Source organism: Cytobacillus oceanisediminis, assembly GCF_007830235.1.
GTDB lineage: Bacteria > Bacillota > Bacilli > Bacillales > Cytobacillaceae > Cytobacillus > Cytobacillus oceanisediminis.
Genome location: NZ_VLKI01000024.1, coordinates 1 through 57,671 on the forward strand (window position 1 = coordinate 1; position 57,671 = coordinate 57,671).

Sequence of the window (57,671 nt, forward strand, 5' to 3'; positions counted from 1 at the left end):
ATCTTTTTCTTAACCAACTCAAGACCAGAAATCGATGCATCAAAATCGAACGGTCGAACCAAGATATCTCCATAAAAGGAACTCAGCATTGCCTTATGTGTAAACTTAGCTGCGTCTATTGCCACAATTAATAGATGATCAGCTCCTGTTTCCCGAATAAATTTAGCCCATCGACTTCCGTTTTTCCCTTGAATATGATTGAATGGTGTATATACCATCGTTTTCAACTCCTTGTGGTGAGGTTTAGTAATTGGAAGTTCTGTGATAGGTACTTCCATTTTACATTGAAAACGGTGGTCTTTTTTATGATTTTGATCTATTTACTACACTAGGCCCCCTTCTTCTTAAAATTGGATAGGGGATGCTTGAAAAAAATGTGCTGTGTTTATTCATTTAATTTGGGCAGAAATATAAGGGGCGAGTAACCGAGATTATTTCCTCAAACTTATTGAAACTGAAAACTGGCAGCGTCAAGAGCAAAACTATATGGCCTTGAACTCCTTTAATAATCCCACACTTCCCCTGGCCACCCTATAAGTTCACAATTGGCTAAAGGAAAGGAATAGGACACTAAAGGTTGCTCAGAGCCCGGTTAGAGAAGAGTTAGTTTCTACAAATTTAATAGAATACAAAGTGCGCCCCTCCTTTCCATTTTAATTACTTAATCGATGCTTCTTTAAGGTTGCTAATAAAACTAATAGCTTAAGTGTGAATTGAATTACTGAGACTAAAATCATGGTATAAGCAGCGCCTCTTAGCTCGATTAAAGGTATCAATATAAGTGCAAATATTAAACTTGATAATACTCCAATAGACCCTAAGTATGGCTGAACTTTAAAAATTCTCATAGCAGTAAGACCATACCCCAAAAACGAACCTGAATAGTCAAAAATTGCAGCAATCATAACAAGTATAAATATATCATTATAATTAGAGTAAGAGTTATCATATATTATTTTTAATACTATCTCTCCAAAAAATATACTTCCGAAAGTCCCCATTATCCCTATTGAAAGGCCAGCTAAAACTACTCTAAATAGAAGACTCTTTAATTCACGATGCATATTATTATTAAATAACATAGCCAATCTTGGTGCTACTGCTTGACCTAAAGAATTAACCAGTATCCCTCCAGTTACCATCAAATATGCAATTGCAGCAAAGTATCCTAATTTAACTTCACCTAAGTATTCCTCAATAATTATCCGTGGTATATTTGTATTTAAAGATCCCAACATAACCACTATCCCTAAAGGTAATGCAAAAATCGCCAATTTTTTTTGTGTCGTTATGTTAAACTTAGGTGTAATATTTTCAATAAATAGTTTAACACTTTTTCTATCATAAACTATAAATATTAAAAGCCAAGAACCATTTAGTATAATTAATGAAGTAATCAAATCATTTGTTGTAAGTAATGCTATCCACATTACTAAGAATGTGACAATACCCTTAATTATTCTAGACTTTCCTATATAATCCATTCTTTCCCTTTGTTGTAAATAGCCATAAAGGATATCACTATAGGAGTCCAGTACTTTTGAAATTAATATGAGGAAAATTACGAAAGACTTATAAATTGAGTAACCATTTATAAAGATAACTATTAAAGAAAACACAATACTTAAGAAACTAGTTACTATTCTTAAACCATAATATTCGTTAATTGAATATTCATTCGTTGTATCCGTAGCTTGCACGGCTCTTAGTTGTAAATTTGTAAGCATCATTATTGGTGCTGTAATTGCTAAACCAAGTGAATATATTCCAACCATTTCCGGATTTCCTAGTTTAGCAATTAATACCAATACTATCCACTGGCTAAACGCATAAACTAAACTTCCTATTAAATTCCAAGAAAAATTTTTTTTAAGAGATAGACCTTTAACATTTGACATTATTATCAATTCTTTTCCTATAGTATACTTTTACATATCGCAGAAATATTAAGACAGTTATATCAACTATATTTTCCCATTAAATTTTACCGATCAATTACTCGCTTTTTTAGTGCAAATTGAGACATGAAATATGTTAAGAGTATTAAAGTCGTTACTACAATCAAATGGCCAGGTACGAAAAGAAACGTATTTCTAATATTATTTAGCATTATAGCGACAATGCCTCCAAATAGAGCAAGTTGAAAGGAGCCCTTAACCATTATATTAAAAAATCCTATTACTACTCCAATCAGAAACATAACCACAATTACTCCAAGCAATCCAAAATTAAAAAATGCCTCTGCAATTACGGAATACCCAAAACCAGGAAGCCTCTCATCAAAATAGGCCCTATTACCCGCAAGAGGTCGTTCCTCAATACCAGGAATTTTCCCTAACAATCTGTGCAATGGCAAAAAATATGAAACTCCATAACCAAGAGGTTCTCCTTGATCAATCCATTGGACTGTATGTGTCAATGGTCTAAGCGTAAATCCCATTTCGGTTATTGGATCTGTTATTCCGATATCAATTTCAATACTCTCCATATTAGTCAATCCTGAAGATCTAGTCTCTTTAATAAAAGGGATTAGAAGAAATAATATCAAAAAGAGGCTTCCTACAATTTTCACATTAACTTTTAGACCTCTATAACCTAGAACAGCCAATGCAGAACCAATTGGAAAAAAGACTTCTCCTCTATTTCCTGAAAATAACAGTGGTATTGCAAAGAGTGAAAAAATTAACCAACCAGTTATGACTTGTTTTCTATTTCCTGTTGCAGATATAAATGCTAATCCGGTTGAAAAAAATAAAAGAATCCACGGATAAAAACTTAATTTTGACATGCTATCTCTAAAAGCTCCATATTCGCTAAAAAAAACCAATCTACCCGACAACGAGACATATAGAAAATAAATTAAGCTAAAGATAAGTAAAAATATACCTAGCATATATATATATTTGTTTTTAGATACTCTTATATCGATATTTTTCGGTTGAACTTTTTTAATTTGATTAAAAATTGCAATTCCAATAACAAAAGAACAGATACCTATTCCTGATAGCAAAATACTCTTTTGCCCACCCTGAGAATAATACCAGTCAATATCCCAATATTTATAACTTTCAAAAGGATTTGCACTTAATAATTCTGAGATTGGAAAACCCATATGAGTTATTGATAAATAGAAAAAATACGCTCCAATAAAACTAATAATGTTTATTCTTCTATCAAAAATTATATATATTAGTGCAAATAGAAGTGACAAGATTCCTATATAATTAACAGATATATTACTCCATAACGGACCATTAAAGTACATAAATATTTGTAATAACAATAGTAAAAATATTATCATTACAATGTAGATTAGTTTTAAGTTTATTCCTTTTGATTTCAAATTTGTGTCCATTTCTACAATTTATCCCCATATATATTATACAAGCTTTCTAGATTTTTATGGATTGTGAAAATACTATTTTCAAATGACATATTGAATCTGTTACTTTTCTGTTTAGAATTTAAAATATAAAATGCCTTCTTGGCCCATAGCTCATCAGATAACTCTACAGGTAAACAATGGATTAACTCAGGAAAATACTGTTCGACTTCTCGAATCCCATCTAAATCACTTGCTAATACTGGTAGTTTTGCTGCACACGCTTCTAGTACAACTCCCGGGAGTCCCTCCCATATAGAAGGGAATATTAATAAATCAGATGATAACAAAATATTAGGTATATCATCACTTACTCCAACAAATATAATTTTGTCATCAATTTTTAATTCTTTAGCCATCCTTTTGCATTTTCCTTCAATTTCATTACTACCTTTACCAACTAACATCAGTAATGTATTAGGCTCATACTCTAAAAACTTCTTAAATACAGTTAATATTTTTATGTGATTTTTAGCCTCCACAAATCTGCCAACATGTGTTATTAATTTGGTATTGTCTGATATATTATACCTTCGTCTTAATTCATTACTATCATCTATTGTATGAGTTGAAAAGTTAGTAGTATCTATCCCATTATATATCACTCTAAACCGAGAATCCTTTTCCCAGTTATGTCCAAAAACCGAATTTAGTGATCCTTTATTAACTGAAATTATATCTGTAGCATATTTTTTTATCCAATTAATCATAATAGACCTTTGTAATCTTTTTTTAATACTATAATCCATATTGTCCTCACTACTTCGAAAGTGAGCAATTCTTTTATTTACATTTTCTGATTTAGCCAATTTTAATATTAACCCTGAAAAAGTGTGTACATGAGAATGTACAACATCATAATTATTATTTCTTAGTAATTGTTTAAATTTAAAAGGGAAATTAACACTTCTATAATTACATGGCAGGATTTCTCCTCCTAAATTACGGATGGTATCGTCTAATTCTCCTTGCTTACCTGAAAGAGTACAAAAGTCAAATTGATAATTGTCTCTATCTAAACTCTTCATTAATTCTATAGTCCGGATTTCAGCTCCACCATAGCTCATTTGGCCAAAAATGTGTAAAACACGAATTCTTTTTTCCATTAGTAAAATACCCCTTTAAACTAATTACTGAATAGATCCAAAAAAGGAAATAAATAGTTACTTCAATACTTTATACCAATATAAATATTAAATAATTCAGTAGTATCTACATTAACACCTATTCTATTGAGATAACCTTACACTCTTCCTTTTTTAAACAAACTACCATTCATAATAGGGCTGATAGTATTTCTAGATAAAATAATTAAACCGGTATTTTTGCATTATTATTTATTGCCCTCTACTTTTAAAAAATCATTTTTTTCTGTGCAGGTTTGGTAGTTATTAATACTTTTTATGAATTCATGATAAAAGGTAACTCTTTTCTTCTCTAATAATTCTTTATTATACTCTTTTGCCTTTTCAAAGCTACGGTTAGCCTCTTCAAACATTATTTTTTTGTCAATCATTTTAAGTAAATTATAGATTTCATTAACTGACCCTTTATCGAAAATAAGCTTCTTATTTAATAATTCCGGAATTCCCCCAGTTAAAGATCCTAGAGAGGGACAGCCTCTACTCATGGCCTCCACCAAGGCACGTGGCAAACCTTCTACCTTACTTGGTTGAATATATATATCAATTTCATCTAAATACTCAAAAACTTTTTCATGTGGTAATGTTCCTAAAAATATAACTTTATCAATAACACCATACTTTTCTGCAAGTGATTGCAAGTAACTTTTATCACCGCCACCTGCAAGATAATAATTAAAATTGTAACCTTCTTTATTTAATTTTGAAATGGCCTTAATTACATACTCTTGTCCTTTATACTTTACATTAACAGCTGCTGTAGTACCTATAATAATTGGGTCTCCATTTTTCATATTCTTAATTTTATGCAACCGTTTTTCTAGGACACTTTCATTTAATGGGCGTAATGATACATCTGAACAACCAATTGTTCTTCCTTTACATGTATATCTCTTTTGTAAAAATTGATTTGTTACATAAAGAGCATATGGTGCATTTTTCACTGACTTTTTCATAGCCCAGTAACTCGGTAATGCAATTAATTTTCCCTTATAACTATGGTTCCAGTAGGCATCCCACGGACAACCTACAATTTCTACAAAATATGGTTTATTTAAACTTTCTGCAATTTCTATACTTAAATTCCCAATAATACTTGGGAGACGTACTATTAGAAAGTCTGATTTATTTATTTCTTCACTAATAACATTCTTTACTAGAGCCCGATTAAATAAAATACCATTCAATGAAGAAAGCTTTGGAGTAGAAATTACTTGAAAATTATTTAAGTTTATTTTTGAATATTTGTTTGCAATCTCTTCCTCATTGATGTTTTGTGTACTAATTACTGCGGTAATGCTATCCGCAATCTGAAAATAACGTGAGAACATATCATTGTTTAACGCAATCCCGTAATAATTCCCATCTTTATCTTTCCTTAATGGCCCATCATAACAAAATAAAGCTTTCATATTATCACACCCAACGTTCATTCAGTTTAAAGGACTTTCACATTATTTTTTATCATTCTAAATTTGCCACTTTTCTCTCTTGGAATTTCATCGACATGTTCTATTCTAATCTTTGTTCCTTTGCCAAACTTATGAATAAATTCATCTTTTAAAAGATCATCATACTCGGCTTTATATAGTTCTCTGTCAGCTTCAAGTTTTATAGTAATTTCATCTATTTTATCCTGAATCGTTTGAGCTCTAATTAATGCATTAGGCATATTTTTGAATAAGTTTGCAACATTTCCACCATTGATCTTTGCACCTTCTGCTGTATATAAAAAATCTAATTTTCGTCCTTGTATTTCCTTAACTACAGGTGCTTCCAAACCACATTTGCATTGATTTTTTTTATCACTTAAAAGAATTGAATCACCAATTCTATAGCGAATTAAAGGCGTGCCATGTGTTGTAAAACTTGTAACTATTACTTCATTACTACCATATTCAAAGTGTTCAAATATACCTGATGTAAGTTCCATATGCAACTCTTGATCTTTACACTCTGTAACAAATGGGGCACCTTCACTAGAAGCATATTGATCATATACTTTACATTTAAAAACACGTTCTAATAATTGCCGACCCGAATCTGTTAAAGTTTCTGATGTTGGAAAAATTGCAACAGGTGTAAACTTTAATTCAATATTATGTCGTTCAATATATCCTGCAATATCACATATAGACATAAAAAATCCATCTATTGCAAGAGGTTTAAATTTATTTAAAGATTCGACATAATACTTTATATTTTCTTCAGTTAAATGGAATGAAGAATAAATCATTTGCTTACAAGCAGCATTATATCTCCAGAATACTTTTTTCACTTGATTTGGAGGGATGATATGTTTCCCATTGAACGTTGCTCGTTTCATCTTTCTGTGTTCAAACCCAACACGAGCTTTAAAATGATCAAGCATTGCCATTCTTTTCATCATATCTTCAGGTGTAAATAATACCACAAGTGATTTTCCTGTCGTTCCTCCGGTATGACCTTCTACTGAACCTTTGTGAGGTATTGTAAATACGTCATCAATATTTTTACGTAACATTTCCTTATCAACTACAGGTAACTTCTTCAAATCTTCTAGACTACTAATGGAATTAATATCAATACCCTCGTATAACTTACTATAAAACTTACTATGGTCAACTGCATATTTAATAAATTTTACTAACTCTTTAAGTTGGAAATCTAGTTTCTTTTCTATACTCCATTTATCAAATTCTGATAGGAATTTTAAGTGTTGATAGTAAACCTTTCCATACCGAGACATATTTCGTTGATATCCTGAAATTGATACCATCAAATTTTGGAAAAACACCGGTGATTTATCATATATTTTCTCTAGTAATCCCATCACAAATTCTCCTTATACCACTGAATCGCCGCCTCAATTCCTCGCTCAAAACTCCAATCTGGGTTATAACCTAACATTTCCTTAGCTTTACTAATATCAGCGTTACTATGCTTAATATCACCTTTGCGATCCGGTCCAAAAATCGGCTGAACGTCTTTTTCTAATGCATTCAATAGCTGCATATAAATATCAATTAAAAATTCTCTTCCTCCATAAGCTATATTATATGACTGTCCTGCAGCTTCTTGAGAAGCATTACAAGCCTTAAGATTTGCTTCAATCACATTTTCTATATAAGTAAAGTCACGACTTTGCTTTCCATCACCATTAATTGTTGGTTGTTCATCATTAAGCAATTGTTTAATAAATTTTGGAATAACAGCTGCATATGCACCGTTAGGATCCTGCCTTCTACCAAATACATTGAAATAACGTAGGCCATAAGTATCTAAACCATATAGCTTTGTATAAATCTTTCCATACTCCTCATTTACCATTTTGGTAAGTGCATAAGGTGATAATAAATTACCCTCTTTTCCTTCTTTTTTTGGTAGAGTAGGCTCATCACCATACACCGATGAGCTTGAAGCATAAACAAACTTCTTAACATTATTCTTCCTCGCTGCCTCCATCATATTTAAAGTACCTCTGATATTAATCTCTTCGTATAACAGAGGCATTTCAATACTTCTTGGTACACTCCCCCATGCAGCTTGATGCAATACATAATCTATACCATCACAAGCAGTAATACATGTGTCAGGATCAAGAATAGTACCCTCAACAAATTCATAATTAGGGTTATTTATAAATTCGTCCACATTCTCTTTCTTGCCGGTAGAGAAGTCGTCAAGCCCTCGCACTTTATAACCTAGTTGTAGTATTGCTTCTACTAGATTGGAACCAATAAAACCAGCAGCACCAGTTACTAAAAATTTACTATCTTCTGGAAACCTTAAATCTTCATACCCCATTTTATAACCTCCAATATTTAAAGCCCTTTTGCTCTGCTTCTTTTCTGTCAAATATACCCTTAATGTCCATCAATACACAATTTTCTCTATTAACTTGTACTTCAATTTCCGATGTTGCAGCAATTTCCTTCATAACCTCATCGTTAATATATCCTGTTGGTTCAAACATCACTTTCACATCGCCCAAGGTTAAAGTCTTAAATTCATCATGTGGAACTGCAAATATTACAGCATCTACCTCTTTTATCTCATCAAAAGTACAAGGGTTTATTCTATATTCGTACCACAAATCTTCTTTGTCTGCTACAGGATCCACAACTTTTACCTCAATACCGTATTCTTCTAGTTCCTTAATTACATCTACCACTTTTGTATTTCTGACATCAGGACAATTTTCTTTAAATGTCACACCAAAGATTGCTACTTTTGCACCATTAATTTGTTTATTAGCCTTTATCATTTGTTTTACAGTACTTTCAGCAACATATTTACCCATATCATCATTTATTTTTCTTCCAGAGAGTATAATCTGAGAGTAATATCCCATTTGTTCAGCTTTATATGTTAGATAGTATGGGTCTACACCTATACAGTGACCACCTACTAGTCCCGGATGGAATTTTAAGAAATTCCATTTTGTACCTGCTGCTTCAAGTACTGCTTTTGTATCAATGTCCATTTTATTAAAGATTATTGAAAGTTCATTCATAAATGCAATATTTATATCTCGTTGAGCATTCTCAATAACTTTAGCAGCCTCTGCTACTTTTATACTTTCTGCTTTATATACACCCACATCTACAACTAACTCATATACTTTTGCAACGATATCTAAGGTTTCCTCATCCATGCCTGAAACTACTTTGATAATCGTTTCTAGCCTATGTTCTTTATCACCTGGGTTAATTCTTTCAGGAGAATATCCAACTTTAAAGTCTTTTCCATATGTTAATCCTGACTCCTTCTCTAAAATAGGAACACAAACCTCTTCCGTTACACCAGGATAGACAGTAGATTCAAAGACCACAATTGACCCCTTAGTCAAGTTTCTACCAAGTGTCCGACTTGCAGATTTTACTGGTGTTAAATCTGGAGTACGATCTTCTCTAACGGGTGTTGGTACAGCTACAATATGAAACTTAGCTTCTCTAAGTCTTGATTCATTTGAAGTAAAATCTACGGTAGTATTCTTTATTACTTCATCACCGACCTCTTTAGTTGGGTCTATTCCGCTCTTATATAGTTCTATTTTTTCTTTATGAATATCAAAACCAATTACGTTAATTTTTTTTGCAAAAGCAACTGCTATTGGCATTCCAACATATCCCAGACCTACTAATGAGATTTTTTCTTCGTGGTTAACAATTCTTTCATATAAGTTCATTCTAGTTCTCCTCACCTTTTACTTTGTGAATTTCATCCATATAAGCATTAATTACAATCTTTCTATCGAATTCATTTTCCATCTTTCTACGCCCAGCAATCCCCATTGCTTTTTTTTGTTCGTAAGGTAATCTAATAAAATTTAAAATTGCATTAACTAAACTTTCAACATCTCTAACCTTAAATCCAAGACCACTTTGTCCATCCTCAAAAGTTTCCAAACACCCTGGTACTTTTGAGGCTAATACAGGACGACCTGTTGCTGCTGACTCTAGTAACACATTTGCTGTACCTTCATGATAAGAAGGGAGGATCGTTGCGTGAGAATACTTAATGAATGAGTGTACATCTTCCTGTTGACCAAGTTGCTTAATAACGCCTTTTTTCTCAAACTCATCTAACTTCTGTTTATAATCTTCTTCAGAAAAGCCAATTAGATTAAAATTAACATTAGGGTGTTTTTCTTTCACGATTTCCGCCGCTTGGAGCAGCTCATCTACTCCTTTAGCTTTCATTATCCGCCCTATGAACAGAAATCTAATGTTCCCATCATTTAAAGGATACTCCTCAAACTTATGCTGTTTAAGGTTCACACCTGAACCAGGTATTAACTTCGTTTTATTCGTACACAAATTATTATCAGTAAAAAATTTCATGTTTGATTCATTTTGAAAAAAAACACAAGACGCATTTCCTAATCCTATTTTATATAGTAGTTTTGTCAGCCTTTGAATCAACCCTTTATTTTCAACAGAAGTACCTAGTCCTGTAATATTAACAATATAAGGAACCTTTGTAATTCTACATGCAATTCCACCATATACATTTGGTTTAATAGTATACGTGAGCACTATATCAGGTTTAATTCCCTTAATAATTTTTATATAATGAAACAAAAGCTTAAGGTCTTTTAATGGATTAGTTCCTCGTCTATCTATATGGGTATCTATAAATTTACATCCTAGCTTTTGTAACTTTGGCACATATTCATCTTTAGGCAAAGAAATATAAACCTCATTTTTATTATTTATTAGTTCTTCTAAGAGTTCTTTTCTAAAGTTATATAAACCCATACCAAAATTAGCCAAAACTAAAATTTTCATTTAAGACTCTCCTCGTTGAAACACTTCTTCTGTAACAAAAACTATTTCAATTTGATAAATATAGTGGTGAATTCTCTCTTTTACTAAGCATTTGAAGTACTATCCTTGTCTTTTAACTGTTTAAGGATAAATTCATTTATTAAGGTGTATTTCTCTCCTTTAACCTCAATATACGCTCCGTTATAAGGCGGAAACCAAAATGCCCTAATCTTTAAATCAATGTCATCTTCTTCTATATTAATTTTCTTCATTTCTTCCATTTCAGTTCTAGATATATATACACCTTGATTACTTTCTTGTTTTATAGATTCAACTCTACCATTGGACAATACATCTAAAATAACACTTTTAAATAGTTCAACTTGTATTTCTTGAGTCTTCTTTTCTAGAGTTGCTGCTGTTTCAATCCGATAGTCAAAATTAAACTTAAAAGTACGGATAATATCTCCGGTGTCGATTTCACTATCCACATAATGGGCTGTAGCTCCCCATTCTTTAAGCTTATTTAAGATAGCTATATTATACCCAGCTGTACCTCTCCAATCAGGTAAAATAGCTGGATGGAAGTTAATACAGCCATATTTCGGTCCACTAATTAAGGGCTCTTTAATCTTTCTCCAAAATAAATAAGAAACTACTAAATCAATATTATGGTTCGACTCATTAAGAATTTCTTCAGCTTCTTCCATAGAAATTACAGGTATCTTTAATTCAGTTGCCTTTTTAGCTGTTGGTGAATTTGAAAAATGTGAATCAGTAACAACAGCTACTATTTCAACCCCCTGGGACAATGTCCATTCTAATAATTCTGCAGAATATTTCTTTCTTCCCATAAAAATAATTTTCATTTATATATCCTCCGAGTTCCCAGTAAAGTATTGGACTGTTGCTTGTTCTTCTTGGTTAATACCTTCCCTAACAAAGACCTTTTTTATAGTAGAAAAGATGATCTTCCAATCATTCATAAAACTAACATTATCAACATAATTAACATCTAAATTAAACTTATCTTCCCAGCAAATAGCATTCCTACCACTTACCTGAGCTAAGCCTGATAAACCTGGTCTAACCTCATGACGTCTTTTTTGATGTTCATTATATAAAGGTAGATACTGGACCAATAGTGGTCTTGGACCTACAATGGACATATCTCCTTTAAGAATATTAAAAAGCTCCGGAAGTTCATCAAGTGATGTGGAACGAAGGAATCTTCCAAATTTCGTTAACCTAACACTGTCAGGAAGTAAATCCCCATTCTCATTCCTTTGGTCCGTCATTGTTCTAAATTTATACATCATAAAAATCTTCTCATTCAGTCCAGGCCTTTTTTGTTTAAACAGCACAGGACTACCTAACTTAACTCTGACAAGAATAGCTACCAATAACAGAACTGGGCTAAGCACTATAATAGCAACAAAAGAAAGTATGAAATCCATTAGTCTTTTTATAAACCTTTTATAAATACCACCTTTAGAATTTTTCATTACTTCAACCACAACCCTTTAATAATCTTAACGACTCTCTGTAAGTCTTCATCCGTCATCTTTGTATCCGATGGCAAGCATACACCATTCTCAAATAACTTTTCCGAAACATCTGTACCAACAAAATCATACTTCTTAAAGAATGGCTGCAAATGCATTGGCTTCCAAATTGGCCTAGATTCAATATTCTCTTTTTCAAGAGCCTCCATTGTATCTATAGGTCTAACTTGACCAATTAGAATTAAAGAGCTTAACCAATAGTTTGGTTTATCCCATTCATTAACTGGCATGAATTCAACACCGTCAAGTTCACCAAGTTCTCTCTTATAAAACTCAAAAATATATTTCTTCTTTTCAACTCTCTGGTCTAGAATCTTAAGCTGCCCACGACCAATACCTGCCACAACATTACTCATACGATAATTAAACCCTAATTCACTATGCTGATAATGTCTCGCTTGATCTCTTGACTGAGTTGCCCAGAATCTTACCTTAGCAACTTTTTCTTCATTATTAGAAACTAGCATTCCACCGCCAGAGGTAGTAATAATTTTGTTTCCATTAAAAGAGAAGATACCATAATCACCAAATGTTCCAGTATGCTGTCCTTTATAGTAACCACCAAGTGATTCTGCTGCATCTTCAATTACTGCAATATTATGTTTCTTACAAATCTCCATAATCTTATCCATATCTGCGGATAAGCCATATAAATGAACAACAATTACTGCCTTTACCTCTGGGTATTTTTCAAAGGCTTCTTCTAATGCATTAGGACACATATTCCAAGTCTCATAATTACTATCTATAAAAACAGGAATAGCATTTTGATAGATTATCGGATTAGCTGTCGCAGAAAAAGTAAGTGTAGGACAGAAAACGATATCCCCCTCTCCAACACCAGCAGCTCTTAATGCCAAATGAATTGCTGCAGTACCAGAAGATAAAGCGGCAGCAGATTTAGAACCAACTTTAGTAGCTAATTCTTTTTCAAATCCATTTACGTTCTCCCCTAGAGGAGCGATCCAGTTTGTGTCAAAAGCTTCTTGTACATATTGCATTTCATAACCCTCATCACTCATATGTGGTGATGCAAGAAATATTCTTTCATTCACTTTTGTAGTCTCCATCTTCAAGTCTTCCTTCCTTTATTAGGTTAATACTTTAGTAGATTAGGACTTAATTGGAATCTTCAAAACTAGTACTCCAACCAACTTCTAAACCACTAAAATTGTTATCCATATATGATAGTCACCTCGATCAATAGACTCTATCTCCAAATAAACTTCATAATGTCTCTCCACTTCAGAAACATTAACATTACAGACGTCATTCTTTGACTTTTCAATAATGCTAACCACGGAAGGCATTGCAATTCCTGCAATTATCCCAACAATAGCAATAACCAAAATTACTTCCACCAAAGTAAACCCTTTAATATCCTTCCAATTCACCTCTCTTTCCTCCTTGCTTGATTACCATGCTAAAAATAATTAGCCTATTAAACAAAGCTCGAAGAGCTTCTCCTATTCATTAACAATCTCTGAAACATAAAATATCATAAACAAAAACAGTCCCCTCCCAATCGCTATATAATTAGGAAGAAGCCCAACAAAAAAATAACAACCCTGGACATCCAACCCCACCCTCACGCCACATTCCCGACAACCAATCGTATCTAGGGCTCCATTCCAACCCACAACATAACCCAGTGCCTTATTTAATAAATGCAAGCAGACATCACCTAAATTCCCGTAAAAACACAAAAACTCTAGATACACCCAATAATCAATGGCATATCTAGAATTTTCACATGATTATCTTGAATTGTGTCTGCCTTAACTCTCTATGATTTTTAATTCACTCAGCCTTTCATCCATAAATCGAATCAGTTCATCTTTCAGGCTATCATCTTTAAGAGCCATTTCAATTGTTGTTTTTATAAACCCGAACTTCTCCCCAACATCATACCGTACACCTTCAAAGTCATAAGCAAACACACGCTGGATCTGGTTCAGCTTCTGAATCGCATCAGTCAACTGCACTTCCCCTCCAGCCCCAAGCTCTTATTGTTCCAAGAACATGAATATCTCCGGAGTCAAAATATAACGACCCATGATCGCAAGATTCGAAGGAGCAGTTCCTTGTTTTGGTTTTTCTACGAAGTTATTTACCAGGTACCTGCGTCCAATTTGATCTGAAGGATCAATGATTCCATAACGATACGTTTCTTCTTCCGCTACTGTCTGCACCCCAATCACCGATGAAAGCGTCCTTTCATGCTCATCCATCAGCTGACGTAAGCACGGAGTATCGCTTTGTACGATGTCATCACCCAGTAGCACGGCAAAAGGCTCATCACCGATAAATTTCCTTGCACACCAAACAGCATGGCCAAGTCCTTTGGGCTCTTTCTGCCTGATATAATGAATATCAACTTTTGAAGGCTCTTTTACCTTTTCAAGTAGATCAAACATTTGTTTTTGAATCAGGTTTTCTTCTAGCTCAAAGGAATTGTCGAAATGGTCTTCAATCGCTCTTTTTCCTTTACCGGTTACGATAATAATATCTTCAATTCCCGAAGCGACAGCCTCTTCCACGATGTATTGAATGGTCGGCTTATCGACGATTGGCAGCATTTCCTTTGGCATGGCTTTTGTTGCCGGCAAGAATCTTGTCCCTAATCCGGCGGCAGGAATAATGGCTTTCCGTACTTTTTTCATTCAAATCTCCCCCTTATTCAGCCATCAATAGAACATTGTTTTTTCTTTTATTGGCCAAATTCAATACAAATTCACTGATTTCACCAGCAGACATTCGATCAAATTTTTCAATTAAGTAATGAACTTCATATTCCTGTTCCAGAACAGCTTTTCCAATAAAGATCTTCGGAAACACCGCTTCTTTATGAACTTCTTTCTCCCCAAGCAACTCTTCATACATTTTCTCTCCTGGTCGGATGCCCGAGAAGTTGATGCCGATTTCTTCTATTGTATAGCCTGATAACCGGATCAGGTTTTTCGCTAGGTCTACGATCCTTACCGGCTCGCCCATATCCAGTACAAAGATCTCTCCCCCGCGTGCCAACGCCCCCGCCTGCATCACAAGTCTTGATGCTTCCGGAATTGTCATAAAATATCTTGTCATATCCGGGTGGGTAACCGTTACCGGCCCGCCAGCCTGGATTTGCTTTTTAAACAATGGAATCACACTGCCGCGGCTCCCTAACACATTTCCGAAACGTACGGCAACAAACTTTGTCTTGCTATGCTTATCCAATTCCTGAATAACCATTTCCGCAATTCGCTTTGTCGACCCCATTACGTTTGTTGGATTAACCGCTTTATCAGAGGAAACCAAAACGAAGGTCCCAACCCCGAATGTGTCAGCCGCTTCTGCTACGTTTTTCGTCCCAAGCACATTGTTTTTTACTGCTTCTTTCGGATTGTATTCCATTAAAGGGACATGCTTATGGGCTGCTGCATGATAAACAACATCCGGCTTATGCGTTTCCAGGACTTCAAATATTCGTGCCCGATCCTGGATATCAGCGATAACTGGTCTAATCTCAATCTTATCTTTATGTTTATTTCTTAGCTCCATATCAATCTGGTAAATGGAGTTTTCCCCATGTCCCAATAGAAGGATTTTCTTCGGCTGGAACTTGCATACTTGGCGGCAGATTTCTGATCCTATCGATCCGCCCGCACCTGTAACGAGAATGGTTTTTCCCGTCAATTTTTTCGAGATGCTCTCAATATCCAGCTCGACCGGCTCTCGGCCCAGGAGGTCTTCTACCTGTACATCACGGAACTGGTTTACGGAAACTTTGCCAAGCATGACATCTTCCATCATCGGCATAATCACGGTCTTGGCTTTTGTTCCGGAGCATTCTTCAAAAATACGCTTCATTTCTTCTTTACTTAGGGAAGGAATAGCGATAATGATTTTATCAACGTTTAATGTTTCAACTGTCTTTGCAATGCGTTTAGAATCTCCCACTACGGGCAGGCCAAGTATATGCAATTTATACTTTCTTAGGTCATCATCGATAAACGCTACCGGCTTTATGCCTGCGTCCGAGTTTTTTAGCAGCTGCCGTACCAGCATGGTGCCTGCAGCACCTGCTCCGATAATGAGCGCACGCTTTTGCTCAACCTGAGGCTTAATATAACGATCCCGGTAAATCCGCCATGAAAAGCGTGAACCGCCGATTAACAATACATGAAGCATCCATGAAAGACCCAATGCTCTGACATAGATATTGTTTATGATTAATAACTGGATGAAACCAGTCGCCATGATCGAAAGGGTTACTGCTTTTACGATTGTAACGAGCTCACCCACACTTGCATACTCCCATGCTTTATTGTAGAGACGGTACATGGAAGCAAATAAATGATGGCTTAGCAGCAGCGTAATCGAGGTAAGCATCAACGTTTCATATTTAAATATTTGAAAAGTTGGATGAAGGATTAAATAACTGAGATAAATTGCCGATAATACAATTAGGGAATCCAATAAGATTAAAAATGTCAGCCGTTTTTGGTACGTCAATCAAATAGCCTCCTTTAGGATGCGCAGGGAAATAACCCTACTTATGTAACATAATGGATGTGCACGGGCAAAAAATAAATATCTAATGATAAAACAGGACTGCTCCTGTACTAGCATTAGACATCTATTAGATTTCATCAATTACCCTCAAAAAAAGATGATGAAAGCGAATTCTTTGGTAGAATGGCAAAAAAATTTTGGGCATCGAACCCGCCCTCACACTACGCTAGCGGCCACTTGGGCCTAAGGAGAATGAACTCCCACAGCATAATCGAGTGTCTCCTTTGATAACGGCAAGGAGGCATCGCCGGATTATAAACGGATTTGATTATTCAGAAGCTAGGATTCACTGATGGTTACTCTTTCTATTTTTATTATATATTGGTACCCTATTGAAAATTTTGAAGGGTAGTTCAATTTAATAAAATGGAGGGCCTAGCGGCTTAAAACAGGCCAAGAAATTTTTTCTTTTTGATTCTTTCCGGGATATCCTTCATTACATTTTGTCCCTGAACGAGGAGCTCCGCATTTTCGGTAAAAAGATACACCATGTCAGGACCAAACTTTGAATCGATCAGGCTGAAAGCTTCTTTCATTTTAAACCCACGGCTATTGGTGTTATGGGCATCGGATGCAATGAAGTGAGTCAGGCTGGCTTCTATTAATTGATGGGAGAATTTTTGAATCTTTTTCCCGAAATGTCCGCAGACACTTGCTGCCGTTACTTGGGTTAAGGAGCCTTTTTTCACGAGGTGATATAAAAGGTCCGGCCTTTCTGCCAGTTCTGCATTCCGTTCCGGATGGACAATGATCGGGGTGAGGCCGCCCATTTGAATATCGAAAAGAAGCTTTTCTGTATATCTGGGTACATGCCCTGACGGCAGTTCGATAAAAACATAATCCGAGTACGCTAATGTCATGATTCCGCCAGATTCATAGTCTTCTAAAAACTCCCCATAAATCCGGTTTTCCTGCCCCGGTAACACCTCCACAGGTATTTCTTCGGCTGTGAGTGCTTCGTTTACTTCCCTTACCTTTTCCAGGATCTCTAATTTTTCATTATGGTATTGTCCATTTTTATGGTGGGGTGTAGCGATGATTTTTTCAATGCCTTCCTGTGCTGCTTTCTTCGCCATAGCCAGCGTTTCGTTCATATCCTGGGCGCCATCATCTACACCAGGCAAAATGTGGCAGTGAATATCAATCATCCTCTACACCCTTTCCAATTAGCTGTTAATTTATAGGTCTTTTTTATCATATAACACTACTGCAACAGGGTAAAGAGTGTTATTTTGTCGAAATTTGTGTCATTTTCCACCATAGTAATAATAGTATTGAGAGTCTTGCAGCTTTTTATGATTGAGTACAGCCCCAAGAAGCTTGCCCTTTGCTGATTGCAGCAGGTCCCTTGCTTTTTCTGCCTGCTCAATCTCTGTTTCGCCGCTTCTCGTTACGAGAATACTGCCATCACAATGATTCGCCAGGATTTGTGCATCTGCCACCGCCAATACTGGAGGCGTGTCGAACAGCACCATATCAAACTCCTGATAAGCCTCTTCCAAAAAATCCTGCATGGCTTTTGAACCAAGAAGCTCCGCCGGGTTTGGCGGGATCGGGCCGCTTGGCAGTATAAAGAGACTCGGCTCTTTCGTTTCAACTACCGCTTTCTCTAAAGTGGTCCGTTTCGTTAACACATTTGTTAGTCCGGTTATATTGTTCACATCAAATGTATAATGGGCGGTTGGCTTCCTTAGGTCCGCATCGACTAAAAGAACCTTTTTGCCCTGATTGGCAAACACAACCGCCAAATTGGAAACGGTCGTGGACTTCCCTTCGCCTGGACCGGAAGATGTGACCATAATGGATCGTATTTCCTCGTCCACTGCTGAAAATTCAATATTGGTGCGCACTGTCCGATATTGCTCCGAGACCGGAGATTTTGGGCTTGTCATGGTTACCAGCCGGCGTTTATTGTCTCTTGCAGCTTTTTTAGGTTTCTTTTTAAACAGCATTCTTCTTTTCACCGCCTACCGCTTTGATCGCCTTTACTTTGCCTCTGCTTTTCTGATCGTTGGCATCTTCTATAATCGAGATCACTCCAAGGAGTGGAACATCCAGATGCTTTTCCACATCCTGTTCGTTCTTAATGCTGTTATCCAAATACTCCAGCAGAAACGCCAAGCCGACACCGGTCATTAAACCGACAACCATCGCAATGGCCATGTTTAAAACCGGCTGCGGTTTTACAGGTGCTACATTCTCTTTTACTGCTGCTTTCGCGAGGATGCTTACATTATCCACATTCATGATTTGGGAAATCTCGCGCTGAAAAACAACCGCTGTTGTATTGGCGATGTCTGCAGCCATGTAGGGATCCGGATCCTGCACCGTTATGGCCACCACCTGAGATTCCTTTTCGCTTCCAACGGTAATCTTGGAATTAAGCTGATCCGTGGACATATCCAGGTCCAGATCTTTTCTTACCAGATCCAAAATGGCAGGACTCTTAATAATCACGTTATACGTATTAATCAGCTGCAAATTGGTCTGGATTTCGCTGGGATTATAGACCGGCTGTTCACTTTTGGCCTGGTTGACAAGAAGCTGTGTCGAAGACTGATAGATGGGTGTTAAGAAAAAATAGCTAACAATGGCACTTGTCAGAACGGCAATAAACGTAATAGAAAGAATGAGCAGCAATCTTTTCCTTAACGTTTGCAGCAATTCTTTTAAACTGATTGTTTCTTCCATATTTTCCTCCTGGTTGGTAATGACTAAAACAAGAGTATTATAGCACATTAGTTATATAGTTTTGCTTTTATGTAATAATTTAGACAAAAAGAGTAAATTTTGTCATAAGAGTATTGTAACAGTAATGAAATGAAATTGTAGGTTTCTTTTAACATTGGAATTATTTACTTTTTAAATGTCACCAAGCAGAAGGAAACGGCAGAAGATTAGCTTAATAGAGAAGAAAAAAGGGAATAAGTTATCCCTCTATTCTCCTTTTTTCTTCCAAACTCAACATGAGAACTAGCCATCCATTTCAGGCATGGACACCAGCTTTGTATAGACAATATACCGGTCAGGCGCATCGCCAATGAAATCGAATGGATAGCAGGTTGTCAGGGTCAGGGTTTCATAATCTTTCGCCACATTTACGGTCATGTCATCAGCCGGAACGATTTCAAAATCAGTCGCTTCATAGACAAAATCGCCGTATTTCGTGGAAAAGGTCACCTGATCCCCCTTTTTTAAGTATTGTAGTTTTGTGAATACGGTATCACGGTGTCCGCTTAAGAGAACATGTCCGCCTTGTCCAGGCAAGGCGCTGCCTGCAAAATGCCCGGCACCCTTTTTCAGCTCTTCCTCATGCGTGCCCTGGACGACAGGAACAGATAGATCAAGGGATGGAAACGTTAAATCACCAAGGCTTTCACCCGGTGCCGGAAGCTCCGGCCAGGCCTGCTTGAACTTTTTTGGCGGCAGATCGGGCTTATGTTCTGTTGTGGCTGAGCGAGCCAGCATCACAGACTGTTTGGTTAAGTCCATGCCAAAATAAGCCACAATCCCGATCCCCAGCATGATGATGGAAATGGGGATGCCAAAGAGCACCCACTTCCATTTGTTTCTTTTTCTTCGTTTCTTTTTCATTAAGGATTAGGCCTCTGCTGCTTTATTTTCTCTTCTCGAATAAACGACTGCAGGAACAAGTCCAGCGCCGCCCAATACAATCAGCAGGCCGCCGATCGCGATCATCGTTGGAAGCTCGGTCGCTGTATTTGGCAGTTCAGCGCTTGGCATTGGCACAAATACACCACTATCGCTTAATTCCGCCAGTGCCTCCACTGCAGCAAGCAGCGCATTGATTTTACTAATAAGCACTTGAGGATTTAAATCAGCTTTTGTCGGATCAAGAGTGGCAAGCAGATTGCCGGCCTTATCCAGAAGCTGGATTTTCACCCCTGTTGTACCTGGTTCATAGTTTACGAGATTGATCTCGTTTCCAGAATCATCTACAATTTTTGCCTGTAGCTGAAGGAGCTTAATGTTGTCCATAAATAAACGGAGAAGTTCAACTTTTGCTGAATTCGGAAGTGCATCAATGTTCTCCGTATTTCTGATAATCTGGTTTGCTCTTTTCGTATTTTTTTTGATCTGTTTAACCTCTTTGTCTGACAGCTCAATGGATTGCAAATAGGCATACAGATAATCAACCTGATCCAGCTTTAATACATTTAGAGCGTCAACCAATTCCTGTGCGGCAGAATCCGAACCGGAGGCTGCCATGGCCGTTGTTCCCGGGGCAGCTGCTAAAAAGGTAATCCCAAGGCTAAGTGCTGCAATCTTCGTTCCGTTTTTGAGTTTGCTTTTTAAAGTCACATTGTCACCTTCCATTTTCGTTATTCCTACACAAGTGCTTAAACACTGTGCATCTTCCAAAACCCAAGCGTACAAGTTGATAAGTATTTTTAAGCACTTGCTTCTGCTAATCATCACCCCCCCTGATTTGTGGCTAACTCTCTCTAATAGGATCACAGACTTGATATCCCCATGAAATAATTTGAACATTTTTTGGAAGCTTAAAAACGATTAAAGCCGGGTAAATGGGAAAAGAACAAAACTGTGCCTTTTTTCCGCTTAACGCCAGTATGTATCGATTCATCCCAAAAAATCTTCTCCAAAAGACATAGGAATCCCATATATGGAATTTATTGTTCCTAATGTTAATACCACGCTTCTCCATCTGTAAACCGATTTTCCGGTATTTTACAAAAATGAAACGTTCCTCCTAGACAAAAACGGTCATCTTTCCCATATTGGCGACAAAAATATCTTAAAATTCGCCGAATGGGTAGTACAAAAGAAGTAGGTATCTATTTACCGCGACTTTCTATTCATCTTGCCTTTCTGAAGCCATTCCTGAGTTTATAAGGGACTGCTATTGATCCTCATATTACGCAAAACAGCCGATAAGTCTTGGTCTTATCGGCTGCTTTGTTTAGTTTGCCTGCTTCCAGACCATGTCCGCCCATTCAGGGTGGTCGATGAACGGATTGCGGTTATGCTGCCATTTTTCATAGATGATGTTGTTGCGGTTTCGCTCAAAGTCGTCGACCGGATCCTGCTTATGCCATTCGAGCAGAGTGGAAAGCTTTCCGTGGTAAGGGCTGGAACCATTATTCAGGCTTTCATTCAGTTCCAGATCCACTTCTCCGTTGCCTTCATAGCGTACGGCCATGTAAAAGAGCATTCTGGCCACGTCACCTTTTACTCTGTCTGGCGGCTCAAAGGAGCTCGCTGTTTTGTAGCAGCCCTCACAGCCGCTGACTGCCGTTCCTCCATTATCAAAGTCAAGGTTTCCCCTGATGCTGTTGATTTTCACATCTGTTGGACGGAGGTGATGAACATCGGTGCCAGGTCCCATGCTTGTTCCGAAACTGCCATGGGATTTCGCCCAGACATGCTCGCGGTTCCAGTCACCAAGGTCTCCGCCATTCAAGTCCTTCGAGCGGGACTCTCCGCTGTAAAGCAGGATGACATTATTAGGATTGTTCGGATCCTGGTCTGTTTCTTTTAAGGCATCCCATACATCACTGTAGGAAATAACCGTTTGTTCGGAAATGATTTCATGCAGGGAAGCTTTTAACTGTTCGCCTGTTTTTCCGGAAGCATCCTCATAATAGCCTTCCAGTCCTGCAGCTTCTTCCACCGTAAGGGAAAAGCGGGCTGTAACCTCGCCGCCTTTCCCATCTTTTGCTGTTACAGCTACTAAAGCTGTTCCTGCATTTTCAGTCGGAAGTGTTAGAATGGAGCCATTTACTGTGCCAATTGTGGCCGTGTAAGTTAAGGTATCTCCGTCCGGATCTGAAAAGTATTCTTTTAGATCAAGTGAAGCCTGCTCGCCTAAAGCTGCTGTTACATTCTCGATATTCTTTACAGCCACTGGCGCTTTGTTCACCTTTGGCTCATAAGGATTATCCATCTCTTTTCCTTTTGAATCCGTGAACTTGATGTGAGAAGGATCTGCCTTTTTCCCGATTGTCCACTTTTGGACGTTTTCTGCACCGCGGATTCCCGCGACCTTATCGCTTTCGATCATTACTTCGTTAATCTCTTCACCTGTCAGGTCGATGATGGCTCCTTTGTTCGCTGAGCTAATCACGACTCTTGTATGCTTCAGGCCTTCGCCTTTAACGGTTGCTGATTTTTTCAGCCACAGGCCTTCCATTAAGGTGGAGTCCGCATCCATTGTGACCAAAGCATTATGCGGCCCGACTACATATTTTTTCGCATGGTAGTTTACAAGATTAAACACATGGTCATATTTCGGCTCTTCTGGCTGTACGTTCTCTTTCAGGCTGGTTTGAATCAGAACCGGATCATGGTCGCTCGCACGGCCATGCTCTTCCATGAAGCCTGAATTAATGTGAAGGATATCCACGATTGTTCTCTCTGCCAGATTATTGGATACCAGAATATGGTCAAGCACCTGTGCATTCCCCTGATAGTTATACGAGTAACGCTCTTCTGCAGGCACTTTTTCGATCATGTTTGTCAATACTTCACCCTTTAAAGTCTTCAAAGGATTGGAGAATTCAAAATCGTTAAAGTCCCCAAGCAGGACGATATTCGCATTCGGGTCTTCCTCTTTAACATCTTTTACAAAGCCATTAATCACATTGGCAATTTTCATGCGCTGGATTTCACTGTTTAACACTGGGGGCTGAACTTTTCCGAATAACGGAAGGTCTCCGCCTTTTGAGTTAAAGTGATTGGCCACCACAATGACACTTTCCCCGTTGAATTCAAACTGTGCAGCCAATGATTTGCGGCTATTAGCAAACGCTTCATTTGTCGGATCGATACGTCCTGGATTCAGCGTAAGCTTGCCCTCTTCGAAATCAACTGCTTCTGTTGCTGTTCCTTTTTCACTGTCCATTAGGGATATACGTTCAGGATTATACAGGAAGCCGACACGGATGTTTCCGCCAGGCTGTCCGCCGTCCATTTTATCAATTGGGGCGATGTCCGTATACGTATACTCAGGGCCGCCCAGCTCTTTTATTTTTGCAATCAGCAATGCCGCACTTTCGGTTGCATCAGTTGTGCCGCTGTCTGTTGGGCCATCATTATCCTGAACTTCTGTCAGTCCAATGATATCAGGCTGTTTCATGTTTTGTACGATTGCCTGTGCCAGTCTCTCCACCTTTTCAGCATCTACCTGAGGGGAGAAGTTCTCCACATTATAAGAGGCAATCGTTAGTTTATCGTCTTCACGAGTAATATCTGTAACTTCACGTTCGTTAGTGCCCTGAATCAATTCAGGAAGAGCAGCACTGTCACTCAATACTTTGTAGTTACTGAAGCCGTAGCTGACAACACCCTGAACTGGACCAGCAAAGCTGTCGCCCATTTTCGCAACAAATTTTTCATTGTTAATATCAATCGTGATTCTTTCAGGGTTAAAATCATCTTCAGCTATTCTTAATCCGCCGGCAGATGTGTTCGTTGGGATGTTCTCCGGTACCACAATAAGCTCACCGTATTTCTGAGGAGCCACTACCTTCGGATTGTTCACCTGCACAAGCATTCCTTCCAGGCTTTCAAAGAAGTCAATGCCATCCTGTGCTGGATCAAATTCTGAGAAGCTGTCGTTATCAATCACTTCTGTTGGAGGTATACGGTCCACACCGATGACAACTGGCTCAGGCAGAGTCTGCCCGGAAGCGGTTACCTCGACAGCAGAAGCGCCAATTTCTGTTACCGGCAGATCTGTCTGGAATCGCTCTGCATAACCTTCCAATACATATTCGGTCACTTCGCCGCTAACCTTCACCACATCTCCCACTTTTGCACCGTGAGATCTCTTGTAGACTAAAATTCCTTCAGATGTATTCTCGTTATCATCCGGCTGCAGGTCCTGCATGTAAAAGTTGCTGCTGTTAACGATCTTCGTCACAATTCCTTCCACATTGTTTACATTTTGGCCATTGTATGGGGAATAATGCCCTTCACCTTGAATATCGTGAATGCGCACATCGGCCTTTTGGATGATGTAATCAAATACAGCCGCATCGCTGCTTTTTAAGCCTTCTTTTACCGCAATGGCTTTAATGGTTGTATTTTTCGTGATTTCAATTGGTTCGCTGTAAACTTTGCTGTTATCTGTTGGTTCTGTTTTATCGGTTGTATAGTAGATTGCTGCTCCGTCCGTTCCAGTGGATAGTGAGATTTTATCTCCCTCCATAACAAGTCCTGGACCAGGAGATGCTGTTACCGGCTGAACTTTGCTGGAGTCTAAAATCACGTCTCCGGCATTGCGCGGAATCAGCTGATAGACATCATTGTATGAACCTACTACACCTGTCATAGAGTCATAGGTGGTATTCACTTTTAAAAGAGAAGAATCATCCGGTCTGATTTGGAAGGATGTACCCTCAGCATCAACCGCTGTGTAGTTTCCGCTTGAGAATGATTGTACTGTTACATTTTTAATCGTTATCAAAGTGGCTTCTTTATTTTCATTAAGCCCTGCTGCAGTAAGAACTTGCGCTGCAGGAACATCTGTTTTTTCAATCACTTGAACATCTGAAGCCTGTACATCCAGCTCCAGAAGGCTTCTGAAATCGGTTACTTTTCCTTTTGCTCTAACAAGATCGCCAGGCTGGACATTAAGGCTGGATCCGTAAAGGACGATTCCTGCTGTCTCGTCCTGTATGTAAACGGCTGATCCGAGCACGGCTGTCACGACACCTGATGTAAGAGCTGTTTCACCCAGCTCCAATGCGCGCACTTCGGCGATTGTTTTTTCTTGGAGAATACTATATTCGAACGTTGAAACTGCACTGTTATCCAAGCCTTCCTTGACAGCGAAAGCTTTGATGGTAGTGGAATCGTTTATGACGATTGGATTTGTGAAAAGAGTGCTTTCTGATGTTGGCTCCGATCCATCAAGCGTGTAATAGATCGCAGCATCTGAAGTTGAAGTGGATAGAGAAACTTCTGTTCCGCTCTCAACGCCTCCTGCTTCAGGGGTTGCTGTCACTTCACTTACTTGAGTACCTGGAACATCCTCAATGAACTGCATGTTCGTCGGGGATTTCAATCCAGGCATCCCATTGTACGAGGTTAAAGTTCCGGACACACTGACATTTTTGCCGATATTATCGGGATTGGTCTGTAGCCCAAACTCTGCCCGGTACGCGGATGCGATCTGGACATTAAGCATTTTTGTTTTATCTGTTTCATCTGGTGAATCCGCAATGGAAAAATTGTAATCATTGCTAAACTTGGACGGGTCTTGCGTGATACTGTTGGCACCAGTAGCAAACGCCACAATATACCCTTCCACCGTCGCTGTCCCGCTATTATTTGCAATAGCTTCAGCAACCGTTATTGCTCCATCCTCTGCACTTGCAGAAGCAAACGGAGCAAAAAGACTTAGGATTAAGGCAAAAATAGACACAAGGCTGAACATCTTCCTGGGACGTCTTCCTATCATATAATCCTCTCCTATTCTAGTATTTAAACACTTTCCGACACTCCAACTCTAGTTAATCATGCCACTATTAGCAGTACAATCAGATATTTGTAAATATTGTATGAATAAGGAAAAATGAGATAATCGGACTACTAGGTCATAGGTCTTTGTGGGTGTTTATAATCCCTTTTGGTACCAGGCACCACCCGAATTTTGTCGAATTTTGCTTTCCGTTATTTCATAATAGATTATCGACTGTTAATTCTCCTTTTAACGTTTCTTTGTACTGGTATTCATAACCGATTTTTTTCTTACGGTCTTTTTACTAGTGAATGGGTTTTGCTCTTCTACTGTAACAAGGAATGGTACAGCCTTTTCCGAGTATTTTAATTTGGCCGTTCCTGTGAGCTGACCCATCCTTTATAGGACTGAAGCCGTTCTGCTCCATCCAGGTCGGAAAATTATAACAATTTGAAAAATCAGAAAGATAACTCTATAATAGACACCAACTTCCTTTATTTTGCTAATTCAATAAAGTGGGAAGAAAAACGATTTTGGAGGGATTTAAGAAAATTGGATGCACAGACAACGACGTCAGACCCTAGTCTAAAGACAGAAACAAGCAAAAAGAAAAAATGGGAAATGCCGGACACCTATGTCATCCTTTTCCTTGTTTTGCTTTTAGCCGTCATCGCTACATACCTTGTACCCGCCGGCTCGTTTGAAAGGGAGGCAGTTGATGGGGTAGAACGGGTAGTCCCTGGCACCTATGCAGAAACGGAAGGGAATCCAGCCGGATTTATGGATATTTTTCTCGCCCTGCAGACAGGTATGGTTCAATCGGGCGGGTTAATTTTCCTTGTCCTATTTGCCGGCGGAGCTTTTGAGGTAGTTGAACGATCAGGAGCAATAAAAGGAGGAATCCTTCGCGCTGTTTCGAAAACACAGGGAAAGGAATTTTGGCTGATTGCGATTGTTTCCGTTTTGTTTGCACTGGGCGGAGCCGTTGGGGCTGTAGCAAACTCCGTTATTCCTTTTGTGGCAATCGGACTTATTATTACGAGGGCGTTGAAGCTGGATGCACTTGTTGCGGTTTCAATTACTTTTGGTGCCACCTTTGCCGGCTTTAATGTCGGATTTTTAAATCCATATACTGTCGGCATTGCCCAATCGATTGCCGATATCCCCTTATTCTCCGGAATGGCTCTTAGGCTGATCGCTTTTGCTGTTATTGTTGGAGCTACCATTTTGTACACATGGCGCTATGCCAAGAAGGTTCTCGATGACCCTTCCAAAAGTCTTGTTGGGGTGGCTGCTGAAGATTCCTCTGCTGAGGAGAATCTAAAAGCACCTTTTACAGCCCGCCACAAGCTAATCCTGGGTTTTGTTGGATTATCCCTTCTATTCTTTATATACGCGACCATCCAATTTAAATGGACGATTGATCACATGGCCGCCTTTTTTATCATTATCGGACTCGTTTCCGGCATCATGGCCGGCATGAATTATAATCAAGTAGCCCTGACTTTCCTGGAAGGCTGTCAAAAGCTTGTCTATGGAGCACTGATCATCGGGGTAGCGCGTGCGATATTGATTGTGATGGAGGATGCCAGTATTCTGGATACATTTGTACAGGCTTTATCCATTCCTCTTGAAGGACTATCACCCATACTGGCAACAATCGGAATGTTCATTTCCAACGCTGTACTGAACTTCCTGGTTCCATCCGGAAGCGGCCAAGCCATGATCTCCATGCCCATACTGGCCCCGCTTGCAGACATGATCGGCATCACCCGGCAGGTCGCTGTCCAAGCCTACCAATTCGGCGACGGCTTCACCAACAGCATCTTCCCAACCTCGGGACCGCTCATGGCAAGTCTCGCTGTAGCCGGGGTCCCCTGGATCAAGTGGGCAAAATGGATGCTGCCGCTGTTTCTCATCTGGTGTGTCATTGCGGTGATCATGCTGAGCGTGGGAGTTTTGATAAATTGGGGCCCGGTGTAAAAACGGGTACCAGGTACCACCCGAATTTTGCCGAATTGTATTAAAAAAGAGAGCCTCCCTCGCAGGGGACTCTCTTCGTTCTGTTTTAATTATAGTCAAATTCTATATTTAACAGGTATTCAGCTAATTTTTGAGCCTTTGTCTCATCTAACAACCCAGATGGCATAGCTCCTCGACCGTATAGAAGTATCTTCATGATGAACTCCTGCTAATACAATATATTTTTGTTATCGGCCAAAAGCTTAAAAATTCCAGCAGTTTACAAATTTTATTCTGAGGAAAGCAGAAAAAAGGCAGAGAATTTCTCTGCCTTAAGTGGTTTAACAATTTGCACTAACACGTATTAATCTACCTTTAATTTTCCCTTTAAAGTACCGCTATACTGATAATCTTCACCAACCTTAATTCGAATTGCTTCTTTCCCAGTAAACGGATCTTCCTCATCAATCGTAACAAGAACAGGGACGGACTTTTCGGAGTGCTTTAATTTAACTGTTCCAGTAAAGCTTGCCCAACCCTTATAGGTCTGCAGGAATCCAAGTTCATCAAGTTTAATATGTACATTGTTCTCTTTGTCGATAATTTGAAGCTTAGCTTTAGATTGTGTTTGATCGGCGTTTTGTTCAACCATGATATTAACCTTAGGCCCATGAGCTTTATCATTAACAAGCTGGCCTTTTGCTGAAACTTTATGAGCCTCATTGAAGCTCATTGGCCGGCTTGGCATGTCATAGCTGCGCTCAAGAGCTTTTCCTACCTGGACACCCGTTGGTTCCCCGTTCTTTATCGCAAATTGCCCATCGATAATCACATGCTCAATCCCTTCCGCATACTGTTTAGGATTATCAAAAGTGGCTTTATCGGTTACTGTATCCGCATCAAATACCGTAATATCAGCTACCATCCCTTCGGCAATAAATCCGCGGTCAACCATTCCTATGATATTCGCAGGAAGGCCGGTCATTTTTTGAACAGCTTCTTCCAAAGATAATAACCCGTCTTCTCTCACAAGCTTCCCTAAAACTCTTGGCTTAGTTCCATACCTTCTCGGGTGGGTGCTGCTTGAAACAGTCGCTCCACCATCAGAAGCAATGGCGGTCGTAGGGTTTTTAAGTATCCGTTCGAAATCTTCCTGGTGGCCAAAGAAATAGATGGTTCTTATGTTCCCTTCTCTTTCAAGGATCTGCATAGTCGCTTCTCCAGGTGAAACACCTTGTTCCGCGGCTATATCCCCTAATGTTGTTTGCTTTGTCGGGAAGTAGACATCACCAGCGTCTCTTACCCTACTTGCAATCGTGTCATGAATTTCTTCTTCAATTTGTGTGCGCATGGCAGGATCAGCAAAGCGTTTAAGCATCTCTTCCCGGCCGCCATCCTGTATCCATTGAGGAACAATCGCTGTTAAGCCTGTTTGGCTAGCCAAATAAGGATACTGATCTGCTGCTGCAAAGGTTCCCCGCTTATTGGCATCCTGAATCATTTTAATCGTTTCCAGAGATTTTCCCCAGTTGCTCGGACCCATTACCTTCATATGGGTAATAACCGGGACGATTCCTGCACTTTCACCTATTTCTATCGTTTCCGCGGTTGCCTCAAGAACGTGATAATTTTCATTTCTGATGTGATTGGGAAAATTCGTTCTCCACTTTTCGGCCACACTGACAACATCAATGACTTCCTTTATTTTCGCGTAATTTCCCGGAGCGTAGAATAAGCCTGCAGAAACTCCCCAGGCTCCTTTTTGGAGAGCTGTTTCGATTAGTGACTGCATATCGGATATTTCTTCAGAAGTGGCACGGCGATCGTCATACCCCACTACCTCCTCCCAAACTGAATTAAACCCAATATAACTTCCCACATTGATGGCCAGACCCTTTTCCTCCAGCTCGGACATATAGGAAAGATCAACCGGACCTCCACCATCCGGGCTTATCATTTCAGTCGTAACCCCTTGGGTTAATGAGCTTTTTGCCGTTGTTAGTACGTCAGTATCCGCATGGCTGTGCATATCAATAAACCCTGGAGAAACAATTTTACCCGCTACATTGATTTCACTTTTTCCACTTGCTCCATCCAAGTTTCCAATCGATTGGATATTCCCGTCAGATATTCCAATATCGGCCTTATAGCGCTTTGAACCCGTACCGTCAATAATCGTGCCACCCTGAAGGATCAAATCAAATTCCTGTTTAGATTTCTCCTTTGATTGGCCGGTTTGAGGGTATCCTACAAATAAAATTCCCACAAGCAAAACAACAGATAATGTTAGCGACAGAAAACTTTTGCTTAACCTTTTCACCTTTATGCCTCCCTTATTTTTCAATCTAAACCAAACGACCCTTTTCGCCCCCTCTATCTCCAATTTTTAACAAACTAACATTATCACATTTTACTAATTTTTCTAATATTTCAGATAATAATTGATATTAATTAACTAAGACTGAAAATTTCGCCCCCCTAATATTTTCCTAATGAGCTAGTAAATAAGTCCAGGTTACTCGTAAGAACCAAACTTAGAAAAATATTGGTATTGCCAAATAAAAAAGGACTCCTCTCAGTCCTTTTTGTGGTTTCTTATGATAGTTTGGAGTTTTTTTAGCAAGAAAAAAGACAAAGAATATCTCTGTCTTTTTAAAGAGTGCCTCTACCATAATCGCAATAGTGGACATTTTATAATATCGCCGTGGTGCATTCTTCAGTTTCGGGCGTGGTTATTGTCAATGACCAACTTCCAATAAAACCGCCATGCGTTCCGGGAACATCGTCTCTTACGTAAAGGCTCCAGGTGCCATTCGGATTCATTCCGATAAAGTTCCCGAGGTTAACGCTTGGAGATGTCTGAGGTGCAGGAGCGGGGAGATTTTCTATAGTTTCATAATTGGTTGGCTTATAAACACCTGACTGCAATGAACTAAGACCAGGAAGAAGACTTGTTGCATTGTCGTCAAATGTTAATGTAAGGTCGGATACAAGGAAAACGGACCCGGTATCAGACATGAGCAAAGTATTGGTTACCCCATCCGGTCCAACAAGCAGGATATCCAAGTCACCAGGGGCGCTGTGACTAAAATCGGAAAGCGTGACCGTTACCTTAGCGATGACACTTAAGGCACTTGGAATTGAAACGGTAATAGTAGAAGGATAAGGGTGTGCTTTATCAGGGCCTGGATCAATCTCAATATCACCTGTTCTAAAAGAAAATGGATTGCTTGGAAAAGTCCTGCACACTGTTTTTGAAGGTTTTTCTGCCAAGAAACATCACCTCCTTTCATGAATCTATTTATTATATGCACTTGATAGATTGGAAGGAATAATGTTTTTACACATTTATTTAAGAAGTGATAATTAACTATTAGAGTAAAAAAGCAATTAAATTCGATCTCGGTACAATCTTTTAAAAAGGGGAGTTTCAAAATTGCTGCCTCACTGAACACCCCTCTCTTAAAAACTGGTACCAGGTACCGCCCGAATTTTGTCGAATGCTGAAGCCTGGCTCAAGAAAACAGTGATACCTTCATCATCGAACATCATATACAAAAAAGAGAGTTTCCTCAGGAAACTCTCTTTTCATCTATTTACTTATAAACTTTAATAGTAACAGTCTTGCTTCCCCACTGAAGGGCACGCTGTTTGTTTGAAATGAAGACGTCGATTTTGTTGCCTTTTACGGCTGATCCTTTATCTGCTGCAATGGCTTCTCCGTAACCAGGTACATAGACTTTTGAACCTAGCGGAATGACATTTGGATCTACTGAAATGACTTTAGCATAAGGATTCTTTTTAAGGTTGATGCCTGTATATGTGATGCCGCTGCATCCTGAGCAGCTGGCTGTATAAGCAGTAGCTGTAACTGTAATTTCTTTGTAGGATTTAGTTGATGCAGCTTTTACAGCTGTCTTTTTAGGTGCTGATGCTGCAGTTACTTTTAGCACTTGATTAGGCTTGATTGTATCTGATTTCAGGTTATTCCATGATTTAATTTGCTGAACCGTAACATCATGCTTCTTGGAGATGGCCCAAAGTGTATCTCCTTTTTTTACGGTATACGTATTTCCGGCGGCTGAAGTGACATTGGAAAATCCAAACGTTAGAAAAACTGCTGTAACGAAGTATATTAATAGTTTCTTCAAAATGTTATCTCCTTTATGTCCCTTGATAGGAACATATTAACATCGTAAGATAACAGGAAGATTTCAGTAAAACTCTTTTTTTGTTACAGTTTTTATCGAATTTAATAGAATTGTAATGTTTTTTACCGAAACGATTTATCTCATCAGAAAAACCCTCCCGATTTCAGGAGAGTTTTCTGAACCAAAAATCAACTAATTTATTGATTTAAAGGCCATTACCCCTAAAACAGCAAACACCAATAGGATGCTTGCCACAGCCAGCAAAAGTAAGATTAGTTTCTTCATCTTATCTTGTATAGAAATAGCCGGAGTATTTGCCATACTTGCTTCCTACTATGCCAATAAAGACGTTGCCCAGCTGCACAATTCCCAGAGAGCCTAATCCAATTTTATAGTAGAAGATCGCATCTCCATAGTATTTTCCACCGCTTACATAGTGGTCTTTATTGGATAGGTCTGTTACGACTGTAGGGTTCCAGTTGCGGTTCACATAGGCTTGCGTTTTAACCGCACTTGTTACTCCATAGCTATTATATTCATAAGTCCCGACTATTTTATACTCTGTAACACGAACACCCAGTACCCACATCGTTCCCGTCCCAGAAATGGTGTGTGTAAGGGCACTGATACTAACCATCCCATCTTCACTGGACTGTTCTTCTGTTTTTTCTTCTGTCCATTCAATATCTTCTCTTGTTTCTTTATCAAGCTTGTCCATTTCCCCAGTAAAAACGGCTTCCAGAATTTCTGGATCATTTAAAATAGCTAAATACTTCTCTTTTTCCTTTTTGGATAGTTTCTTAAATTCCTCTAATGTAGCTTCAGCATCTTCCACTGCTTCTGCTGCAGCCGTTTCATCTGTAATGCCAGATTCATATGCATCATCAATCGAGTAGTCTTTTAGATACTTCATATAGGCTTTCGGTGAACTCAAAGGTGAGGTTTGCGGATCTTGCGGCGCTGCTGCTGCTGAAAGTGGAAGCACGGATGAAAGGAGCAATACCAAAATACTAAATACGGCCAGCCAACTGATTTTTTTCTTTACTGATCTCATGTTTCTCCTCCAATAGTATGGTTTATTTGAATCTCTCTATGATTCTTTTTTATTATATAAAATATTTTTACAAATTCAACCAGTTCTAGATAATTAACCCATAAATAGTCTTATTTACCTATTTTATCCAAAAATATAAACCCTAAAGCATATTGAGTAAATTTCCTTAATTTGCTATTATTTAACAAATATACTGGCGGGAGGGATTCTGTTGGCCCTATTTAAGCTATATCTGTTTTCACTGCTGGAACTCATCCTTTTCTTAATAGCAGGGTTTCTGTTAACAAACTATATTCTTCAGCCTATTTATGAGCTTAGCGGAATAAGGTTTATTGGGAATGTCGGAATTGTCTGGATGGGAGTTTCCTTTATCCTGTTCAGCATAGCCACACTATTGCGGACACGATTTTCAAAAGATAAAGGCGCAGCACGTATCCTATTAAAGGACCGTCTGGGGTCTCTTACCTTTTGGGCCATTCTTGCCTGTTCAATTGCAGTGGTCATCATTCCTTTTATTAGTGGAAAAATGTATTAATACCATAAAAAAGAAGGCAGATTTTCTCTGCCTTCTTTCCGTTCTTACTGTATGGTAGATTTCATAATAAACGTTTTCCAAATCCCCGTCGTCGGCGACTGCTCTTCTCCCAGAACGACCAGATTTCCTTTATGGTTAAATAGGAAATAGCCTTCACCGCTCATGCTGTAGGTTTTAATTAGCTCAAAGCTCTCATAATCATAGACATAAACACGGTCACCAATCGCCAGGTAAAATTGTGTCAGGTCCGTATTAAAAGCTGCGTCATAAAAAGGTGTGCCCAGATCGGTGTAGAACTGCATATTGGCTTCCTTTAATGGAGATGATTTGAAAATGGTTCCGGCATTGTTGAACAAGAAGCGTCCATCCGGAGAGATAGTCATATCCGTATCAAGCTCGTAGTCACCGTGATAAGGAGAATCATAGCTTCCGGTTATCACACCATCTTTGATCATATAAACATCCATGTCCCTCGGGCTTAAGCCTCTGTCGATGGCATAGATGCGATCTTTATTCGGGTGCATAAAGAGTTCACTCTGCTCATAAATCATTTTTGAAGAGACTTCTGCACCGGTTTCTTTATTAAAGCTTGTTAGGTTGGTCCATTGGCCCGAGCCGGATGAAACATAGAAATATTGATCATCCGCCACGATATCATATGGATCCATTTTAATATCAAAGTACTTCTTAATCTGGAAAGTGGCAGGATCTACGATGGCAATCGCACCCTCCTGGTCCTCTTCCCACCAGTAAGAGCTATGCTCCCCTTTTAACAGGGTGACATAAAGCTCGCCGTTTGCATAAAAAATGCTTTCTGCCGGCAGACTGAACGGCAGCCTTTTAATGCTCTTCGTTTCATAATTAACGGAAACTAAGGCGCCGCTATCATTAATTCCATAGACAACAGGCAGTTCATCATCATGTACCGCATCAAGGAAAAAATCCGACAATGTTTGCTTGGTACCCTGGAGCGGTTCCAAATCAATTGGATCCGGACGGTTTTCCTCTACCTCTTCCTCATCCCATTCATCCTCATATGGCATATTTGTGAAGCTTTCTACTGGTATCGCTTTAAAATCAACCGGCTTATAATCTGCCACCATTTCATTGACATAATCAGTGGAAACCGCAAAGTTCAAGTCTTCATAGCCAAATGAATTTACACCCATGACAAAGCCCTTCATATTTAAAAGCGGACCGCCGGAGCTTCCGAATGTGATTTTCGCTGTCGTCTGAATTACTTTTGATGAACCCATATCGTCTTCAAAGACATGCTTCCCGGAGACGATCCCCTCGGAAACCGTGTTCTGCAGCCCATACGGACTGCCGATTGCGACTGCCTTTTCGCCTTTTTTCACAGCACTGAAGCTTGCTAATGGCAAGGACGGATATCCGATACGCTCCACCGGCTTAAGAATCGCGATATCCTGGTATTCATCGTATTCGACGACTCCCTCAAGCTCAATTTCATCCCCATCTGCTGTAACCGCTATGGCGTAAGTTCCGCCGGCAATCACATGGAAGTTAGTCGCAACAAGCTGGTTAGCTACAATAAAGCCGCTGCCCTGGGATACGAGTTCATCGTTCTCATCATACAGTTCAACCATGACTACGCTCTGCTCATGCATCGCAATATCTTCAGTACTGCGCACAGGTGCTGTTGTCATGTTGAACGGCTTGAAATTCTCATTTAAAAATCGTGCCATAAAGGCCGCAAAATGTGCCCTTTTCATGATTTCATTCGGACGGAAGGTTCCATCGGTATACCCTGCCGTAATATTGTGGGCCGCGATGGACTGAATAAATGGATAGGACTTCGCTGAAGGACCCACATCCTTAAAGCCGGTATAGTACGTGCCCATCAAATGATAGGCATTGACAAGAATGATCGCCATCTGACCTCTTGTCAGCTTCCCGTGGGGATCAAAGGTTCCATCCCCTTTTCCGGAGATAATGCCAAGCTCTGTCGCTTTGGCAATTTCATCATAACCCGGACTTCCAGGAAGCACATCCGTAAAACCAGGGTTTGGAGCATCTCCAACCGGAACACCCAATTCCCTTAAAATCATCTGGACAGCCTGGATCCGCTTAATTGGATCATCCGGTCCAAAGTTTCCGTTTTTATAGCCGCTAATGATACCTCTCTCTGTCAAAAAGATAATTTCTTCACGGAAACTGGTTACATCAGGGAACAAAGTCGCCCCCTCTGCTTTATTGCTGTAAGACGGCACCGGAATGGACAACAAAAGAAAGAAAATTAAAACCACCTTAAAAGCCCGCTGCAAGTACGTTCCTCCTTACTATTTATCAAATAAATATTAATAGATTTTTAGAAAAAAAGCTCGTTGTAAAATATGGAATTTATTTCTTATACAGATATTTTTATACAATTGCTATTTTAGAATAAAATGGCCCTTTTGGGACAGAGGGACAGGTTCCTTGTCCCTTTCTTTTCATAGGTTTTATTTCAAACGGAAATAACCCTAACTCCTTGGCAGGAATTTGGGTTATTGATTTCATTCAAGCGAGATTGGGACACGGTACCTGTGCCCTTGTCCCCTCTATTTATATAATTTCTACAAATTACCAACCTATTACCAATAAAGTTACGTTATAATTTCAATTGGATAAAAATTGTAACAAATATTTAATTTTACAAAAATGGAGGTAGAAATGAAGAAACAAGTCATACTTGCACTAACCCTGGTTCTCTTCCTGTTTCAAGGGCTGACACCGGCTAGTGCAGGGGAATTGTCGGATATTCAAAATCATTGGGCAAAAAAACAGATTACCGTTTTAGTAGATAAGGGTGTGATTTCCGGATTTGAAGATGGAACTTTTCGTCCTGACGCAAATGTGACAAGGGGGCAATTTGCCGCTTTTCTAGTGAGGGCACTGGATCTTCCTCCAGGAGACTCGGCATTTAAGGATGTTCCTGAAAGCAGCAAACTCTTTGCTGATGTTGCTGCAGCGAAAAAGGCCGGACTAATTCTCGGTACTACTGACGGCTATGGCCTTGTGAATGAGCCAGTAACAAGAGCGGATGTCGCGGTCATGATCGACAGAGCCCTTCAGCTGAAAGGAGACTTTCCGGAAAAAGCGAATTTAACCTTTACGGACCAGGGATCCATCCCTGCCTACGCAAGGGAATCGATTGAACGGATGGTGCACTATGGTGTCGTACTTGGAACAAGCGACAACCGGATTGATCACTCCTCCCCCGCTTCGCGGGCTGAATCAGCTGTATTTGTCTATCGGATGCTGGTCTTATTAGGTGAGATCACTGACGAAAATCCCGATCCTCCAACAGATCCCCCGGCGCCCGTGGGCGAACCAGGGAAGTCTGTGAATCTATCATCCTCTGAAGTGCAAATCCCATTAGGGGATGGCAATAAAGTAAAAGTAAGAATGAATACGGCTGGCGTGCCGCTTCATTATAAGCGTTCGGATGTGTTTACCCATATCAAGTCAAAGGATTATAACTATTATTACGATATGGGTTTTCCAAATAAGCCTTTAGGTACACTAAAGGTTACTTTAAGAAGAGTGGATAACAGCGATACCTTTGTGTTTGCCAAGTTTGAGCATAATGGAGACAATACTTATTCTGCTTCTATTATTCTCCCATTTGATCAGGCTTCCTCCTATAAAGTGCAGCGCTATGATTCTTACGGCAAAGTAGTACATGAGCATAACAATACGTATGGGATCGACCCTTCTACACATCCGATTGGAATCCTGAATGTTGCGAACGGCAGCCAGACCCGGGCGAATATCATGATGAGCAAGAATTATACCTCCATTAAGCGGGAACAGGCTTATGCCAATGGCCAAAAATCGGTAGTAAGAGAGTTCCTTGATGAATATGAGAGCTATAAAATCCACCAGGATACTGCTTCAAAGGCTGTCTCTATGCAGCTGAATATGAAGGTAACGAGCAAAGCCATTTCTGAAAGCTGGGTATTGCTCTCAAACGAAAAGCTTTTTGAAGACCAGTCTTATATAGATTACTGGTTTAAGAGAAGCATAGATGAATACCATACCATCAACAAATGGCTGACGGCTGAAGGAGTTTATACAAAACTTCCATGGTCGGTAGAACCTGGATATAAAATGGCATTTGGCCGTAACCTTGGGTACATTCAAGGCGGAATCTATCTGCGCGCCTATAATGGATCTAATGAAAGATATTTCTATAATCTAGTCATGAATTCCATTGCCGATCTTGATGTCTTTACGAATGGCGCTATCCGAAATGGCGATGTTCCGGTCTTTAAAACAGAATATACCAGCACATGGCTGAAGAGGGCCTATGGAACGACAGCTCCTTATATCGATACACGCCATAATGAAAATACGGCATTATTCCTAAAAGGTGCCGGCGAAGCATTCAATATCCGTGAGCTGGCAGATGCCAACAGGAAATATGCGGACTTCCTTGTTAACCAAAAAGCCATCGGAAACATTATAAAAATAACGACCTCCAGCCATTTAATCGCTGACTATTACGCACCTGGAAGCCAGACAACCCATGTCTCTTTGAATCACGCACTGGGTGAGATGCGCTTTCTGATTGAAACCTATCAGCATACAAAGGATGAAAAATATTATCGTACCGCAAGAGAGATCAAAGCTGCGATTGAATATTTATATCCCCGCTGGGTACGTGATGATGGCGACCTTTGGTATCAGGTGAATGGAAAACTGGAGTTTAACGGAAGAGACTATGCATGGCTGACATTGGTTGACCTTCTGAAGAGCCAAACGTTATTCGAAGAAATCGGCCAGCCGCGCAGCGCTATTTTTGACAAAATGATCACGTCAAAAACCAAATACCTGGTTAGCACCGGACAGCCGATTAAATCCAATATCATCGACATGCTGAAAGAACAGGGCTTTGGCCATCTTGTTGAAGGGTACGGTTCTGTTAGTGCTGCAAGTGAATTGGAAAAGGATGAACTCGAACTTCTGGCGGAAGAGGAAATGAACGACCAAGACCTGAAGCTGCTGGAAGAAAGAAACATGGATCTTCTTGAAGAAGAAGAAATGGAATTACACGAAAAGGAATTAAAGTAGGGACAAATATCTATCGAGATGCTGCCATCAGCATCTAGTCTATAAGCAAGATAAAGCAGCCTGTGCCAATGTTCAGGCTGCTTTCTTTTCGTCCATCTAGGTACAATACCCCTCTATTAAAATAAACAAATCGCACTATCGACGTCTTTCGACAAGCAATGGTATAAATAAAGTACGATAAGGCTTTGGTTGGTAAACCATTATGGGTTACCAAGATCAACCATCGCTTAAGGCGCCGGCCCTGGAAAAGCCGGTGCCTTTAAAATAAATAGGTAAATCCCTTCTCGATTGAGAAGGGATTTTTTTAATTGTAATAGATGACGATCCAGCCATCCTTATATTCAACACTGTAAAAAGCTGAAGAACTCCATTCAACTGTTACCTTTGCTTTGGTTTCGTTGACCAAATCAATGTTATGAGCGATTCCTTTATATTCGGAAAGCTTGATTTTGGCGAACTCCGCATGCTCCGGCAGCACACTCATCCCGCCAACACTAAAATGTGAAATGGCCTTTCCATCTTTCACAACTGCAAAAACGTCACTATTCTGAATGCCATAAAGCTTTGCATTATATTTTCGGGCAGCTTCAATGAGATGTGTTATATTCGGATATTTGCTTTCATCCATAATTAGCACATACACTGTTCCATCAATCTCGATCGTGTCTTTAATTTCTTTTTTCTCATTGCTTGCCGGTGTTTTCTGTGACTGTTCAGTTTCTGAGTTTATTTGGCCGGCTTCTGATTCTTCAGCTGTTTCACTATTGTTATCAGAGTCCGTTGTTACTTCCGTCACTGGTTGTTCGCTATTTTCTTGTGAAGAGTCAGTTGAGTCCATTTCCTGCTGCTGATCTGTTTCTTTCACCTGTTCTTCATCAGCAGCCACTTTCTCCGGAGCTCCTTCATAATAAAACGCTCCAGCTGCTAAAAAGAAACTCACCATAAATAAAATCGCAAACCACTTTTTCAATCCTGACCTCTCCCTTCTTCCCTTATATTATTTAGACGAATATGAAAGGGAAAAAGTTGTTGTTTTAGCAAAATATTATAAATTTTCCAATTAAAGAAAATCAATAAATAACACCGCCATGAAATCCGGCTAATTCTTTCTCAAGAATTGGGCTCCGTCCCAATATGTAATCCTATTCATTACTGGAAAATGATTAATCAAACCAGGCAATAACAGCTATTGATGTGAAGAAAAAGGTTAAAAAATTCAGTATGCTTCCTATAATCATCAAACCCGTTTCTTCCATAACAACTTTATTTTTAATACTCTTATACATGTAGAAGCATGAGCTCAGGATGGATAAATAAGTTAAACCAACTCCAATCCAATACCACACCAGTGTCTTCGGAATCCCTTTTTCAGAACCTTCCCAATACATCATGTCATGAAATTCAATGCCGAAACAGACTGCAATAATCGCCAAAAAAAATGATAATAAAGTGGTAATTTTAAATTTCAACTCGCCCACCCTCCGTTAAGTGTAATATTACACTAATTATAACTAAATATCTCCATAATTGAAATATTTTTCTGTAATTATGCAATAAAAAGACCAAATCAATAAGATTTGGTCTGATTACATAGTATAGGTACACCCTAATTGTCTCTCCTCTTTATTTCACCTTGAATTCCTCAGCCAATGCTCTCGCCATAAAAGCGGAGAAATCGGCTCTGATGAGCGATTGGTCCGGCCTGAACGTTCCATCCGGGTAGCCTGTTGTGATCCGGTCTGCGAGGATTTTTTTGATCGAGTCATAGCTCTTGCTGCCCGTAGACACATCGTTGAATGTAACTGATGCTTCTTCCGTCAGCTTAAACGCTTTTGCCAGGAAAATGGCCATTTGCCCGCGGGTTACCGGAGCATCCGGTCTGAAGGTTCCATCCGGATAGCCTGTGATGATGCCTTCTTCCGTCGCGGCTGCAATATAGCCTGATGCCTTCGAGGAGGCGCCTACATCCTTGAAAATTGTATTTCTAGGTGTGCCATCAAACTTCAAAGCCTTCCCGATCATAATGGCAGCCTGTGCACGGGTTACTGTCTGGTTCGACCTGAAGGTGCCATCCGGAAATCCGGTAATGATTTCCCTTCCAAGCAAATAGCTGATTTCATGATAAAAACGGTGGCTGCTGCTTAAATCCGGGAAAGAACTAACAGCTTCTTTTCCAACCGTAACAGTCACCGCATCGCTGAGATTTCCTGCACTGTCTTTAGCAGATATCGTGAGAATGGTCCCTGCTGCTAAAGGGTTTATATCTTGAACCAAGAAAACACCATCACTTCCTGTCAAAACTTCTGCAAGGATTGTTTCCCCTAAATTGATGGTAACGATTGAACCGGCCTCTACAAAACCATAGATCATATTATTTTGATCTGTAACCGGACTCACGTATTTAATAACCGGAGGAGTAACATCCCTGACCGTAACCGTAACGGAATCACTCATGTTGCCGGCAGTATCCTTTGCTAAAATGGTTAGGATGCTTCCTGCCGGCTGAGGGTCGAATCCCACAGTGAAAATCCCTTCCTTGCTAACAATTCCGCTCCCGATTGTATTTGTGCCATTTTTGATAAGGACTACAGATCCAATTTCCCCGGCGCCACTCACACTGATTGTTTGGTCGGTAATATTACTGGATGCAAGGACCGGCATTTGCGGAGGCGTTTTATCCTTCACTGTCAGGCTGACAGATGGACTGTAATTCCCCGCTTGGTCGCTGCTATAGACAGTAAGAACTGTTCCGGCTGCCTGTTTTTGGATCGCTATCTCAAAAAGGCCATCACTTCTGGCTGCTGCTGTGCCAATTTGTTCCGATCCCTTATTTACAACTACGCTTGACCCAGGTTCTGCTTTGCCAGTTATCTTTTCAGAAAGATCGCTGACATCATCTACAATCGGTACCTCAGGGGATGTAGTGTCCTTAACAGTTGCCGTTCCCTTACTTTGGCGCCCGAAGCCGTCAGTTACAGAAACCCATAAAAGAGTTCCGGCAGATTGAGACGGAATTGGAATGTTAAATTGACCATTATCAGCTGACATCCCCTCGCGAATCAGCTGTTCACCCCTATAAATCTTGACAGCGCTGTCAGCGTCAGTAAGCCCGCTAACTGCCATATCGGCATCCCCAACTTCCGAGATCTTTGGTGCTGAAAAGCCTCCTAGAGGGTAACCATTGTTATAAGGCTTGTAGGCAATGGCCTCGACATTGAGCCGATCCCTGAAGTTGATGTTATCGTGCACATCGACAATGCTTCCGTTAATTTTATCAGAATCTGTTGTTCCCCAATAATTATCCAATCCGTTAAAAACAATGCGATTATAGCCGTCTAGCCGTACTTTTATCTTATTTGATCCAAAAAAGTTATTTTGGTTTATTTCCACATTGGGCAAACCGCCATCTGGTTCCCTGCTGGTAATGACAACGTCCTCGCTGCTGAACCCTTCGTTCAAAAAGGTATTATGGCGAACCGATACTAGACCTTTCCCGTTTCCAATATCCAGCTTTGCACCATTTGTAAATAAGTTATATTCAACATCTGTTGTATTAATAGGCGTATTTATTAGCACCAGGCCGTTCTTAAAACGATTATGGCGCAGCGTCACATCTTGGCGGGATGATGTGACCAAGAATCCGCCATTGAAGCTTTCATGGTACAAGTCTGTATATTCCAAATGAATCGACCGATTAACGAAATCCCAGCCATTTACATAGGCATCCTTTAGGATGATCCTATCCTCTGGTGTGCCAATTGCATTCAGCTTCCCTTTAACATCGAACCATATTCCCTGGCCGGCAATAACCTCCACACCCGGTTCAATGGTTAAGGTAACACCAGAGTTAATCGTAATAATCCCTGACATTGTATAAGGGGAATTCGCCTTTTTCCAGACAGTGTTTTCCGTAATGGTACCGGAAACAACCGTACCCGCAGCTCTCGCTGTATCGCTTTGATAGGGAAACAATGAGAGAATAATCGAAAAAACAATCAAAACCCGTAAAGTAATAGAAAAGGATTTAATAGATTGCATAGTTTTCCTCCGAAAAATATATTTTTTTAAATGACAGGACAGCGAATAAAGTACCTATTTGGCGGATTTCCTCTAAATGATTGATGATAAAATTTACTAATTCCTTGTTATATATTAGTAGGATTGGTAAATTACTTCAATGTTAAATTATGGGACACAGTGGGACACAGGGACAGGTCCCTTGTCCCTTTCTTATCACTAGAAATCATTTCAAATGGAAATGGAAATAACCCTAACTCCTTGGCAGAAATTAGGGTTATTAATTTCTAATCTAAAAAATCATGATGAGCTCCTCTGCAGAGCAATCCTTCATATTTCCTTACTGAACCGCCACTAGATAAATTCAGGGATCAATAGAACCGGCATTAAACATAGGATAATATGAAAGGTTAAAGGCTGCGTTCGATTGATCTGCAAAAATCTCTGCAAAATATGATCAATTTATCGGGTAGTGATTGGGACACAGAACCTGTCCCCTTGTCCCCTATTTAATCTTAAATTCTTCCTCCAGCGCTCTCGCCATAAAAGCGGAGAAATCAGCACGGATCAGGTTCTGGTCCGGCCTGAATGTTCCATCCGGATAGCCGGAGGTGATTCTGTCTGCGAGGATTTTTTTAATATATTCATAGCTTGAGCTTTTACTTGAAACATCGCTGAATGTTACAGGTGCTTCTTCCGTTAATTCAAAGGCTCTTGCCAGGAATATCGCCATCTGTCCGCGGGTCACCGGGGCATCCGGCCTGAAGGTTCCATCAGGAAATCCTGTAATGATGCCTCTTTCCGTAGCTGCCGCAATATAGCCTGATGCCTTTAAGGACGCACCCGCATCTGTGAAGATGGTATCTCTTTGTTCTCCGTCCAGCTTTAATGCCCGGCCAATCATAATTGCAGCCTGCGCACGGGTGACCGTTGCATTTGGCCTGAAGCTCCCATCCGGAAACCCTGTAATCACGAGCTCACCTGTTAAATAGCTGATTTCGTTAAAAAATCTATGCTCGCTGCTCACATCCGGAAAAGAGATTCCTTGAACAGTCAGTAGTACTTCTTCGCTTACATTTCCATTGGCATCCGCTGCTGTAATGCTCAATTGTGTGCCAGCCGTCTGCTGTGGGATGTTTATCTCAAACTGTCCATCGGTCTCAGCTGTATTACGGCCAAGAGTCGAGCCATTTGCCTTTATTTCGACCGTACTGCCTGGTTCCGCTATACCTTTTATAGCCGTATCCAATATTGTGATATCACCGACAACCGGCTTTTCAGGAGGAGTGGTATCTTTCACGGTTATGACTGTCGCTTCACTGGCATTGCCGGAATTGTCGACCGCCCTAATCTCGATATTGGTTCCCACTTTCTGAGAAGGTACCTCAATGGTATAGTTCCCATCCGCATCGGCCCAATCCGCTCCATAATGGACTCCATTGATTTGGACTTGGACATTCGAATTCGGCTCTGCTGTTCCGGTAATCACATTATGTGAAAACTCACTAACAGTCGGCTTTGCCGGAGGTGTGGCATCCCGAACCTCCATGGAGTTTTTGCTTTCGTTTCCAGCAGCGTCTGCTGCAGTAATCTTTATAAGCGAGCCTGCCTTCTGAGCAGGGAATGTGATTTTAAATAAGCCCTCATCATCCGTTACTGTTTCTCCAATTAATGTATCTTCAACCTTTAATTGAACTTTTGAGCCAAGTTCGGATTTACCTGTTATTTCTGTTGATTGATCTGTCACATGGCTTGTATAAAAATAAAGTCCTGGGCCTGTTACATCTTCTACAGTCATTTTAGCTGCTTGACTGACATTCCCAGCCCCATCTTTGGCAAACACTTCAATTGCCGTTCCTGCTTTTTGAACAGGGACTGTATAGCTGAATGCCCCTTCATTATACGTATCCGTTTCGTATACGCTGCTGCCAATCTTAATCAGAATATCCGAGTATTTTTCTGCCGTTCCTCTAATGTATCCCGACTGATCTGTAATCGGCTCCACGACAGGAGGCTCAGGTGCTGTTAAATCCACTTGTCCAATCTGGATGGTCTGATTTAATTGCGGATTGTCAAATGTCAGGGTAACTTCTTCCTCCCCTTCAGACAGTCCTCTTATGGTGATTTTTTCATCATCTGTGAGGGTTACCTCAGCACGCCCGTTTTTTGATTCTACTGTGAAAATAATGCCCTTTGAGCGGTCAAACTCCCTATCCTTAGGAGACTCTAATTGAATCGGAATTTCGACTGGCCCTTCACCAATGGATTCAAAGTAGCGATATTGAGAAGGAATGATAAATTGAAACTGCTTATCTTTATAAGGGATAAAGTTCCCCTCATATATAGTATCCCTAATATATGCACCTGAATTTTCAATGACACTAATATCTGTTATTAGATTATAAGCGAGATCCAGATGGTCGACATTATTAAGAATATACTTTAGGGGGCTCAGATCTCTAATTTTATTAGCGCGAAGCTGCAAATGATTAATTCTATTCATATTTGACAAAGCCTCAATACTAGTGATCTTATTGCCTGTCAGATTCAAGCTGTACATGGATGTAAGACCTGCAAGAGGTGTGATATCCTCTATCTGATTATCTGCTAAAATAATACTCGAAAGTCTGGTATTCGCCAAAGGACTAATATCAGAAATATTGTTGCCTGATAAATAAAGAGTTCTCAACTCTGGCAAATTTGCTATCGTACTTAAATCGGAAATATGATTGTCTGATAAGCCCAGCATGCTTAAATTGACCAAAGATTTCAAAGGGCTAATATCAGAAATATTATTCGTATCTAAAAACAATCTGGTTAAATGAGTCAGATTAGCCAATGGGTGCAAATCGGTTATTTGATTCCAAGCTGCATGCAAATAGGTCAAGTTGGTAAAAGAGCTTACTAAGCTGATATCAGACAAGTTATTGTTCGAAATGTCCAAATGAGTTAACTTATTAAGGTTTTCCAAAGGACTTAAATCTGCTATCTGATTATCAGAAATATATAGCTTTTCAAGATTGATCAAGTTGGCAATTGGGCTTATATCTTCTATGTATTGGTTATACTGCAAACTTAATTCTTTAAGATTTACCGCGTACTGCAACCCTTCCAGGCTATGAATATTTTTACCCGACAAATCCAATGTCTCAAAAGACTCCAGTTCACTCTTGGTTATATCTGCTCCAGGAATTTTATATAATAGATAGTTAATGGCTGCTTTCAAATCCATATCGGGAATATTAACGATTTGATCTTCCTCAGCGGCAATCGCTATAGACCCGTTCCCTGTGCCGGCCATAATGCCTGCAGGAATAAACGTTTGGCTGACGGTCAATGTCACCGCAACAGCCCAGGGCAATCCTTTCCTAAGCTTCTTCATTCTTTTCACTTCCTATCATTCTTTAAAATTATGTTACAAAAACATTACACTGCCATTATACGCCAAATGATAGGGAATTCCGGGCTGTAATTTTTTCCAATGGGACAGGGGGACAGGTTCCTCGTCCCTCTCCTTTCAATCAGGATCCATTTCAAATGAAATAACCCTAACTCCTTGGCAGGAATTAGGGTTATTGTTTTCATTCAAGCGGGATTGGGACAGCGTACCTGTCCCCTTGTCCCTTTACTTCACCACATACTGTGAAGCGATATATCCTTTAACCACCTTGCCGTTTTTGCTCACTTCCACAGGATACCAGACAAATTGGTTTCTGGAATCCTTGTTGGCATCGTATACCGGAGCACTGATAATTCTTAAAGAATCAGTGGATGTAACCGGAATTAAAGTTCCTTGCGTACTAGGAATGGATCGAAGTCCAGATCCCTTGTACGTTACTGTTTCACCTACTTCAAAAAGCTGCTTTGTAGTAGTTAACTGGCTCTCATCCATTACATAGGATTTCTTATGAAATTGAATAGGTTCACTTGAATCGCGATCATATTGGAAGTCCTCAGTCTTCATTGGAATGGATCGGATATTGGCAGCCACTGCTCCAAAGTCTTTTAATTGCTTATACACTTTTTCCTGGTAAGCATTGTAGTTCACCTCACCAGTCTCCTGGTAAAACGGGCTATTGGCAGGAACCGTTCCATTATAGGCCATGATCGCAAAATACCAGCTTTCAAGGTCGGCCGGATCATGGTCGTTTATTTTTGGAAGATCCCCTCGCTTAAAATTGTTAACCAGGAATTCAATTCCTGCTTTTATATTGTAATGAAGATCATACTTCAATTTGTCTACATCATATCCGGCTGTGTTCGTAATTTGCATTAAACCGATGCCGCCGTCATCACTGATTACCGGCTCGCCATTCTCATCAAAATGCTTCCATCCGCCATTCTCGACGGATGCTACTGCTTTTACAATCTCTGGAGGAATCGGAAATGCCGACTCTTCAGCTGCTTTTGTGATAAGACAGTTCATGGTCTGCAAATCAGGATTCTTACGGCTTGTAGCATCATAGCCGCAAGTGTCTACAGGCAATCTGAACTCATCACTCTCAGCTCTCGCTAAAAGTCCGGAAAACTGCTCTCTTGTTAAATCCAGATCCGGCTTAAACGTTCCATCCGGATAGCCCGTGGTTACACCAAAATCAATAATCTTGCGAATGGCGGAGAACGCACTCATATTAATAGACACATCACTAAAAGGAACTACTTCCTCTTCCGTTCGGGCATAGGCCCTTGCGATAAAAATCGCCATCTCCCCACGGGTTACATAGTTATCCGGCCTAAACTCACCGTTTGGATAACCAGATATAATTTTATTTTCATAAGCTTGCTGAATATAGCCTGAAGCTTTGCTGTCTTTCGGTACATCGGGAAAAACGGTCTCTCTCTGTGTTTCGTCATATCCCAGCACCCTGCCGAGCATAATGGCAGCGGCCGCACGGGTTACTTTCTCTCCAGGGGCAAACCTGCCATCGGGATATCCAGATATAACATCTTCATTTGACAGATACATTATTTCATCATAGAAACGATTATCTTCCGGTACATCAGGAAAACCGCTTGCAAACACATTTCCTGCACCTGCTATTAAAAGCAAACTGCAGATTGCTAACAGACTAATAACTTTTTTCACTCATTACTCCCTCCCCGCTCTACTAGTCTACTAAAATTTCCAGTTGAATGGTAGTAATTAGATGCAAGAGTAATAAACAGGAATTTTTTCCTTTGAAAGTTTTAGTTTAATTTCCTTTTTAGTGGAAATAAGTCTAGTAAAGATAATAAAAGGAGTGATTACATGAATAAACGATTAGGATTCTCAGTCATTCTCATACTGTTATTGTCTTTGGCTGCGTGTGGTGAAACACAGGTTGAAAATAAAGAAGTAGGTTCAGTTGATTCTACAGAAAATAGTAATGAAGCGGAAGAAACCGGAGAAGAAACTCCTGAAACTGATAAAAAGGAGTTTAATCAGCAAATTGTTGATAATGAAAATATCAAAGCTACGTTAGTAAGTGTAGAAAAGATTGTTAATAAAGAATGGGACGAAGAAAGAATCGAAGTAACCTTCGAAGTTGAAAATAAAAGACAGGATACCATAGACGTACAAGCAAGAGAAGTATCAGCTGATGGAAAAATGATTGATGAATCCATGTTATCAATGAGCCAGGAAATATCCGGCGGTAAAAAGGCCGATGCTGTTCTGACAATCCAAAACTATGAGGGAGACCTTCCTGCAATGGAAGAAAATCTTGAAATGATTTTGCACGTTTTCTCATGGGACGACATGGAATGGTCTGAAGATCATAAGGTCAAAATTGATTTTAAGTAACGCAAAAAAGCCCATTTCTCTGAGAGATGGGCTTTTTTTTATTCTGGGACAGAGGGACAGGTTCCTCGTCCCTTTCTTTCCGAGACAAGCGGGACGCAGGCGGGACACAGGGGCAGTTTCCCCATCCCAACACCTGCTTTCTATATAATAAAAAAAGCCCTAGCTTGGGCTCTATATGTTTACTTTCCATATAATTCTTTATAAGCTAAAACCTTCAGTGCCAAAACTTCTTCCTCAGATAATTTCCCTTGTATGTTTTCCATAATTTCTTCCTTTGAAGCATTTCCCTCTTGAACTTGGACTCTAATATCATTAAGTTCTGAAATCCCCACTTTTTTAATCAAAACCCTGGTTGCCTCTTCTTTTGTTGTAAATGGCAATTTACTAGTGTCTGCTGTTTCAGCTTCTTCAATAAATGCTCTTAATTCAGGATCATTTTCAATTGTGGTTTTAATTTGTTCAATTTCTCCACTGTTTTGCAATTCTGTTGATACATCATTCATTATTTTCTCTGAGGCCATATTTGTTCCAAAATAAAAAGCAGCATATCCTAATCCAGCCAATAAAACTAAAGTAAAAACCAGAAATTTAATAATTTTCATCTTCTCACTCCCATTTCATTGTAATAATTTATTTTATCATACAACAATTGAAGGGACAGAGGGACCTGTCCCCTTTGCCCCTTTTGATGCCACAGTATGATTGGGATTGAATACCTAATATATAAAGGGATGAAAGCTGGCTCAGTTTCTCTTTAAAGATGCAAATCTATGAAAACAAAAAGGCCCGCTTGCCAAGGAAGCGGGCCTTTTATCACTCATTCACTATTTCTCGGACTAAAATATCAGGGCGCAAATAGGTTTTTCCGTCCTTTTGAACTTCAATATATACCCACTCGCCAGTGTGTGTTAATACTTCATTATCCTCGTCTCCAACAAGAATCGTATCCTCCGATTTAATTCCGCGAATGGCAGGATTCCAGGCAAATGCCTGATGTAGATTCACAACTCCAGGACCCTCCGGTACTGCCAGAAATTCGCGAGATTCATAGCCTGTAGGACCGCCCTGGTGAAGGAAGCGCCAATCCTTACCATAGCCTGCTGCACGATATTGTTCAAAACCACTTTCGAGTACATCTTTAATAAGTGTTCCTGGCCTTGTTGCCCGATTCATGGCAATATCAATATTCACTAACCTATGCTTGTTATCTTCAAGCACCTTAGGAAGGGGACCAAAATGGACAAATCGGGTTACATTGGCTACCAACCCCCACTTCTCGGCACAAATGACAATCATCGCATAGCTTTGCAGCTTCTTCTCTGTCGGTATTGGATGTCGGTAGTTAAATACCCTTTCATCAGTAGATACAAGAATTACCTGTGGGTTAATTCCTTCTTTTATTACCTTCGAAGCCAAATGTGCCTGAATTTCAAATTCCGTCCAGCCAGGCTGGATTTCCCTTGCAGTAGTCTCTACAGCTTTGGCGGCTTTTTGCGCAAGCCATCGATAGCGTTCTTTTTCTTCTTCAGTTAGAGTATAACGTAGGGTTGAAAGCTCACTTGCACACTGTTCAAAAGGTTTAAAATGCACATCACTCGCAATCAATTTCCCCTCGCAAAGGGATTTGACCGCTGCATCCTGGTTTTCATACCATTCAGTTGTAATAAACTCATAACCTAAACCTTCAATCTCTTCATCATGTATCCTGGCTAATTCCATTTTCGAAGTGATGCAATATTTTTTATCAGCAAAAATTACCAGGTCTGCAACACCATTTTCAGTTGTATTCACAATATGATTGTCTTTTCCGCCAGTAATCCAGGCAAAGTTAGAGCGTTTGCGAAAAAAAACACCGTCATACTTGCTTTCCTCTATAAATTTTAATACTTTTTCCAGCGGGGTACAGACAAACTCCTTCACATCAATTCTCCTCCTTCTGCTCCTTATAGCCTGCTGGATTGGTGCTATGCCATTTCCAGGCTGACTCAATAATTGTTGCAAGGTCATTGTATTGAGGCTTCCAGCCAAGAGCAGTTTGTGCCTTTTCAGATGATGCAATTAATACAGCAGGATCACCTGCACGCCTTGGGCTAACGACTTCAGGGATCGGTTCTCCTGTAACTTTTCGGGCAGTTTGAATAACCTCTTTCACGGAAAACCCGGTTCCATGCCCTAAATTAAATACATCACTAGTTTCTTTTTTGCGCAAATACTCCAAGGCAAGCCAATGGGCATTAGCCAAGTCCATTACATGAATATAATCACGAATACATGTGCCATCCTTCGTTGGGTAGTCATCGCCAAAAATTCCAATATAACCTCTTTGACCAAGTGCCACCTGAAGAATAATAGGAATCAAGTGACTTTCCGGATTGTGGTCTTCTCCAATTCCTCCGTCAGGATGAGCACCTGCGGCGTTAAAGTACCGCAGAGAAATGGATTTTAGTCCGTAAGCAGAATCACACCAGCGGAACATTTTTTCCATAGCAAGCTTTGTTTCTCCATAAGGACTTGTCGGATTTGTTTCATCATGTTCTTGAATAGGAATATTTCTGGGTTCTCCGTAAGTTGCTGCTGTTGAACTAAAGACAATCTTTTTCACACCATGATCAAGCATGGTATTAACAAGAGTATGGGAAGCAATCAAATTATTTTCATAGTACTCAAGCGGCTTAAATACGCTTTCCCCAACGAGTGAACTGGCAGCAAAGTGAATAACTGCCTCAATATTATGAGTGGAAAAGACCTCGCCTAAAAACTCTCTATCACGCAAATCTCCCTTATAAAAAGTTCCCCCGATGATGGCTTTTTCATGGCCAGTAGCCAAATTATCAATAATAACAATCTCTTCTCCCTGATTCAAAAGCTCCGCTACAGTATGGCTCCCGATATATCCTGCTCCTCCGGTAACTAAAACGGCCATCACTCTTCCTCCCTGCACTTTAATTTTCTAGTAGTGGTATTTCTTTGGCTCCATCGCCGATATCACATACATAAAAAGTTGGCTCCAAACCGGTCCTGGCCTGGTAATTTTCTGCAACAGATTCTTGAAATTCCTTCATTGCTTCCTCTTTTACAAGGCTCACGTTACAGCCTCCAAATCCTGCCCCTGTCATTCTGGTCCCAATACAACCTCCGATTTTAGACGCTTCCTCAAAAAGGGCATCGAGCTCTTCACCGGTCACTTCGTAAAGATCCCTCAATGACAAATGGGACTCCTTCATTAACCTTCCAAAAGTAGAAAGATCGTTATCCTCCAAAGCTTTCATAGCTCTCAGAACACGCTCATTCTCGGTTACTACATGTTCAACTCTTCTAACAATCACTGGATCTTTCATAACATGCCTGGTAAGTTCCCACTCCTGCAGCGTGACATCGCCAAGCGAGCGAATATGCGGAAGTTCTGCCTGTAATAATCTAAGACCTTCTTCACATTCCCAGCGGCGCTCATTGTATTTTGAATCTGTCAACCCGCGGCGCTTATTCGTATTGGTTATCACAATTTTATACCCCTCAATATTTACAGGTACATAATGATATTCGAGTGTGTCACATTTTAAGGCAATCGCATGATCCTTTTTTCCCATGCCTACAGCAAACTGATCCATAATACCGCAATTAACTCCCACAAATCGGTTCTCTGCATGCTGTCCCATCTTAACCAATTCCATCATTTCAATATTTAACCCGGCAAGTTTGCTTAATGCCAATCCTGTGACCAATTCAATAGAAGCAGAAGACGATAAGCCAGCTCCGTTTGGAATATTGCCATAAAAAATAATATCCGCTCCTTTAAAATGTTCGGGGCCGGAAAACTGAATCAGTTCTTGAAGCATACCTTTTGGATAGTTAACCCATTCATCTTCTTCCCTGTAAGTAATCTCAGCAGTCATTATATCTACCCCACTGCTAAAATTTGCTGACCGGAAGCGGTAGATGCCATCTTCTCTTGGAACGGCTGCTGCCCAGGTTCCATAAGTTAAAGCTGCCGGAAACACGTATCCACCGTTATAATCCGTGTGTTCCCCTATTAAATTTACTCTTCCCGGTGCAAAAAAAAGCCGAATCCCTTTACGATATCCAAAGGCCTCTTGAAACAGAATGGCTAATTCCGAAGGGTTCATTTTCATTCCTACTTTCTATTTTGCTATTAAATTTCTAGCTTAATTAGTTAATTTACTAATGTTAGAGTTTAAAAGGAATTAGAGCTAACCGCTAATTCCTTTTAAGTGATTATTATTTTCTAATGCATCTAAGAATCGCTTGAAGGCTATCAATCCCTCATCTGTCTGCTTATATACTCCTGCATGTTCAAGTACTGTCTGGAATTTCTGGCCAATCTCGCACTTTATCATTTCCATTACATTATCTTCAGTAGGCTGACTGTATTTTCTCCTTATGTCACAATACCATTCCCAATGCTTTAACATGTCCTGCCCCCACATTGATTTTTCAATTGGATTCAGGAGGTACATTGCCAGATTGTTAAGTTCATCGGAAAGCCTTCCAGGTAAGACCGCTAGCCCCATAACTTCAATCAGTCCAATATTTTCTTTTTTAATATGATGAAGTTCTTGGTGAGGGTGAAAAATTCCATCCGGAAATTCCTCAGAAGTCCGGTTATTCCTAAGAACGACATCCATCTCAAATAACTTTCCCCTTTTGCGTGCTATCGGAGTAACTGTATTGTGGGGGGTTCTACCAGTATGTGCATGAATTTCTGCAGGTGGATCACTGTAATTCTGCCATGTCTGAAAAATAATATTGCTTACCTCAGCCACTTCTTCTTTGCTGCCCTGCACTCTTAAAACCGACATTGGCCAGTTGACCCTGCCGATCGTTACTGTTGGAAAATTCCTCAGCCGAATTATTTCAGCTGTTTCTGCTCTTTCAAGAGCAAAGGTATATTGCCCGCTTTGAAAGTGGTCATGTGATAAAATGGATCCCCCTACAATCGGCAAATCGGCATTTGATCCGATAAAATAATGCGGAAACGCTTCGATAAAATCCAGCAGCCTTCTAAATGTGTCCTCAGATATTTTCATAGGCACGTGTTCTTTCCTAAAAACAATGCTATGCTCATTATAATAAACATATGGTGAATATTGGAAAAACCAATCTTCTCCATTTAATTTAACCGGTATTATTCGGTGTGTCCCTCTTGCCGGATGGCGGAGAGTTCCCCTGTATCCTTCATTCTCCCTGCACAGCAGGCAAGCAGGATAGGACGAGGGCGGGACATTTTTCATCATGGCAATTTCTTTTGGATCCTTTTCAGGTTTTGACAGGTTGATGGTAATGTCAATCTCCCCATAAGGTGTCTCTGCTCTCCATTGCTTATTTTTTTGAATCCTATCTGTACGAATGTAATTAGAAGCTGTTGATAAATGATAATAATAATCCGTTGCTTCTTTCGGACCTTGTTCATATTTATTGTAAAACTCACGAATTACCTCTGAAGGGCGAGGAATGAGGCAATTCATTATTTCAGTCTCAAGAATATCGCGCTCGGTTATGGTATTTGTCTCAATTAAACCATTTTTATAGGCCCAATCTAAAATTGAATTCAGAGTTCTTGATAAGGATGCTATTTGCACAGAAGGTGTACGATCCTCCCATTCGTCGAGTTTTAAAACAGCCATAATCCGATTTCTTACATATACTTTATCCTCTTTTTCAAATAGCTTTTCTTTTAATCCATATTCTAAGAGGTTTTCTAATTCTTGATAAATGGTTGCCAAGTTCTCCACCCCATTCATAGTCGAGTCAAAAAAGGGCCCGCCCTTCCCTTGCAGAAAGGCAGGCACTGTTATTTATACTGTCGTCTGTTCTTCCATCTTAAAAACTTCCTTGGTATCCAATATCACCAGGGTGTCAACTACCTGCGTGGCAATCGGGTGTTTTCCATAGTTCTCCTTTAGTTTCCAGGTGGTCAACGTAATCGTTCCTTTTCCGTATTTCTGGACCATGATCGAACCTCCAACCTGGCCAACCCATCCCTGGAAATAGCCTGAAAGTATTTTGGAGGACTGAGCCAATCCCGGACTTCCAAACATATTTATGGACCGACGGCTACCCGGCTTTTTATAATCACTGAAAGGCACGACATAGTCCGGAATGAGCAGGTCCGCTTCCCAGCCCATTTCCGGGTTTAAAGGAACACCAGGGAAATATCCAGGATTTATAAAATTAAAGGAGGAAGCCCGCGGCCAGCTTTCCCCGGCAGGAAGCTCCCTGAAAGTAAAGTGTCCTTTCTCCTCAATCCTGTCTCCTTCTTCAGCAAGAAAAATCACTTCCCCGCCTTTGTGGACAAAATCGAGAACCTCCTGATCAAGCTGATCTGTGAGGACTGGAACTCCTTGACTGAGGTTACTGATCATTTCATAACCATTTAAAACCAGCTCCAGCTGCAGTCTTCCCGATGATTCGCGGACGGAAATTTCTCCTTTTTTCTTTACAACTCTCGGAGTAATCGTCATTTCTTCCTGATTTACCGCTAAAATTTGATCACCGGCCTTCAGAACCAGCTTGAGCTCATGAAAGCCAGCAGCTTCCACTTCCGGAACCTCGAATGAAATCGCGTCTTCAAGCCTGATGATCGATTCGCCGCCTGAGCGGACCGGCACCGCCCCGCTAGTTTCCAGACCGGAGATGGACCAATGGACGGAAGCTTCAAATGCTTTCAAATCGTCATTGCTGATCACAAGGCTCAAGGAAACCCTCTCCCCTGCCCAGACATTGCTCGCCATTTTGTCCACCATCACGGTTAAAGCACCATTAAAGTCAATCAGATTTTCGAAGCCCTCTTTTGGATTTCGAAGGTAATCCAGCCAGCCATTTGTCTCCCACTCAATATCGGTAAATTCTGTGACGACATAGCCTGCGATCTCCGGGCGCTTCCTCATTTCTTCAATCACAGATTTCACAGCTCTGAACATTCGCTTCTGCGATGCTAAAGCCAAATCTTCAAAGGTATCAAAGGTTTCATTCAATTGGTATTTGGTGAAATTCTCCATGCCTGTTGTCGGCTTTTTATAGTCCTCCTGGTGAGATTCTTCCCCTTGGTTAATGAACCACCAAGGCTCTTCGCCATAATGTTCCTTCAGCTTGTCAACGCTCGGCAGCCCCCAAACCCCAAACTCGGAGACAATGATCGGCTCTCCATTTGACTGATAGCCACCCACAAAATTTTGATCCGGATTGCCGATCACGAATTCATCCAGGTCTTTTTGCCATGCTTCCAGCTGGTCGGGACAGACAAAGTACCTGTGATGGTCATTAATATCGGTTTTCACATGTGTCCAGCCTGAGTTGTCGCAAATGAGCCTTGTTGGATCGAGTGCCTTTACATAGTCATACATTTCTTCAACATGCTTCTGCTTCACCGGGTCATTGGCCAAATCCCACTCCAGGCCCCATTCCTCGTTGTAAATAGACCAGATCAAAATCGAAGGATGATTGAAGTCCCGGTTGATCATCGCCGTCAATTCACTTTGAAATCTCCTTGTTGCCTGCGGAGTGAATTTCACATAGTTTGGCGGTTCCGCCCAAATCAGCATGCCCATCCTGTCGGCCCAATACAAATACCTCGGGATTTCGACTTTGATATGCTTTCTGAGCAGATTAAAGCCCATTTGTTTGGCCAGCTGTATTTCTTTTTGGATAAATTCATCAGACGGAGCAACATAAACGGTATCCGGATAAAACGCCTGGTCCAATGCCCCCCGGATATACACCGGTTTGCCATTCAACATCACCCGGCCATCCTCAAAAGACACCTTTCTCATCCCGAATGGAAAAATCTGCGAATCTTCTTGAAGGTTCACCTCCAAGTCATACAAGTGCGGGTTGTCCATATCCCAAAGGATTGGGTTGGGGATGGAAAGAATATATTCGCCCTGGTTTTCGGTTATATTCACTGTTTCTGTCACAACCGGCATTTCAGTCGAGAGATGATGGCGGACGGCGAATCGAACCTCTGATCCTCCCGATAAATCCCCATTTATAATGTAGTTCACTTTAATTTCACTAGTATCCGTATTAGGGGTCACTTGGACAGCTTCGATAAAAGCGGCCGGCCTGCTCTCTATGTAAACACTTTGCCAGATGCCGCTGACCCGCGTATACCAGCTTCCTTGCTTGCCAATCGGAATCTCGGCATTATCCTCGGGATCAAAAACCCTCACAGTTACTTTGTTTTCTGCATCCTGGACAAGGTAATCCGTTATTTCAAATTCAAACGGAGTAAATCCGCCTTCATGCTCCCCGACATACTGTCCGTTCAGCCATACTCTTGCATGATAATCGACCGCTCCGAAATGGAGGTAAACCCTGCCTTCTTTTGCCGGGAAAGTGAAGATTTTCTCATACCATGCCGCGCCGTTATAGCTGACAAGGGTGCCTCCATCCCTTTGCCAAATGTGCGGCACATTCACATCTTTTCCTTCCGGAATTCCAGCTGTCTGCCAGTCCCTCCATTCTCCTTCATCCTTCTTGTCGGGCCTAAAATTCCAGACCCCATCCAAACTTAGTGTTTCTCTCATCGCTTTTGCCTCCCGCTTTTATTTAATTCCTGTCATGGTGATTCCTTTGATAATGTGTTTCTGGAACAAGATAAATACGAGCAAAGCTGGCAGACTTGCCAGCATATTGGCCGCCATCGGAATCGTAAGCTCTGCCGCATATCCGCTTTGGAAAAGCGGGATGCCGATCGGAAGAGTCATCATCTTTTCATCGCTGATTGCCAGAAAAG

40 protein-coding genes and 2 pseudogenes (1 of these 42 running past the window's edge) are annotated in these 57,671 nt (G+C 40.2%); 4 read left to right on the forward strand and 38 right to left on the reverse strand.

The window, feature by feature from the left end:
• From IQ19_RS24100 to IQ19_RS24200, 21 genes and pseudogenes are all read right to left on the reverse strand, one after another.
• Window positions 1-218, reverse strand: a pseudogene (locus tag IQ19_RS24100) (IS110 family transposase); the annotation flags it as partial.
• A 435-nt stretch (window positions 219-653) separates the two neighbouring features.
• Window positions 654-1,898, reverse strand: a complete 1,245-nt coding sequence (locus IQ19_RS24105; protein ID WP_144545892.1) for an oligosaccharide flippase family protein — start codon at window positions 1,896-1,898, stop codon at window positions 654-656.
• Window positions 1,899-1,984: 86 nt separating this feature from the next.
• Window positions 1,985-3,355, reverse strand: a complete 1,371-nt coding sequence (gene wzy, locus IQ19_RS24110; protein ID WP_144545895.1) for an O-antigen polysaccharide polymerase Wzy — start codon at window positions 3,353-3,355, stop codon at window positions 1,985-1,987.
• A 2-nt stretch (window positions 3,356-3,357) separates the two neighbouring features.
• The gene (locus IQ19_RS24115; RefSeq protein ID WP_144545897.1) at window positions 3,358-4,488 is read right to left on the reverse strand and encodes a glycosyltransferase; all 1,131 of its coding nucleotides are present in this window, start codon (window positions 4,486-4,488) and stop codon (window positions 3,358-3,360) included.
• A gap of 227 nt (window positions 4,489-4,715) precedes the next feature.
• Window positions 4,716-5,936, reverse strand: a complete 1,221-nt coding sequence (locus tag IQ19_RS24120; protein ID WP_144545899.1) for a glycosyltransferase — start codon at window positions 5,934-5,936, stop codon at window positions 4,716-4,718.
• Window positions 5,937-5,962: 26 nt separating this feature from the next.
• Window positions 5,963-7,336, reverse strand: a complete 1,374-nt coding sequence (locus tag IQ19_RS24125; RefSeq protein WP_144545901.1) for a phenylacetate--CoA ligase family protein — start codon at window positions 7,334-7,336, stop codon at window positions 5,963-5,965.
• Window positions 7,336-8,310, reverse strand: coding sequence for an SDR family oxidoreductase (locus IQ19_RS24130; RefSeq protein ID WP_144545903.1), 975 nt, complete (start codon window positions 8,308-8,310; stop codon window positions 7,336-7,338). Before IQ19_RS24130 ends, IQ19_RS24125 begins: the two co-directional genes overlap by 1 nt.
• Window position 8,311: 1 nt before the next feature.
• Window positions 8,312-9,694 carry a nucleotide sugar dehydrogenase gene (locus IQ19_RS24135; RefSeq protein WP_144545906.1) on the reverse strand — a complete coding sequence of 461 codons (1,383 nt, stop codon included), beginning with the start codon at window positions 9,692-9,694 and terminating at the stop codon, window positions 8,312-8,314.
• Between the two features lies 1 nt (window position 9,695).
• Complete coding sequence (locus IQ19_RS24140; RefSeq protein WP_144545908.1) at window positions 9,696-10,796, reverse strand: glycosyltransferase family 4 protein; 1,101 nt, start codon at window positions 10,794-10,796, stop codon at window positions 9,696-9,698.
• A gap of 83 nt (window positions 10,797-10,879) precedes the next feature.
• Window positions 10,880-11,644 carry a methionyl-tRNA formyltransferase gene (locus IQ19_RS24145; RefSeq protein ID WP_144545910.1) on the reverse strand — a complete coding sequence of 255 codons (765 nt, stop codon included), beginning with the start codon at window positions 11,642-11,644 and terminating at the stop codon, window positions 10,880-10,882.
• Window positions 11,645-12,280, reverse strand: coding sequence for a sugar transferase (locus tag IQ19_RS24150; RefSeq protein WP_277875360.1), 636 nt, complete (start codon window positions 12,278-12,280; stop codon window positions 11,645-11,647).
• Window positions 12,280-13,395 (reverse strand): DegT/DnrJ/EryC1/StrS family aminotransferase, encoded by a 1,116-nt coding sequence (locus IQ19_RS24155; protein ID WP_144545973.1) that lies wholly within the window; start codon window positions 13,393-13,395, stop codon window positions 12,280-12,282. Before IQ19_RS24155 ends, IQ19_RS24150 begins: the two co-directional genes overlap by 1 nt.
• Window positions 13,396-13,497: 102 nt before the next feature.
• Entirely contained in the window at window positions 13,498-13,734 is a 237-nt protein-coding gene (locus IQ19_RS24160) for a prepilin-type N-terminal cleavage/methylation domain-containing protein (protein ID WP_144545912.1), read from the reverse strand.
• 384 nt (window positions 13,735-14,118) lie between these two features.
• A pseudogene (gene galU, locus IQ19_RS24165) lies at window positions 14,119-15,003 on the reverse strand (UTP--glucose-1-phosphate uridylyltransferase GalU).
• 13 nt (window positions 15,004-15,016) lie between these two features.
• The gene (locus IQ19_RS24170; protein WP_144545914.1) at window positions 15,017-16,837 is read right to left on the reverse strand and encodes a polysaccharide biosynthesis protein; all 1,821 of its coding nucleotides are present in this window, start codon (window positions 16,835-16,837) and stop codon (window positions 15,017-15,019) included.
• Window positions 16,838-17,280: 443 nt separating this feature from the next.
• Window positions 17,281-18,045, reverse strand: coding sequence for a tyrosine-protein phosphatase (locus tag IQ19_RS24175; RefSeq protein WP_144545916.1), 765 nt, complete (start codon window positions 18,043-18,045; stop codon window positions 17,281-17,283).
• A gap of 99 nt (window positions 18,046-18,144) precedes the next feature.
• Window positions 18,145-18,849: a CpsD/CapB family tyrosine-protein kinase gene (locus IQ19_RS24180; protein ID WP_144545918.1), complete on the reverse strand. Its 705-nt coding sequence runs from the start codon at window positions 18,847-18,849 to the stop codon at window positions 18,145-18,147.
• Complete coding sequence (locus tag IQ19_RS24185) at window positions 18,839-19,588, reverse strand: YveK family protein (protein WP_144545920.1); 750 nt, start codon at window positions 19,586-19,588, stop codon at window positions 18,839-18,841. Before IQ19_RS24185 ends, IQ19_RS24180 begins: the two co-directional genes overlap by 11 nt.
• Window positions 19,589-19,870: 282 nt before the next feature.
• On the reverse strand, window positions 19,871-20,491 hold the full coding sequence (locus IQ19_RS24190) for a class D sortase (RefSeq protein WP_144545922.1): 621 nt from the start codon (window positions 20,489-20,491) through the stop codon (window positions 19,871-19,873).
• Between the two features lie 6 nt (window positions 20,492-20,497).
• A complete protein-coding gene (locus IQ19_RS24195) occupies window positions 20,498-21,235 on the reverse strand; it encodes a cell wall anchor protein (protein WP_144545924.1) in 738 nt (245 codons plus the stop codon).
• Window positions 21,236-21,839: 604 nt separating this feature from the next.
• Window positions 21,840-26,342, reverse strand: a complete 4,503-nt coding sequence (locus IQ19_RS24200; RefSeq protein ID WP_242021114.1) for an endonuclease — start codon at window positions 26,340-26,342, stop codon at window positions 21,840-21,842.
• Window positions 26,343-26,894: 552 nt separating this feature from the next.
• On the opposite strand from IQ19_RS24200, the gene IQ19_RS24205 reads away from it, so the two are divergent.
• Entirely contained in the window at window positions 26,895-28,325 is a 1,431-nt protein-coding gene (locus IQ19_RS24205) for a YfcC family protein (RefSeq protein ID WP_242021115.1), read from the forward strand.
• 343 nt (window positions 28,326-28,668) lie between these two features.
• Here the strand turns inward: IQ19_RS24205 and IQ19_RS24210 are convergent, their stop codons facing one another.
• From IQ19_RS24210 to IQ19_RS24225, 4 genes are all read right to left on the reverse strand, one after another.
• Entirely contained in the window at window positions 28,669-30,624 is a 1,956-nt protein-coding gene (locus IQ19_RS24210) for an N-acyl-D-amino-acid deacylase family protein (protein ID WP_158638899.1), read from the reverse strand.
• Window positions 30,625-30,995: 371 nt separating this feature from the next.
• Entirely contained in the window at window positions 30,996-31,577 is a 582-nt protein-coding gene (locus tag IQ19_RS24215; protein ID WP_144545928.1) for a hypothetical protein, read from the reverse strand.
• Between the two features lie 323 nt (window positions 31,578-31,900).
• On the reverse strand, window positions 31,901-32,455 hold the full coding sequence (locus IQ19_RS24220; protein WP_144545930.1) for a LysM peptidoglycan-binding domain-containing protein: 555 nt from the start codon (window positions 32,453-32,455) through the stop codon (window positions 31,901-31,903).
• Between the two features lie 286 nt (window positions 32,456-32,741).
• Window positions 32,742-33,509, reverse strand: a complete 768-nt coding sequence (locus tag IQ19_RS24225) for a hypothetical protein (protein WP_144545933.1) — start codon at window positions 33,507-33,509, stop codon at window positions 32,742-32,744.
• A 211-nt stretch (window positions 33,510-33,720) separates the two neighbouring features.
• Between IQ19_RS24225 and IQ19_RS24230 the strand changes: the two genes are divergently transcribed.
• A complete protein-coding gene (locus tag IQ19_RS24230) occupies window positions 33,721-34,044 on the forward strand; it encodes a hypothetical protein (RefSeq protein ID WP_144545935.1) in 324 nt (107 codons plus the stop codon).
• A 44-nt stretch (window positions 34,045-34,088) separates the two neighbouring features.
• Here IQ19_RS24230 and IQ19_RS24235 read toward each other — a convergent pair whose 3' ends face one another.
• On the reverse strand, window positions 34,089-36,329 hold the full coding sequence (locus IQ19_RS24235) for an S-layer homology domain-containing protein (RefSeq protein WP_144545937.1): 2,241 nt from the start codon (window positions 36,327-36,329) through the stop codon (window positions 34,089-34,091).
• A gap of 388 nt (window positions 36,330-36,717) precedes the next feature.
• On the opposite strand from IQ19_RS24235, the gene IQ19_RS24240 reads away from it, so the two are divergent.
• Window positions 36,718-39,120 carry an S-layer homology domain-containing protein gene (locus IQ19_RS24240; protein ID WP_144545939.1) on the forward strand — a complete coding sequence of 801 codons (2,403 nt, stop codon included), beginning with the start codon at window positions 36,718-36,720 and terminating at the stop codon, window positions 39,118-39,120.
• A gap of 304 nt (window positions 39,121-39,424) precedes the next feature.
• Here IQ19_RS24240 and IQ19_RS24245 read toward each other — a convergent pair whose 3' ends face one another.
• From IQ19_RS24245 to IQ19_RS24265, 5 genes are all read right to left on the reverse strand, one after another.
• Window positions 39,425-40,090 carry a hypothetical protein gene (locus tag IQ19_RS24245; RefSeq protein WP_144545941.1) on the reverse strand — a complete coding sequence of 222 codons (666 nt, stop codon included), beginning with the start codon at window positions 40,088-40,090 and terminating at the stop codon, window positions 39,425-39,427.
• Between the two features lie 193 nt (window positions 40,091-40,283).
• Window positions 40,284-40,589 (reverse strand): hypothetical protein, encoded by a 306-nt coding sequence (locus IQ19_RS24250; RefSeq protein WP_144545943.1) that lies wholly within the window; start codon window positions 40,587-40,589, stop codon window positions 40,284-40,286.
• 154 nt (window positions 40,590-40,743) lie between these two features.
• Window positions 40,744-43,158 (reverse strand): Ig-like domain-containing protein, encoded by a 2,415-nt coding sequence (locus IQ19_RS24255; protein ID WP_144545945.1) that lies wholly within the window; start codon window positions 43,156-43,158, stop codon window positions 40,744-40,746.
• Window positions 43,159-43,642: 484 nt separating this feature from the next.
• Window positions 43,643-46,519 (reverse strand): Ig-like domain-containing protein, encoded by a 2,877-nt coding sequence (locus IQ19_RS24260; RefSeq protein ID WP_144545947.1) that lies wholly within the window; start codon window positions 46,517-46,519, stop codon window positions 43,643-43,645.
• A 243-nt stretch (window positions 46,520-46,762) separates the two neighbouring features.
• A complete protein-coding gene (locus IQ19_RS24265; RefSeq protein ID WP_144545950.1) occupies window positions 46,763-48,223 on the reverse strand; it encodes an S-layer homology domain-containing protein in 1,461 nt (486 codons plus the stop codon).
• A 162-nt stretch (window positions 48,224-48,385) separates the two neighbouring features.
• Here IQ19_RS24265 and IQ19_RS24270 point away from each other — a divergent pair, with 162 nt between their 5' ends.
• Window positions 48,386-48,919, forward strand: coding sequence for a hypothetical protein (locus tag IQ19_RS24270; RefSeq protein ID WP_144545952.1), 534 nt, complete (start codon window positions 48,386-48,388; stop codon window positions 48,917-48,919).
• A gap of 179 nt (window positions 48,920-49,098) precedes the next feature.
• Here IQ19_RS24270 and IQ19_RS24275 read toward each other — a convergent pair whose 3' ends face one another.
• The 7 genes from IQ19_RS24275 to IQ19_RS24305 all read right to left on the reverse strand — a co-directional run.
• Window positions 49,099-49,521: a hypothetical protein gene (locus IQ19_RS24275; RefSeq protein WP_144545954.1), complete on the reverse strand. Its 423-nt coding sequence runs from the start codon at window positions 49,519-49,521 to the stop codon at window positions 49,099-49,101.
• Window positions 49,522-49,732: 211 nt separating this feature from the next.
• Window positions 49,733-50,839: a M24 family metallopeptidase gene (locus IQ19_RS24280; RefSeq protein ID WP_199749547.1), complete on the reverse strand. Its 1,107-nt coding sequence runs from the start codon at window positions 50,837-50,839 to the stop codon at window positions 49,733-49,735.
• Between the two features lies 1 nt (window position 50,840).
• Window positions 50,841-51,842 carry a UDP-glucose 4-epimerase GalE gene (gene galE, locus IQ19_RS24285; protein ID WP_144545958.1) on the reverse strand — a complete coding sequence of 334 codons (1,002 nt, stop codon included), beginning with the start codon at window positions 51,840-51,842 and terminating at the stop codon, window positions 50,841-50,843.
• Between the two features lie 19 nt (window positions 51,843-51,861).
• Window positions 51,862-53,043 carry a galactokinase gene (locus tag IQ19_RS24290; protein ID WP_144545960.1) on the reverse strand — a complete coding sequence of 394 codons (1,182 nt, stop codon included), beginning with the start codon at window positions 53,041-53,043 and terminating at the stop codon, window positions 51,862-51,864.
• A gap of 84 nt (window positions 53,044-53,127) precedes the next feature.
• Window positions 53,128-54,660 carry a UDP-glucose--hexose-1-phosphate uridylyltransferase gene (gene galT / locus IQ19_RS24295; protein WP_199749548.1) on the reverse strand — a complete coding sequence of 511 codons (1,533 nt, stop codon included), beginning with the start codon at window positions 54,658-54,660 and terminating at the stop codon, window positions 53,128-53,130.
• A gap of 72 nt (window positions 54,661-54,732) precedes the next feature.
• Window positions 54,733-57,462, reverse strand: a complete 2,730-nt coding sequence (locus IQ19_RS24300; protein ID WP_144545962.1) for a glycoside hydrolase family 2 protein — start codon at window positions 57,460-57,462, stop codon at window positions 54,733-54,735.
• Window positions 57,463-57,480: 18 nt separating this feature from the next.
• Window positions 57,481-57,671 carry the 3' portion of a carbohydrate ABC transporter permease gene (locus IQ19_RS24305; protein ID WP_144545965.1) on the reverse strand. Its footprint extends 643 nt past the window's final position, so 191 of the gene's 834 nt are visible here — the last part of the coding sequence; its start codon lies off the right edge, out of view; the stop codon is at window positions 57,481-57,483.

Bases quoted from the DNA above. Each gene is read 5' to 3' on its own strand.
- IQ19_RS24105 (WP_144545892.1), bottom strand. From the start codon at position 1,898: ATGTCAAATGTTAAAGGTCTATCTCTTAAAAAAAATTTTTCTTGGAAT.
- wzy (WP_144545895.1), bottom strand. From the start codon at position 3,355: ATGGACACAAATTTGAAATCAAAAGGAATAAACTTAAAACTAATCTAC.
- IQ19_RS24115 (WP_144545897.1), bottom strand. From the start codon at position 4,488: ATGGAAAAAAGAATTCGTGTTTTACACATTTTTGGCCAAATGAGCTAT.
- IQ19_RS24120 (WP_144545899.1), bottom strand. From the start codon at position 5,936: ATGAAAGCTTTATTTTGTTATGATGGGCCATTAAGGAAAGATAAAGAT.
- IQ19_RS24125 (WP_144545901.1), bottom strand. From the start codon at position 7,336: ATGGGATTACTAGAGAAAATATATGATAAATCACCGGTGTTTTTCCAA.
- IQ19_RS24130 (WP_144545903.1), bottom strand. From the start codon at position 8,310: ATGGGGTATGAAGATTTAAGGTTTCCAGAAGATAGTAAATTTTTAGTA.
- IQ19_RS24135 (WP_144545906.1), bottom strand. From the start codon at position 9,694: ATGAACTTATATGAAAGAATTGTTAACCACGAAGAAAAAATCTCATTA.
- IQ19_RS24140 (WP_144545908.1), bottom strand. From the start codon at position 10,796: ATGAAAATTTTAGTTTTGGCTAATTTTGGTATGGGTTTATATAACTTT.
- IQ19_RS24145 (WP_144545910.1), bottom strand. From the start codon at position 11,644: ATGAAAATTATTTTTATGGGAAGAAAGAAATATTCTGCAGAATTATTA.
- IQ19_RS24150 (WP_277875360.1), bottom strand. From the start codon at position 12,280: ATGAAAAATTCTAAAGGTGGTATTTATAAAAGGTTTATAAAAAGACTA.
- IQ19_RS24175 (WP_144545916.1), bottom strand. From the start codon at position 18,045: ATGATTGATATTCACTGCCACATTTTGCCTGGTGTAGATGATGGCGCC.
- IQ19_RS24180 (WP_144545918.1), bottom strand. From the start codon at position 18,849: ATGCTGTTTAAAAAGAAACCTAAAAAAGCTGCAAGAGACAATAAACGC.
- IQ19_RS24185 (WP_144545920.1), bottom strand. From the start codon at position 19,588: ATGGAAGAAACAATCAGTTTAAAAGAATTGCTGCAAACGTTAAGGAAA.
- IQ19_RS24190 (WP_144545922.1), bottom strand. From the start codon at position 20,491: ATGAAAAAGAAACGAAGAAAAAGAAACAAATGGAAGTGGGTGCTCTTT.
- IQ19_RS24195 (WP_144545924.1), bottom strand. From the start codon at position 21,235: ATGGAAGGTGACAATGTGACTTTAAAAAGCAAACTCAAAAACGGAACG.
- IQ19_RS24200 (WP_242021114.1), bottom strand. From the start codon at position 26,342: ATGATAGGAAGACGTCCCAGGAAGATGTTCAGCCTTGTGTCTATTTTT.
- IQ19_RS24225 (WP_144545933.1), bottom strand. From the start codon at position 33,509: ATGAGATCAGTAAAGAAAAAAATCAGTTGGCTGGCCGTATTTAGTATT.
- IQ19_RS24240 (WP_144545939.1), top strand. From the start codon at position 36,718: ATGAAGAAACAAGTCATACTTGCACTAACCCTGGTTCTCTTCCTGTTT.
- IQ19_RS24255 (WP_144545945.1), bottom strand. From the start codon at position 43,158: ATGCAATCTATTAAATCCTTTTCTATTACTTTACGGGTTTTGATTGTT.
- IQ19_RS24260 (WP_144545947.1), bottom strand. From the start codon at position 46,519: ATGAAGAAGCTTAGGAAAGGATTGCCCTGGGCTGTTGCGGTGACATTG.
- IQ19_RS24270 (WP_144545952.1), top strand. From the start codon at position 48,386: ATGAATAAACGATTAGGATTCTCAGTCATTCTCATACTGTTATTGTCT.
- IQ19_RS24275 (WP_144545954.1), bottom strand. From the start codon at position 49,521: ATGAAAATTATTAAATTTCTGGTTTTTACTTTAGTTTTATTGGCTGGA.
- galE (WP_144545958.1), bottom strand. From the start codon at position 51,842: ATGGCCGTTTTAGTTACCGGAGGAGCAGGATATATCGGGAGCCATACT.
- IQ19_RS24290 (WP_144545960.1), bottom strand. From the start codon at position 53,043: ATGAACCCTTCGGAATTAGCCATTCTGTTTCAAGAGGCCTTTGGATAT.
- IQ19_RS24300 (WP_144545962.1), bottom strand. From the start codon at position 57,462: ATGAGAGAAACACTAAGTTTGGATGGGGTCTGGAATTTTAGGCCCGAC.